This window comes from Actinophytocola sp. (genome assembly GCF_035942955.1).
Lineage (GTDB): Bacteria > Actinomycetota > Actinomycetes > Mycobacteriales > Pseudonocardiaceae > DASYTH01.
On sequence record NZ_DASZCQ010000277.1, the window covers coordinates 1 to 43,997 of the forward strand.

At 71.7% G+C, this 43,997-nt stretch carries 38 protein-coding genes, 1 tRNA gene and 1 pseudogene; 23 read left to right on the plus strand and 17 right to left on the minus strand.

Annotated elements, in window-relative coordinates; all coding sequences use genetic code 11:
• The 8 genes and pseudogenes from VGX25_RS27940 to VGX25_RS27975 form a co-directional block, all read right to left on the minus strand.
• A pseudogene (locus VGX25_RS27940) lies at positions 1-1,781 on the minus strand (hypothetical protein); the annotation flags it as partial.
• A gap of 12 nt (positions 1,782-1,793) precedes the next feature.
• On the minus strand, positions 1,794-4,415 hold the full coding sequence (locus VGX25_RS27945) for a LamG domain-containing protein (protein ID WP_326920902.1): 2,622 nt from the start codon (positions 4,413-4,415) through the stop codon (positions 1,794-1,796).
• Complete coding sequence (locus VGX25_RS27950) at positions 4,412-4,594, minus strand: hypothetical protein (protein WP_326920903.1); 183 nt, start codon at positions 4,592-4,594, stop codon at positions 4,412-4,414. Before VGX25_RS27950 ends, VGX25_RS27945 begins: the two co-directional genes overlap by 4 nt.
• Positions 4,595-4,609: 15 nt before the next feature.
• Positions 4,610-8,665: a hypothetical protein gene (locus tag VGX25_RS27955; RefSeq protein ID WP_326920904.1), complete on the minus strand. Its 4,056-nt coding sequence runs from the start codon at positions 8,663-8,665 to the stop codon at positions 4,610-4,612.
• Positions 8,666-8,889: 224 nt separating this feature from the next.
• Positions 8,890-9,537, minus strand: a complete 648-nt coding sequence (locus VGX25_RS27960; RefSeq protein WP_326920905.1) for a tyrosine-type recombinase/integrase — start codon at positions 9,535-9,537, stop codon at positions 8,890-8,892.
• Entirely contained in the window at positions 9,524-9,649 is a 126-nt protein-coding gene (locus VGX25_RS27965) for a hypothetical protein (RefSeq protein ID WP_326920906.1), read from the minus strand. Before VGX25_RS27965 ends, VGX25_RS27960 begins: the two co-directional genes overlap by 14 nt.
• A 54-nt stretch (positions 9,650-9,703) precedes the next feature.
• Positions 9,704-9,776: transfer RNA gene (locus tag VGX25_RS27970), tRNA-Thr, on the minus strand.
• A gap of 404 nt (positions 9,777-10,180) precedes the next feature.
• On the minus strand, positions 10,181-11,161 hold the full coding sequence (locus tag VGX25_RS27975; protein ID WP_326920907.1) for a threonine ammonia-lyase: 981 nt from the start codon (positions 11,159-11,161) through the stop codon (positions 10,181-10,183).
• Between the two features lie 27 nt (positions 11,162-11,188).
• Between VGX25_RS27975 and VGX25_RS27980 the strand changes: the two genes are divergently transcribed.
• Positions 11,189-11,848 carry a GntR family transcriptional regulator gene (locus VGX25_RS27980; protein ID WP_326920908.1) on the plus strand — a complete coding sequence of 220 codons (660 nt, stop codon included), beginning with the start codon at positions 11,189-11,191 and terminating at the stop codon, positions 11,846-11,848.
• Here VGX25_RS27980 and VGX25_RS27985 read toward each other — a convergent pair.
• Positions 11,845-12,750: a hypothetical protein gene (locus VGX25_RS27985; RefSeq protein WP_326920909.1), complete on the minus strand. Its 906-nt coding sequence runs from the start codon at positions 12,748-12,750 to the stop codon at positions 11,845-11,847. The genes VGX25_RS27980 and VGX25_RS27985 overlap by 4 nt on opposite strands.
• A 150-nt stretch (positions 12,751-12,900) precedes the next feature.
• On the opposite strand from VGX25_RS27985, the gene VGX25_RS27990 reads away from it, so the two are divergent.
• From VGX25_RS27990 to VGX25_RS28005, 4 genes are read left to right on the plus strand one after another with little or no spacing between them, the layout of a single operon-like run.
• Entirely contained in the window at positions 12,901-14,349 is a 1,449-nt protein-coding gene (locus tag VGX25_RS27990) for a trehalose-6-phosphate synthase (protein WP_326920910.1), read from the plus strand.
• A gap of 16 nt (positions 14,350-14,365) precedes the next feature.
• Positions 14,366-16,918, plus strand: coding sequence for a trehalose-phosphatase (gene otsB / locus VGX25_RS27995; protein WP_326920911.1), 2,553 nt, complete (start codon positions 14,366-14,368; stop codon positions 16,916-16,918).
• Between the two features lie 40 nt (positions 16,919-16,958).
• Entirely contained in the window at positions 16,959-17,555 is a 597-nt protein-coding gene (locus VGX25_RS28000; protein WP_326920912.1) for an RNA polymerase sigma factor, read from the plus strand.
• Positions 17,548-18,555 (plus strand): CU044_5270 family protein, encoded by a 1,008-nt coding sequence (locus VGX25_RS28005; protein WP_326920913.1) that lies wholly within the window; start codon positions 17,548-17,550, stop codon positions 18,553-18,555. Before VGX25_RS28000 ends, VGX25_RS28005 begins: the two co-directional genes overlap by 8 nt.
• 56 nt (positions 18,556-18,611) lie before the next feature.
• Here VGX25_RS28005 and radA read toward each other — a convergent pair whose 3' ends face one another.
• Both radA and VGX25_RS28015 read right to left on the minus strand, forming a co-directional pair.
• Entirely contained in the window at positions 18,612-19,985 is a 1,374-nt protein-coding gene (gene radA / locus VGX25_RS28010; RefSeq protein ID WP_326920914.1) for a DNA repair protein RadA, read from the minus strand.
• A 77-nt stretch (positions 19,986-20,062) separates the two neighbouring features.
• Positions 20,063-20,803, minus strand: coding sequence for a hypothetical protein (locus VGX25_RS28015; RefSeq protein WP_326920915.1), 741 nt, complete (start codon positions 20,801-20,803; stop codon positions 20,063-20,065).
• Positions 20,804-21,105: 302 nt separating this feature from the next.
• On the opposite strand from VGX25_RS28015, the gene VGX25_RS28020 reads away from it, so the two are divergent.
• From VGX25_RS28020 to VGX25_RS28055, 8 genes are all read left to right on the plus strand, one after another.
• Entirely contained in the window at positions 21,106-21,597 is a 492-nt protein-coding gene (locus VGX25_RS28020; RefSeq protein WP_325157921.1) for a CarD family transcriptional regulator, read from the plus strand.
• Between the two features lie 19 nt (positions 21,598-21,616).
• The gene (ispD, locus tag VGX25_RS28025) at positions 21,617-22,282 is read left to right on the plus strand and encodes a 2-C-methyl-D-erythritol 4-phosphate cytidylyltransferase (RefSeq protein WP_326920916.1); all 666 of its coding nucleotides are present in this window, start codon (positions 21,617-21,619) and stop codon (positions 22,280-22,282) included.
• Positions 22,279-22,752 carry a 2-C-methyl-D-erythritol 2,4-cyclodiphosphate synthase gene (gene ispF / locus VGX25_RS28030; RefSeq protein ID WP_326920917.1) on the plus strand — a complete coding sequence of 158 codons (474 nt, stop codon included), beginning with the start codon at positions 22,279-22,281 and terminating at the stop codon, positions 22,750-22,752. The genes ispD and ispF overlap by 4 nt, the downstream gene beginning before the upstream one ends.
• Before the next feature lie 118 nt (positions 22,753-22,870).
• Positions 22,871-23,530, plus strand: coding sequence for an HAD family hydrolase (locus tag VGX25_RS28035; RefSeq protein ID WP_326920918.1), 660 nt, complete (start codon positions 22,871-22,873; stop codon positions 23,528-23,530).
• Positions 23,527-24,921 (plus strand): cysteine--tRNA ligase, encoded by a 1,395-nt coding sequence (gene cysS / locus VGX25_RS28040; protein ID WP_326920919.1) that lies wholly within the window; start codon positions 23,527-23,529, stop codon positions 24,919-24,921. Before VGX25_RS28035 ends, cysS begins: the two co-directional genes overlap by 4 nt.
• A 1-nt stretch (position 24,922) precedes the next feature.
• On the plus strand, positions 24,923-25,879 hold the full coding sequence (gene rlmB, locus VGX25_RS28045; protein WP_326920920.1) for a 23S rRNA (guanosine(2251)-2'-O)-methyltransferase RlmB: 957 nt from the start codon (positions 24,923-24,925) through the stop codon (positions 25,877-25,879).
• Between the two features lie 651 nt (positions 25,880-26,530).
• Positions 26,531-27,964, plus strand: a complete 1,434-nt coding sequence (locus tag VGX25_RS28050; RefSeq protein ID WP_326920921.1) for an MBOAT family protein — start codon at positions 26,531-26,533, stop codon at positions 27,962-27,964.
• Between the two features lie 323 nt (positions 27,965-28,287).
• Entirely contained in the window at positions 28,288-29,517 is a 1,230-nt protein-coding gene (locus VGX25_RS28055) for a DUF445 domain-containing protein (RefSeq protein ID WP_326920922.1), read from the plus strand.
• On the opposite strand, the gene VGX25_RS28060 is transcribed toward VGX25_RS28055, so the two are convergent.
• From VGX25_RS28060 to VGX25_RS28070, 3 genes are all read right to left on the minus strand, one after another.
• Positions 29,468-30,325 (minus strand): metal ABC transporter permease, encoded by an 858-nt coding sequence (locus VGX25_RS28060; RefSeq protein ID WP_326920923.1) that lies wholly within the window; start codon positions 30,323-30,325, stop codon positions 29,468-29,470. The genes VGX25_RS28055 and VGX25_RS28060 overlap by 50 nt on opposite strands.
• On the minus strand, positions 30,325-31,116 hold the full coding sequence (locus VGX25_RS28065; protein WP_326920938.1) for a metal ABC transporter ATP-binding protein: 792 nt from the start codon (positions 31,114-31,116) through the stop codon (positions 30,325-30,327). Before VGX25_RS28065 ends, VGX25_RS28060 begins: the two co-directional genes overlap by 1 nt.
• Positions 31,117-31,211: 95 nt before the next feature.
• Positions 31,212-32,135: a metal ABC transporter solute-binding protein, Zn/Mn family gene (locus VGX25_RS28070; RefSeq protein WP_326920924.1), complete on the minus strand. Its 924-nt coding sequence runs from the start codon at positions 32,133-32,135 to the stop codon at positions 31,212-31,214.
• Between the two features lie 169 nt (positions 32,136-32,304).
• Between VGX25_RS28070 and VGX25_RS28075 the strand changes: the two genes are divergently transcribed.
• A complete protein-coding gene (locus VGX25_RS28075; RefSeq protein ID WP_326920925.1) occupies positions 32,305-33,405 on the plus strand; it encodes a LacI family DNA-binding transcriptional regulator in 1,101 nt (366 codons plus the stop codon).
• A 60-nt stretch (positions 33,406-33,465) separates the two neighbouring features.
• Here VGX25_RS28075 and VGX25_RS28080 read toward each other — a convergent pair whose 3' ends face one another.
• Positions 33,466-34,128: a hypothetical protein gene (locus VGX25_RS28080; RefSeq protein ID WP_326920926.1), complete on the minus strand. Its 663-nt coding sequence runs from the start codon at positions 34,126-34,128 to the stop codon at positions 33,466-33,468.
• Between the two features lie 161 nt (positions 34,129-34,289).
• On the opposite strand from VGX25_RS28080, the gene VGX25_RS28085 reads away from it, so the two are divergent.
• From VGX25_RS28085 to VGX25_RS28100, 4 genes are all read left to right on the plus strand, one after another.
• Positions 34,290-34,781: a carbonic anhydrase gene (locus VGX25_RS28085; RefSeq protein WP_326920927.1), complete on the plus strand. Its 492-nt coding sequence runs from the start codon at positions 34,290-34,292 to the stop codon at positions 34,779-34,781.
• 15 nt (positions 34,782-34,796) lie between these two features.
• On the plus strand, positions 34,797-35,666 hold the full coding sequence (locus VGX25_RS28090; protein ID WP_326920928.1) for an A/G-specific adenine glycosylase: 870 nt from the start codon (positions 34,797-34,799) through the stop codon (positions 35,664-35,666).
• A 120-nt stretch (positions 35,667-35,786) separates the two neighbouring features.
• Entirely contained in the window at positions 35,787-36,824 is a 1,038-nt protein-coding gene (locus tag VGX25_RS28095; protein ID WP_326920929.1) for an N-acetylmuramoyl-L-alanine amidase, read from the plus strand.
• Positions 36,825-36,843: 19 nt separating this feature from the next.
• Complete coding sequence (locus VGX25_RS28100) at positions 36,844-37,374, plus strand: 2'-5' RNA ligase family protein (RefSeq protein ID WP_326920930.1); 531 nt, start codon at positions 36,844-36,846, stop codon at positions 37,372-37,374.
• Here VGX25_RS28100 and VGX25_RS28105 read toward each other — a convergent pair.
• The gene (locus VGX25_RS28105; protein ID WP_326920931.1) at positions 37,367-38,137 is read right to left on the minus strand and encodes an alpha/beta hydrolase; all 771 of its coding nucleotides are present in this window, start codon (positions 38,135-38,137) and stop codon (positions 37,367-37,369) included. The genes VGX25_RS28100 and VGX25_RS28105 overlap by 8 nt on opposite strands.
• A gap of 96 nt (positions 38,138-38,233) precedes the next feature.
• Between VGX25_RS28105 and VGX25_RS28110 the strand changes: the two genes are divergently transcribed.
• The 3 genes from VGX25_RS28110 to VGX25_RS28120 are packed head-to-tail and all read left to right on the plus strand — an operon-like array spanning position 38,234 to position 40,849.
• Positions 38,234-39,706 (plus strand): M1 family metallopeptidase, encoded by a 1,473-nt coding sequence (locus VGX25_RS28110; RefSeq protein WP_326920932.1) that lies wholly within the window; start codon positions 38,234-38,236, stop codon positions 39,704-39,706.
• A gap of 16 nt (positions 39,707-39,722) precedes the next feature.
• Positions 39,723-40,028, plus strand: coding sequence for an antibiotic biosynthesis monooxygenase (locus tag VGX25_RS28115; RefSeq protein WP_326920933.1), 306 nt, complete (start codon positions 39,723-39,725; stop codon positions 40,026-40,028).
• The gene (locus VGX25_RS28120; protein WP_326920934.1) at positions 40,025-40,849 is read left to right on the plus strand and encodes an SIR2 family NAD-dependent protein deacylase; all 825 of its coding nucleotides are present in this window, start codon (positions 40,025-40,027) and stop codon (positions 40,847-40,849) included. Before VGX25_RS28115 ends, VGX25_RS28120 begins: the two co-directional genes overlap by 4 nt.
• A 194-nt stretch (positions 40,850-41,043) precedes the next feature.
• On the opposite strand, the gene VGX25_RS28125 is transcribed toward VGX25_RS28120, so the two are convergent.
• Entirely contained in the window at positions 41,044-42,057 is a 1,014-nt protein-coding gene (locus VGX25_RS28125) for an endonuclease/exonuclease/phosphatase family protein (protein ID WP_326920935.1), read from the minus strand.
• 135 nt (positions 42,058-42,192) lie between these two features.
• Here VGX25_RS28125 and VGX25_RS28130 point away from each other — a divergent pair, with 135 nt between their 5' ends.
• Positions 42,193-43,164, plus strand: coding sequence for an ATP-binding cassette domain-containing protein (locus VGX25_RS28130; RefSeq protein ID WP_326920936.1), 972 nt, complete (start codon positions 42,193-42,195; stop codon positions 43,162-43,164).
• Entirely contained in the window at positions 43,161-43,967 is an 807-nt protein-coding gene (locus tag VGX25_RS28135; RefSeq protein WP_326920937.1) for an ABC transporter permease, read from the plus strand. The genes VGX25_RS28130 and VGX25_RS28135 overlap by 4 nt, the downstream gene beginning before the upstream one ends.
• The last annotated feature ends 30 nt before the right edge of the window (positions 43,968-43,997 follow it).

Consider the following 43,997-nt stretch of genomic DNA (forward strand, 5'->3'; position numbering starts at 1 on the left):
GTCCTGCCCGCCATTCCAGCCGCTGTGGCGGCCGGACCCGCGGCCGGGGGCACCGCGTTCTGGGCGGCCGTGGTGATGGCCGCCCCCGCCGCGCCGGCCACCGTCGCCCCGATCGCCGCGGCCGTGCCGGGACCGATCGCCGCGGCCATACCCGGTCCCAGTGCTGCCACCGCCGCGGTGGCGGCGGCCTGGGCGCCGCCCGGAGGTGCGCCGGCTGCCGCGGCGACGCCGACGGACACGAGGCCGGCTACGGCGGCGTGTGCCATGTCGATGCCGTCTCCCGCCAGTGCCGCCGCGGACTTGGCCCCGTCGGCGTGGGCCAGCGTGCCGCCGGCCGCCACGCTGCACGCGCTGACCGCGCCGTGCGTGACCGCGGTGCTGGCGATGGTGTCGAGCTGTGCCGGGGTGAGTCCGAGAACGGCGGTGACCGAGATCTGGTTGGCGGCGGCGCGCACCCCGCGGAACACCTGGCCCCTGCGGTCGCGCTGGGACTGCGCCTCGCTCACCAGCAGCCGGATGGAGCCGCCGTCCGGTCCGGCCGTCTGCGACGACTCTCCGCCCAGCGTCAGCCCCGCCGCCTGATATCCGGTGAGGTAGTGCCGGATGGGGGGAAGCGGCGGTGTGGGCGGCACATCGGGGTGCTGGTCCGCGGCATTGGCCCCCACCGGGTGCTCCGGGTAGCCGTCGAGCGAGTTGGTCGTCTCCGGGAACGGGTGCCAGTACCTGTTGCGCCGGCCGCAGGAGATGAACGCCGCGCTCGGCCGCAGCATGGTCAGGAACGTTCGGGAGGACGCCGTGGCCGCGCCGTGGTGGCTGGTCTTCATGGCGAGCACCCGCCCGGTCGCGTCGTTCGTCCGGTTGATGAACGCCACCACCCCCGGGTTCGGCTGCGGGGGAGCGGTGTGCAGCGTGGCGAGCCCGTCCTCCTGGGCGCGCTCGAGGTCGCCGGCGATGTAGTAGCGGAACTGGTTGAACTCGAGCAGAAAGCCCAGGCTCTTCGCGTTGTCCTGTTCTTTGGCGCTCTCCAACCGCGCAATCTGGGCGTCGGTCATGCGCAGCGGGCCGTTGAAGATGTCCACTGTGGAGATGAACCGCGCCGGTCCGGCGACCTGCTGGACCCACTTGTTCGCCACGACGCAGCGCAGGGTCGGGTGGTTCGGGGCGTAGGCGGGTGGGGTCTCCGCCCACACCGGACCCGGCGGGCCGCTGCCTCCGTTGCCCCACAACACATCCTTGCCGAGTAGCCAGGTGGGGGGCCGGAACCCGGCCACCGCCGGCACGGCCGGGGCGATCGGCAGGGTGGGAAAGTTGTTGCCGTCGTACTGGACGATGTAGAAGCTGTTCACCCCGGCGGTCGCATGCCGCACGCCGGGCCGGGCCGCGATCGCGTTGAGGTAGACCTGGTACTTGCTGACCTTGGGCACCAAGACGCCGTACGGGTTGTTGTAGTAGTCCGTCCGGCGGGCCACGGGCAGTGAGCCGCAGTCGTAGATGATGGCGTTGTGGTATCGGGGGGTCACCGGCCGCTGCAGCAGGTTGATGATGCCGTAGTAGTGGTCCTCGTCGAAATGCGTCACCACCATGGCATGGAGCTGGATCGCGGGAGCGTTCGCGTTGATGTAGCCGTCCACGTAGCCCCCGCCGCCGGCCCGCCCGGCGTCGATCAGGACCGCCCGGGCGATCGGCGGGTTGGCGCCGACGGCCGGGTGCCGGGCGATGACCAACGTCGCGTCGCCCGAACTGCGGAGGTAGATGTGGTGGATCTCCACTGTCCAGGGCATGTCCTGCTCCCCTCACTCCCAGGCGATCCAGTCGAGGCGCAGCTGCTGGTCCCAGCCGCCGCGCAACGCGTCCAGGCGCAGGATGTTCACCATCATGTGGGTGTGGTCGACGACATTCACCGTGATCGCGAAGATGTCTGGGTAGAGCAGCCCGTCCCAGCGGATCTCGTTGCGCGCGGTCACCAGGGCCCGCGGCGCTGAGCCGAAGGGCTCGGGGAAGTTGATCCGCACCACCTTGGTCCCGCCGGTGTGCGAGCCGGCCACGAAGTGGGCCCCCTGCACCCGGTTGAACTGGTGGTTGCTGTTGATCCGCAGGCCGAGCACCTTGGCCGCACCGTTGACGAGCAGCTTGTGGCCCTGCGGATCGGTCGCCCCGATCGCCACGTTGCCGCCGCTGTCGTTGATGTACACATTGGACGCGTCCTTGCCGCCGCGGATGTAGGTGTGCTCGTCGGTGCTGTAGTTGAAGTGCGAGATCCGTTGTGTGCCACGGAAAAGTGCGGTGCCGCCGGGTGCGCTGCCGCGGGCCACGTCCAGCGTGCCGTCCGGCGCGCTCAGGCCGACCCCGACCCGGTTGCTGATCGGGTTGATCGCGAGCGGCCGGTTGCCGTGCGACTGCACCCAGCTGTAGTCCTGGTGGTACCCCAGCCGCAGGTTGGAGGCGTTGACCGGGCCGATGACGAGCGCGTTGCCGTTGCCGTCCTGGTTGGTGTGCATGATCTGCAGCCGGCCCTCCGGGGCATTCGTGTTCACCCCCACGTTGCCGGCCGACGGCATCAGCGCGATGTGATCGTTGGCGTCGTTCGAGGTGCCGATCTCGAACGTGGTCGCCTCACCGGTCCGGGGGTAGTAGCGGATCCAGGCCGCGTCGCCGGATCCCTCGGCGGGGTCCTTCGGGAACAGGATGCCGGCGGTCTCGCCGTTCCCGGCGCTCGGCATGATCGCCCCGCCGGCCACGTGCAGCTTCGCCAGCGGGGTGGCCGTGCCGATGCCGACCCGCGCGTCCACCCGCTTGTCCGGCGGCATGTCCCGGCAGACCAACGGTCCTTTCTCGACGGTGACGGCGAGGTGGCCGTCCCAGTACCCCGGCATGTTCTCGTAGTGGACGTACAGGTGGGTGTGTCCCGACGGCGGCCGGGCGATGATCCCGGTCAGGTTGACCACGATGTCCTTGCCGGGCACCAGCGCGATCTGGGTGGGAGTGGTGAGCCGCCAGGCGAGCGTCTGGCCCTGCTCGGTCGGTGGCGCGGCCACCCAACCCTCGGCCTTGACCACGATGTTCTTGAGGTCCGCCGACTTGCCGATCACCCAGTCGCCCGCCGGGCTGTCCGCCTTCTGGACGTCGAAGGACAGGACGAACGCCGAAGGTGCCGTGCGGCCGCTCGGGGTGAGCGGGATGGGCTGCTTGGAGACGTTCGCGATGCGCAGCCGCAGGTCGCTGGTGCTGGCCCCGTCGGCGATGATCGTATTGAAGCCGACGAACCCGACCTGCAGCGGGATGTGTTGCTGGCCACGGCGGTTGACGATGCTCAGGTGCCGCACCCGGCGGCCGCGCAGCGCGGACGGCTCGTCCGGATAGGACATCTCGGCGTAGCTGAGCTGGACCCGGGTGCCCCGGGTGCCGCCGACGCCGTCGGCGCCGATGTTCTGCAGGGTGAAGCCGACCGTCTCACCGGGCTTGATCTCCCGCTTGTCCTTGCAGCTCAAGGCGAACGCTACGGTTCCGTCCGGTTGGGACTGAATCCGCATGGTCCAGCCGGCCGGCCCGGTCATGGTGATCTTGCCGAGAGAACCCGCGGGCAGGGTGCCCGGCCGGAACCGGAGCTCCAGGTGGCACTTACCGCTCGCCGGGTCGACCGGCGCCAGCACGATGCTCTGGCTCGCGCTGTTGGTCACCTCCAGCCGCATGCTGTTGCCGGTCGGGTCGTCCACGATCGCCAGCACGGACTGGTCGTCCTTGTCATGCAGGCTGAACGCCAGCGGGTGGCTGCGCCGGAACGCCGCCATCGCGCTCTGGTCCTCCTCGATCACCTGCCGGATCTCCTCGGCCGAGAGGGCCCGCTCGTAGACCCGTACCGCGGCCAGCCGCCCGGCGAACCCCGCCTCGCTCAGCTCCGGCTTGGCGAGGCCGAAGGACCACGCCGTGTAGTTGAACGCCGCGGGCTGGGCCGTGCCCCACGGTTTCCCGTCGAGGTAGCAGTACAGCGCCTTGCCGTCGTAAGTGGTCGCCACGTGCACCCACGTGCCGGTCGGCAGCGGCGGCGTTGCGGCGCCACCGTTCCAGACGCCGAGCTGGGTGCGCCCGTCCGGGTTGATCAGCCAGTGGTGCGCGCCGGGGCCGGCCTGACCGAACAGCAGCAGCCATTCGCGCTTCGCCGGATAGGAGTCGAGCCACACCCAGCCGGCGATGCTGTGCACCGGGTTGCTCCCCGCGGCCTGTGGGGTGACCCCGGAAACCGCGACGGTGTCCGTGCCGGCGAACCGCAGGCTGCTGCCGAACCGCTCGTCGGGCACGACCGACGGCGCCCCGGTGACGGTGCCGTGCCTGGCATGGCTCGAGCTGTCCTGGACCTTGCCGCCCGGCAGCGCGTCCAGCCGAAGGTGCAGCAGCAGCTGATTGTCGAAAGCGGTCATCGGCTGTCCTCGGTGATCTCGCGGTGGGCCACGTCGTTCGTGCTGTGCAGCTGGGCGGTCGCCTGCTGCTGGACCTTGTCGATCAGCAGGTGCACCCGTACGTAAGGCAGCTGCCCCAACGCGTCCAGCACGGTGTTGGTCTCATCGACGGTCAGGTTCAGCTGGATCTCGTGCCGCATGCTCGCCATCCCTCGTCAGTCGGCCGATTCCTCGGGACGCAGCTTCAGCCAGCCGCCGCGCAGCTCCTGGGCCGCGGCGAAGCTCGCCACGGAGCTGACCGGCCCGATGCGTTCCTCGCCGAGGTCGAGGATCGAGTCGATCAGCGGCTCGGCACCGGCCAGCTCCGCGGTCAGCACCGGCTGCGCGCGGCTGTCTCTGGCGGTGACCAGTGCCCGGCTCACCGTGCCGGTGATCGCAGCGAGCCAGCCGGTCTCGGTGCGCAGCAAGCGGTTCCAGGCCGGCGCCGCGATCGTCTCGGCCAGCCGGCCGGTGGTCTCCTGCCGCTGCACGAGATGGTCGCCAAGGGGCGCCAGGATGTCCTCGACGCGGTCGGTCATCGCCCGGAACGGCGGATCGAGCTGGACTGCCGCCCGCTCATCCGGATCGACCGCGCGGATCTGACCGGTCGCGCCGGGAACCGGTTGGAGCCAGGCGATGTGCGGATCGATCAGGTGCTCCCACAGCCGCGTGGCCATGGTGTCGACGAACGTCCCGCGGCCGATCGTCGGCGCGTCCGAGACCTCGGCCCAGGCCCCGTCCTCCTCGTCGACCCAGGTCCACCGGTAGCCCGGCTCGATCGGCAGCGGCAGGTTGACCGCGCCCCGGTCGGTCAGCAGCGGCGCGCAGGGGAACGTCACCTCGATCTTGCTCAGCGCCGGGACGTAGTGCGGCGGCGGGATGCTGATCGTCTTGACCGGCTGGATACCGGAGGTCACGTGCACCTTGCCGCGCGGGTCCACCAGCAAACGCACCACTTGGGACGGATCGTCGACCGCGTGGGGGACCTGCAGCGGGCCGTCGGCGTAGGTGCGGATCGCGGGGTGCGGGAAGCTCTCGCCCTGCGGTGAGTAGAACGTGCTCTCCTCGCCGAGCCAGTAACCGATCAGCCCGTCGTCCAGCTGCTGGTAGGCGCCCAGCCGCAGCGGGAAGACGACCCTGGTGAAGCCGTCGCTGTCCCTGGTGCTGCGCGCCATGTCCTGGCGGAACTGGTTCCAGCCCTGGTGCACGGCCGGCAGCCCGAGCAGCTCGAGGTCCAGCGCCGCGCGAACCAGCGCGATCGGGCGGCCGATGAGCACCGCGAGGTCGACGTGCGCGTCGACGCCCTCCGGCTCGATGTTCTCCAGCGCGCTGTCCAGCGCCCCCATCAGCTGGGTGAGGAACTCCGGACCGTGGCCCAGAATGTCGGCGACGGTGCGGCTCAGGTACGGGTTGTCGATGTCCGGCGGGGTCGGCACCCCGGTGCCGCCCGGCGCCGGTTGCCAGCGGGCCAGCGCGTCGATCGCGCCGAGCGCCCGGCCATCGCCGTCGTAGATCATCAGGCTGGTGTCGACGTGGTTCGGCAGCAGCCATCCGCAGATCGGGCTGGTGTCGGGATGAACGCTGGTCTCCAGGTTCCGGTCCGCGTCCAGCCACCGGAACACGACCCTGGCCGGCTGCGACAGCCGCGGTGGCAGGCAGATCAGGTTGGGGTTGTCCGGGATCGTCAGGGCTTCGGCCGGCAGCGCGTCCTCGACGCGCACATCCCGGGTCTGGCCGAACGTGTCCACCAGGCGCAGGCGCAGCAGCCGCAGCGCGCCCGAGCGGATCGGGCTGAAGTCGTTGAGCGGCTCGGGGGCGCTCCGGTTGCTGGTGCCGACCGCCGCGCGGACGGCGCCGGCGAAGGCGCGGTCGTCGTCGAAACCGAGCGGGTCGTCGATCGGCAGCTGCTTCACCGTCCGGTGCATCAGCAGAGCGTCGTTGAAGCCACCGAGCGACTGGGCGAGGTAGTTCATGCCCAGCAGCTCCTGGTAACCGCGGATCGCGAGGTACACCGGATCCGCGGCACGCGCCTCCGGAGTGTCCAATGTGGATGAGAAGGTTTGCTCGTACCAGGACCGCAACGCCTCGATCACCGGTCCGGGATCGGTCGCCGCCGGCCCCTCGTTCGCTTCGTTGAACTCGGGCAGGATCTCCTTGCGCAGGTATTCGGTGAGGCTACGGCGAAGTCGCTCGCCCGCGTGCCAGGTGAGGAAGTTCGCTCCACTGTAGACAGCGGCGGCGCCGGCCAGCGTCTGGTCAGCGGTCAGCACGAGGTCGGGGTCCTGCGCGGTGAGCGCGTAGTTGGCGGTGATGAAACCGGTGCCGTAGCTGTCCGCCTCCGGGTGGAGGTTTCCCTGGTTACGCAACGGGAACAGCTCCACCTCCCACTCCAGCTGGAAGGGGTTCCACGGCGAGCCGTCCGAGTCGCGGAAGGCCACGCTGCCGCCGCCCTGGCCGACCGGCTGGGCGGCTTCGCGCTGGCGCAGATCGTCGATGAGGACGGTGAGCGCCGGCAGGTCACCGCCGATCACGTCGGTGACGGCCGTGACCGGCACGGGGTAGCAGGCCAGCAGCGCATCGTCGCGCAGCCGGCCGTCCCGGCCGTGCCGCTCGGTGGCTCGCGCGTCATCGCCGGTGAACAGCACCACCGGGTCGGTCGGCTGCCAGAAACGCGGCGCCACCAACGGTTTGAGCTCGTAGCTCAGCTTCGACGCGCGCAGCTGCTCCCGCTGGTTGAGCGCGTCGAGGGCCTGGGACACGGCGGCGTGGGCGGCACGCAGCCGGCTCTCCGGAGTGTCCGGCGTGGGCTCGATGGCGCCGGCCAGCTCGAGGACCCGTGGCAGGCTCTTGGTCTCCAGGAACGCCCGCACCTCGTCGATGTCCGGGTAGTCGTCCCCGGTGTCCTCCGGCGGGTACGCGCAGAGCAGGTACTTGTACCAGTCGGCGAACAGCTGCCGGCGCAACGTCTCGAGCTCCGTCGCGGCGCGGTCGCGGGCCTGCTGAGCCTCGTTGAGCCGCCCGAGCAGGCCGGCCAGCTCGGGCGGGAGCTCCACCTGGGCCTGCGCCTGGGCGCGGGCGGCGTCGGCCGGCAGGGGCACCGGCGACGTGCCGACCGGTCCGATCGTCCACAGCACGTCCCCGCGGTGGGCGGTGAACCCCTTCTCGTGCCGGATCTCGTGGAACCGCGCGCCGGTGTCCACCAGGTGGTGCTCGAGCCGCGGCGCGAGCTGGATCGCCTCGAGCTGGTCCTCGATCTGGAAGCGCAACGCCCGGTCGATCCGCGCGGCGAGGGCGACGGACAGCGCCTCGGTGCCGGTGTTGCCGAGGGTGACGACGGTCGGCTCGACCGGCCCGGGCGCGGCCGGCGGCACGAAGCCGAGGCTGGCATAGCAGGCCAGCCGGACCGGGAACTCCTCGGCGTCCGGCGCGCTGAAGGTCCAGGCGGCGTACCGCTCGAGCACCGCGCGCAGCGAGTCGTCCGGCTTCGCCTCGGCGATCACGGTGGGCAGGAAGTCCGTGGCCGGGTCGGCGTACCAGCCGATCAGGTCGTACCGCAGGCCGGCCGGCAGCTGGCCGCCGACCTCGCTGTCGTGGAAGCCGAACACGCTGTGGCAGTTGGGATACAGCGCGGCGAAGGCCGGGTCGCTGTAGCCGCCGCCGTCGGCCAGCTCGAAGCCGACCGCGCTCAGGGTCCGCACGTACCCGGCGGCTGGATCCCCCTCGTGCCACAGCTCGAGTGGTTGCACCCGGCCGAGGTACCGAAACGGCCGGTACCGCCCGCCGGCCGGGTCGGACGGGAAGGGCACCGCAACGCCCATCGTCTCGCCGATCCCGTCCGGATGCAGGTAGTCGCTTTCCACCACCCAGGCGCGCGGCGCGAGTGACTCCGGGCTGCCCTTGGCGAACCCGCGCCGCACCAGCCACCGGTTGGGCACGGCCGGAAACCTGGTGCGGTGGTCGCCGCTTCCGTTCTCGGTCCGCCGGTGCCGGCCGCGGGTCAGCGCGTCCGGCAGGGCCCAGTGCAGGTGCACGCCGGCCCGGAGCACCGATGTCTCATCCTGGAACGGACGGGCAACGATCTCCTCGCTGATCTGGGCCACATCCGAGTTCAGGTCGCGCGTGCCGTCGCGGAACGGAAGCCTGGCGAAGTCCGCGGTCGCCTGGACGACCACTCTGTCGTTCGGGCAGTGCAAGGCGTCCAGATGAACGGGGACCATCAATGCGTTACTCATAAATGGCAGCGAATCCGATCATGCCATTGGCGGGAATGGCCGCAACACTTCCGCGGAAATATATCTGAACGATGGCGCCTCGGGCAATGGGCCGAACGGCCCTAGTGAACCGGCGCCGCAGGTGTTAGGACCGGAGTTACCCAGGCGCCACGAGCGGAGAAATCGTCCATTGAGGACTTAGCGGCAGCGCGTGGAGACCCTCCGCCGCCAGATTAACCCACGATTCATGACATATTTCGTAAACAGATCGGCAGTCTCTTGACAAGAGCCCGTCGGCCAATCCGCGAACGCAATCTCGGATGACCGCCGACCACATGCGACGGATGGTGGACCCGCGCCGCGCCACGATCCGGCCGGGGGCGGCACGGCGGCCACCAGCAGCGGGCTGACCGCGGCCACCGCCACCACTGCGTCGCCCGGATGAGTTCGGTGGCGGAGAAGTGTCGAAGCTTGTGGAGGGTCGTGCGGATCTTCAGCCGCTTAACCATCCGGTCGTACCGCTGCGTCAGCGTATGCGGGTAATAGAACGTGCCGTGGTCCGCAGCTGACGAGAAGACGAAGGCATCCTCGGAAAGTCCGAGTCCCAATGCCTCGGCCCGGGCCTTGACACGGTCCAAAAGCTCGCTCAGGATCAGCACGGTCTCGGGATCGAGGGCCACGCGGCGGTGCTGATGGGTCTTGGTGGGGCCCTCCACCCATCCCTTCTTGCCTTTCTTGATCGCCCGGCCGATCCACATCGTCTCTTCCCCGGGGGCGAAGTCGATGTCGTTCCACCGCAGCGCGCACAGTTCGCCTCGGCGGGCGCCGGTTGTCATCGCGATCCAGATCAGGGCACCCCGGTCCTGGTCCCGCCATGCCTCATTGATGATCAAGGCGGCCTGGCGGGCCGTGGGTGGCTTCGGGGTCGGTGGCGGCGGGGCCCGGCGGCTCGGCCTCGCCCATCGGGTCGTCGGTGATCCACTTCCACCGCTTCGCCGATGCCACGCGATCCTTTCCAAGATCGCTGACAGAGACCGTTTGACCAGGTCAGACGGGGGGAGCCGGTGGCGGGACTCGAACCCGCAACCTTTCGCTTACAAGGCGAGTGCTCTGCCAATTGAGCTACACCGGCGACGCCGGCCTCGACGGAGGCCGCCCACCGATCCTAGGTGACCCCACCCACCCGGGTCCCGGGACTATCACGCGACGTCGCGAAACTTAGCCAGCCCCCACCCCGTCCTGGGGTGGGGGCCAGGGCTCCGGCACAGTCCGGTGCCGGCCGTGTGCCGGTGTGGTGGCGCCGGGCGTGTGACGAGAAGCCCGGTCGGGTCGCCCGAGTCGGGCGTGAAAACAACGGCCACGCGGCGCGCGGCGTAGCCGTCGTTCACAGGTCGATCTTGGCGCCATACCCCAGCCAGCCCCCACCCCGTCCTGGGGTGGGGGGCGGGTTCGTGGGCCAGTGTAGCCGCATCGAGCGACCGTTGATCTTGGTTGGGGGCGGGGTGTGGACAACTGAAGGGTTGTGGATGGGTCCGGTCAGTGGGGGTCGAGCAGGGCGGACAGGTGGGTGGAGTGGGCGTTGCTGCCGGTGAGGATGGTGGCGAGGGTGGCGCCGGGAATGTCGTGGTTGGCGATGGCGGCGAGGCCGGCGGCGCCGGAGGGTTCGAGGATGAGGCCGAGGGTGGTGGCGGCCAGGTGCATGGCGCCGAGCATGGCGGAGTCGGTGACCGGGAGGACGTCGTCGACCAGTCGGGTCAGGCGGGCGACGGATTCGGGGACGGGGATGGTGACGTGGATGCCTTCGGCGATGGTGTCGGCGCGGTCGGTGGCGACCGGGTGGCCCGCGCGGTAGCTGTGCAGCATGGCGGGGGCGCCGGTGGCGCAGACGCCGATGACGCGGATGTCCGGGTCGAACTCCTTGACCCAGCGCGCCATTCCGGTGATCAGCGCGCCGTCGCCGAGGGGGACGACGATGGCGTCTGGGCGTTCGCCGCGCAGCAGCTCGACGGCGATGGTGCCGGCGCCCTCGGCGATCTCGGGTTCGCGGCCGTCCTCGATGAGGGTGCAGTCGGGGTGGGCGGCGACGTGCTCGGCGGCGGCCTCCTTGGCGGAGCGGCCGGCGGCGACCTCGATCACCGTGGCGCCGAGGGACCGGATGCGGTCCAGTTTGGACGGATTGACGCCGGCCGGGGCGAAGATCTCGGCGGCGATGCCCCTGGCGCGGGCGGCGTAGGCGATGCCCTGGCCGAAGTTGCCGGTGGACACGCAGACGACGTGCCGCGCGTCGGTGCGCCGGCCGAGCAGGAAGTCGGCGCCGCGGCCCTTGAAGCTGCGCAGCGGGTTGGCGGTCTCCACCTTGACGATCACGCGTCGGCCCAGCGCGGCGCACAGCTGCTCGTCGACGTACTGCGGGGTGTCGCGGAACACCGGGTCGATGGCCCGGGAGGCCATGTCGATCCGGGTGACGGAGAGGTCGAGGTCGCCCAGGTCTGCTGATCGTATACGATGTGCGTCCACAGCTGCGCATCGTATACGATCAGCAGCGTGGCTGTAAACGCCGACCCTATCCCCCGCCCCGAGCCCCTCCGCGCCTCGGTCTACCGCCGCGTCGTGCGCCTCATGACCGACGGCGAGCTCGAACCCGGCCAGACCCTCACCGAGGCCGGCCTGAGCAAAGCCCTCGGCGTCTCCCGCACCCCGGTCCGCGAGGCCCTGCTCCAACTCGAGGCCGAAGGCGTCCTCCAATCCACCCCGGCGAGAGGGTTCACCGTGCGCGAGCTGACCGCCACCGAGGCCACCGAGCTGTTCCCGATCCTGGCCGCCCTCGAGGCCCTCGCCGTCCGCCAGGCCAGGCCCACCCCCGACCTTCGCACGCTGCGCAAGCTCGACGCCGAGCTCACCGCCGCCGAGGACCCGGTCACGCGCTGGCGGCTGGACACCGCCTTCCACGAGACGATGGTCGAGCGCTGCCGCAACGCCAGCCTCCGCGCGCTGATCACCAGGCTCCGGGTCACCCTGTCCCGCTACGAGATCGAGTACATGCGCCGGGCCGGCGGCGCTCAGCACACCGGCGGCAACCGGCACGCCGCGATCGTGGACGCCCTTGCCCACCGCGACCTCGACGGCGCAGCCGACGCGATCGCCAGGAACTGGCAGCAGAGCCTGGACGCGGTGCGAACCTGGCTCGCGGCCGGGACCGCCTAGGCGTCGACCACGACGACCTCGTAGGTCGGCGAGGTGGGCGGGAAGCCGGTGTCGAAGTGGGTGTTGACGGCGGCCAGCCGGTCGCCGAACAGCGCCGCCGTTGCCGGGACGTGGAACTCCGGGCTGGTGATCTCCTCGACGAGGGTGCCCCGCCGAAGATCCCCGCTCAGCCGCCACTGACTGATCACGTTCTGGCCGTTCTGCACGACCCACAGCCGCCGGCCGTCGAGCACGAGGCCGTCGGCGCTCGGCACGTCGACGCCGGCGATGACCGCGCTTGAGCCGGTCGACGGGTTGACCGTGAACAACTGGCCAAGCGTGGAGTGGGCCACGATCAGCGTCCGGCCGAAGTCGGCGGCCCTGATCCCGTTGAGGTTGAAGTCCCCGCTGGTGTCCGCCGCCGGGCCGGACAGCGCCAGCGTGCGGAACGGGCCGGGCACGCCGTGGATCAGCGGCACGAAGAACAGCTTGGCCTGCATCGAGTCGGTGAACCAGGCGCCGAACGGGGTCAGCGTCACGTCGTTGATGAACGACGCGCTCGGGTCGGCGAAGTCGTAGCTGGCCACGGTGGCGCCGGTGCGGGTGTGGTAGACGTAGGCCTTGCCCGGCCCGCCGGCGACGAACAGCAGGTCGTGCCGGACGTCGGCGACCATGCCGACGGCCATCCGCCCGTCCGGGGCGTCGATGAACGGCGCGGCCGTTCCCCGGCGGGCGTCTCCGCGGAAGATGTCGCCCCGGAACAGGTCACCGGCGAAGAACGTGCTGCCCTTGCCCGCGGCGATGCCTTCCGCGCCGCTGGCTCCCGGCAACAGGATCACCAGGTCCGCCGAAGCTGATGCCCCTGCTGGCGCTACCACCGAAAGGGCCGACACCAACGAAAGCAAGGCAACGATCCTGCGCATGAAGGCTCCTCGAGGCTGGCTGGTCCCCCGGTCGAACATCCTGCCGTGACCGCCGACACTGCGTGAACCTCTTTTCGGTGGAGCGCGGCGGGAGTGATTGGTGGCTAACCTCGAATCGGGCGTTTCGGAATCGAGGGAGGCACGTTCGGCGTGGTCAACACAGGCGCATTCGCCGGTGCCGGGGCGGACTTCGTGGTGGTCGCCAACCGGTTGCCGGTCGACCTCGAGCAGCTCCCCGACGGCACGAAACGCTGGAAGCACAGCCCAGGCGGCCTGGTCAGCGCGCTGGTTCCGTTCCTGCGCAACCACAGCGGCGCCTGGGTGGGCTGGCCGGGGCTGCCCGACGCGGAGGTCAGCCCGTTCGAGGACGGGGAGATCTGGCTGCACCCGGTCACGCTGTCGGTGTCGGACGTGCGCAACTACTACGAGGGCTTCTCCAACGCCACGCTGTGGCCGCTGTACCACGACGTGGTGGCCCCGCCGGTGTTCGACCGCGGCTGGTGGGACAGCTACGTCAAGGTCAACCAGCGGTTCGCCGACGTGTGCGCGAAGGTGGCCGCGCCGGAGGCCATCGTGTGGGTGCAGGACTACCAGCTCCAGCTCGTCCCGGCGATGCTCCGGGAGCAGCGGCCGGACCTGCGGATCGGGTTCTTCCTGCACATCCCGTTCCCGCCGACCGAGCTGTTCATGCAGCTGCCGTGGCGCGCGGAGATCATCCGCGGGTTGCTCGGCGCCGACCTGGTCGGCTTCCACCGTCCCGGCGGCGCGCAGAACTACCTGTGGCTCGCCCGCCGCCTGCTCGGGCTCGACCCCAGCCGCGGCACGGTCGGCGTGCGCACCCGGCCGGGTGTGGTGCAGGTGGGCGACCGCCCGGTCCGGGTCGGCGCGTTCCCGATCTCGATCGACTCGGCGAACCTGGACGCGCTGGCCCGCAGCCGCGAGGTGGTGCAGCGCTGCCAGCAGATCCGCAACGATCTCGGCAACCCGCGCAAGATCATCCTCGGGGTGGACCGGTTGGACTACACCAAGGGCATCGACATCCGGCTCTACGCGCTGCAGGAGCTGCTGGCCGAGGGCCGGATCGATCCAACGGACGTGGTCATGGTGCAGCTGGCCACGCCGAGCCGGGAACGGGTGGAGCACTACCAGCAGATGCGCAGCGACATCGAGCGGATGGTCAGCCGCATCAACGGCGAGTACGGCCGGGTCGGCCAACCGGTCGTGCACTACCTGCACCAGTCGGTGGACCGCAGGGAGCTGGTCGCGTTCTTCTCCGCGGCCGACGTCATGCTGGTCACCCCGCTGCGCGACGGGATGAACCTGGTGTGCAAGGAATACGTGGCCTGCCGCCATGATCTCGGCGGTAGCCTGGTGCTCAGTGAGTTCGCCGGTGCCGCGGCCGAACTGACCAGCGCCTTCTTGGTCAACCCGCACGACCTGGACGGGGTCAAGAACGCCATTTATGCCGCCCTCACGGTCGATCCCGCCGAGGGTCGCCGTAGGATGCGCGCGCTACGGCGTCAGGTACTCACCCATGACGTCGACCGGTGGGCACGGTCTTTCCTCGACGCCCTCGTACCGGAGCAAACCCAGCCCTGAGTGTGTCAAGGAGACGGTGTTGAGCGCGGAGACCCTCACTCCTGAGCTGCGGCGCGCGATCGTGCAGATCGCCCGCACCCCCCGTCTGCTGGTGGCCTGCGACTACGACGGGACGCTCGCCCCGATCGTCGAGGACCCCGAGCGCGCCCGGCCGCTGCCGGAGTCGGTCGGCGCGCTGCGTTCGCTCGCCGGACTGCACGAGACCACCACCGCGGTGATCTCCGGGCGGGCCCTGCGCGACCTGGCCACGCTGTCCCGGTTACCCGCCGAGGTGCACCTGGTCGGCAGCCACGGCTCGGAGTTCGACATCGGCTTCATCCACGCCCTCGACGAGCGGGCCAGGGAGCTGCACCGCCGCCTCGAGGACGAGCTCGAGCGGCTCACCGCCGGCGCCGACGGCGTGCACCTCGAGGTCAAGCCGGCCAGCATCGCCGTGCACACCCGCAGGGCCGACCCCGCGGTGGCCGCCGGCGTGGTCGAGGCTGTCCAAACAGGACCGTGCACTTGGGACGGTGTACAGGTCACGGAGGGCAAGCAGGTCATCGAGTTGGCGGTGGTGCAGACCGACAAGGGCCGCGCGCTGGACGTGCTGCGCCACCAGGTCGGCGCCACCGCCGCGGTGTTCCTCGGCGACGACGTCACCGACGAGAAGGCGTTCGCCCGGCTGTCCGGGCCGGACCTCGGGGTCAAGGTCGGCCACGGCGAGTCGCTGGCCGCGTTCCACGTCGCCGACACCACCGCGGTCGCCGTCGTGCTGGCGTTCCTGCTCGAGGAACGCCGGAACTGGCTCTACGGCGGGCAGGCGCCGCCGATCGAGCGCTTATCGATGCTGGCCAACGAGCGCTCGGTGGCGCTTGTGACCCCGGACGCGCGGCTGACCTGGCTGTGCCACCCGGAGCCGGACTCGGCCGCGGTGTTCGCCGACCTGCTCGGCGGGCCGTCGGCCGGGCACTTCTCCATCTCACCCGAGCGCGGCGGGCTGCCGCTCGGCCAGCGCTACCTGCCCGGCACCATGATCGTGGAGACCCGCTGGTCGGGCCTGCTGGTCACCGACTACCTGGACCACTACGCCACCCTGCACCGCACGGACCTGGTGCGGGTGATCTCGGGCAGCACGCCTGCGGTCGTGGAGTTCGCGCCCCGGCCGGAGTTCGGCCAGGTTCAGGTGCGGCTGATCGCCACCGACGACGGGCTGCGGGTGCTCGGCACGTCGGATCCGGTGGCGTTGCGCTCGCCCGGCGTCCGCTGGGAGATCACCTCGGACGGCGTGCACGACACGGCCCGCGCCGTGGTGCAGGCGACCGCCGAGCAGCCGGTGGTGCTGGAGTTGCGCTGTGGCACCAACAGCCTCGACCCGCACGAGGTGCCGGAGCAGGAGCGGCGCGGCCGGGCGGCGGCGTACTGGTCGGAGTGGCTGGCCACGCTGACGCTGCCGACCGTCGAGCGGGACCTGGTGGCCCGCTCGGCGCTGACCCTGCGCGGGTTGTGCCACGGCGAGACCGGCGCGATCATGGCCGCGGCCACCACGTCGCTGCCCGAGGAGATTGGCGGGATCCGCAACTGGGACTACCGGTACTGCTGGCTGCGCGACGCGTCGATGACCGCGAAGGCGTTGGTGTCGCTGGGATCCACGGCCGAGGCCGAGGCGTTCCTCAACTGGCTGCACCGGGTGCTGGCCACGCTGCCGGGGCCGGAGCTGCTGCACCCGCTGTACACCATCGCCGGCACCACGCTGCCGCCGGAAGCGGTGATCGACACGCTGCCCGGGTACGCCGGCTCCCGGCCGGTCCGGGTGGGCAACCTGGCCAACCAGCAGGTGCAGCTGGACGTGTTCGGGCCGGTCGTGGATCTGGTCGCCGCGCTGTCCGAGGTGCGCGGCAAGCTCACCGACGACGACTGGCGGATGGTCTGCGCCATGGCCGAGGCGGTCAGCAGGCGCTGGCGCGAGCCGGACCACGGGATCTGGGAGGAGCGGCACCGGCCGCGCCACCACGTGTACTCGAAGGTCATGTGCTGGCTGACGATCGACCGCGCGGTGCGGCTGGCCGAGGCGCACGGGCGCGAGGTGCAACGCGGCTGGCCGGCCCTGCGCGACGGGATCGCCGACGACGTCCTCAGCCGCGGCTGGAACGACGAGGTCCGCTCGTTCACCACCGCCTACGACGGCACCGACCTGGACGCGGCCACCCTGCTGATCGGCATGGTCGGGCTGATCGACCCGACCGACGAGCGGTTCCAGGCCACGGTCACCGCCGTGGAGGCGGAGCTGCGCAGCGGGTCCACTGTGTACCGTTACCACCGCGACGACGGCCTGCCCGGCAACGAGGGCGGCTTCCACCTGTGCGCCGCCTGGATGATCGAGGCCTACCTGCTGACCGGCCGCCGCGCCGAGGCCGAGGACCTGTTCGCCCAGATCGTCGACGCCGCCGGGCCCACGGGCCTGCTCCCCGAGGAGTACGACCCGATCGCCGAGCGCTCCCTCGGCAACCACCCCCAGGCCTACTCCCACCTCGGTCTCATCCGCTGCGCCCAGCTCCTGTCCGACGGGGTCACCGCACCCACGGCGTGAACGCGGTGGCGGTCATCGGGCAACACCTGATGTGAGGACGATGACCGAGTCCGGAGCCGGGGAGGTGCCGGCCGAGCGGGACCGGCCGGTTCTCGGCGGGCCGGATCCGATGATCGAGTTCGGGCGGCTGTTCGACGCCTACGCCGCGCCGCTGCACCGGTACCTGGCCAGGCGGGTGGGTTCGGATGTGGCGCACGACCTGGTGAGCGAGACGTTCCTGGTGGCGCTGAACCAGCGGCACGGGTACGACCCGCGCCGGGCGGTGGTGCGCTCGTGGTTGTACGGGATCGCCACGAACCTGCTGCGCCGGCACGTCCGGCAGGAGGTGCGGCGGCTGCGGGCGACCGCGCGGGCGGTGGGGTGGGCCGATCCGGAGCCGGGCCACGAGGGCCGGGTGACCGACCGGGTCGACGCCGCGGCGCTGGCGGCCCGGCTGGCCGGCGCGCTCGCCGAACTGTCCGAGGGGGATCGTGACGTCCTGCTGCTCACCTCGTGGGCCGGGTTCGACTCCACCGAGGTCGCCGACGCGCTGGGCATCCCGGTGGGCACCGTGCGGTCGCGGCTGCACCGGGTGCGCACGTGGTTGCGTGCCAACGCACCCACACACTCCACTGTGGAGGAGGAGGACCGTGACTGAGAACGTGCGCGAGATCTGGTCGGACGACGATCTCGACCGGGCGCTGGCGGCCCTCCACTCCGAAGTGGACACTGACGAGCGGGCGCTGGCGCGGGCAAGGGCGGAGCTGACCGGCGTCGCGGAACCCGCGCCGCGCCGGTATCGGGCCCGCTTGGCGGCCGCGGCCGCGGCCGCGGTGGTGGCGGCGCTGGTGGCCGGACTCCTCGTGGTGCAGACCGGAAGCGCGCCACCGCGGGCGAGCGCCGCGGCCGAGGCGCTGAACTCGGCGGCGGACCGGATCGGCGCGTCCGATCCGCCGATCGGGCCGGGCCAGTACCGCTATGTGAGCACGCACGCCTGGTGGCTGAGCATGTTCATGCTCGAGCCGCGCGGCTTCTCGTACCTCGCCGAGAACCTGATCGAGGCCTGGGTGCCGGCCGACCAACGCCAGCGGTGGCTGGAGCGCAGGACCGTCACCGGGGCCCGCAAGTGGGTGCGGGGAACCGAGGCCGAGGCAAGGGCGGCCGGCGTGCCGATCGAGGAGGCGCCGCCGCCGAGCGAGGAGTGGAACGCCCCGCCGTCCGGCGGCTGGCAGCGGCCGAACGAGCAGTGGCTCGCCGGGCTGCCCCGCGACCCGCAGCAGCTCTACGACCGGCTGGCCGCCGACGCCCCGGACAACGACCGGGGCGACACCGAGCTGCTCGTCTACGCCGCCGACGCGCTGCGCAGCGGGCTGGTCCCGGCCGACGTGCGGGCGGCGCTGTACCGGGCGCTGGCCAAGCTGCCCGGACTGGAGATCACCGACCGGCTGGCCAACCTGGACGGCCGGACCGGCACGGCGTTCGGCATGAGCGACGGCGACATCCGCCACGAGATCATCATCGACCCGGAGACCGGCGCGTTCATCGGTGAGCGCGAGACGACCGTCCGGGACCAGGACGGCCTGACGGCCGGCACGGTGCTGGCCTACACCTCGGTGACCACCGCGGTGGTGGACGCGGCGGGCGCCAGGCCGAGCTGACCGACCGGGGCCAGGGTCGCCGCGTGGCGCAACATGGCGACCGGTGGCCGTAGCTTTCAGAGCACGGTGTCCAGGCACAGGGCTAGCGCCTGCTTGAGGTCGGACACCACGTAGGCGGTGATCCCGTCCGGAATGCGTCCGGCGTCCGGCGGGACCATCGCGTGGGTGAAGCCCATCCGGGCGGCCTCGGCCAGCCGGGTGCGCACGCCGCCGACCCGCCGGACCTCGCCGGCCAGCCCCACCTCGCCGAGCACGACCAGGGTGGGCGGCAGCACGAAGTCCCGGGCCGCCGACGCCACGGCAAGGGCCACGGCGAGGTCGGCGGCCGGCTCGACGATGCGCATGCCGCCGACCGTCGCGGTGAACACGTCGCAGTCGCCGAGGCCGACCCGGCCGCGCCGTTCGAGCACGGCCAGGGCCATGGCCACCCGCGCGGAGTCCAGCCCGCTGACCGCCCGCCGCGGGGTGCCGAGGCTCGAGTTGGACACCAGCGCCTGGACCTCGCCGAGCAGCGGCCGCTTTCCTTCCACCGCAACGGTGATCGCGGTGCCGGGCACGCCGGTGTCGCGCCGGTTGAGGAACAGCCCGGACGGGTCCGGCACGCCGACGATGCCGTCGTCGACCAGCTCGAAGCAACCCACCTCGTCGGCCGGGCCGAACCGGTTCTTCACCCCGCGCACCAGCCGCAGCGTCGAGTGCCGGTCGCCCTCGAAATGCAGCACCACGTCCACCAGGTGCTCGAGCACCCGCGGCCCGGCGATCGAGCCGTCCTTGGTGACGTGCCCGACCAGCACCACCGGCAGCCCGCGCTCCTTGGCCAGCGCGACGAGGGCGGCGGTGACCGCGCGGACCTGGGTGACGCCGCCGTGCGTGCCGTCCACCTCGGCCGACGCCAGGGTCTGCACCGAGTCGATCACCAGCAGGCCGGGCTTGACCGCGTCGACGTGCCCGAGCACGGCCGCGATGTCGGTCTCGGCGGCCAGGAACATGGCCTCGTGCACGTTGCCGGTGCGCTCGGCACGCAGCCGGACCTGGCCGGCCGACTCCTCGCCGGTCACGTACAGCGACGGCCCACCGGCCCCGTCGCGGGCCGCCCAGCGGAACGCCACCTCGAGCAGCAGGGTCGACTTGCCGACCCCCGGCTCACCGGCGAGCAGCACCACGGCGCCGGGCACCAGGCCGCCGCCGAGCACCCGGTCCAGCTCCGGCACCCCGGTGCGGCGCGCCCGCGCGGCCTCGACGTCCACCTCGGCGATCGGCCGGGCCGGCGTGCCCGGCGCGCCGGCCGTGATCTTGGCAAGGGCCGCCCTCGGGACCCCGACCTCCTCGAGGGTGCCCCACGCCTGACACTCCGGGCAGCGGCCGACCCACTTGGCCTCCGCGTGCCCGCACTCGGCGCAGCGGTAACCGGGCCGCGCGTTCTTCGCCATGCGAGCAAACTACGGCGGGACCCCGACAGATCCGCAAAAGACGTGCCGTGGCGGCCGGTATTTGGACCGCGGAACAGTCAGCCGTGCCCCGACTCGCCGCTGGACTCCGGCCGCGCGGTGGTGGGCGCGGCGATCGGCAGGTCGAGCGTGACCGAGCCGGCGTTGCGGAACACGAAGGTGACCGCGTACGTCTTGCCGGGCATCAGCGCCGAGGTGAGCCCGGTCAGGACGATGGTGGCCCGGCCGAGCTCGGTCGGCTCCTCCGACGCACTGGTGGGCGCCGACGACGACGGCGCGGAGCTGGGCGGGGAGCCGGGTGCGGAGGTCGGCGAGCCCGGCGCCGAGCTGGGCGCGGAGGTCGACGTGGGCGCCACCGTGGAGCTGGGGGTCCTGGTCGTGGCGGGCGCGCTGGACGTCGGCTCGGTGTCGGCCGCCTCGCCCGGCGTGCCGACCGCGATGGCCCTGCGCGGGGTCAGGTTGCGGTCGCCGCTGATCTCGGCGTCCTGGGCGACGGGGCTGGACACCTCGACCAGCTCGTCGGGCTGCGGCCCGGTGTTGACGATCGTGAGCACCAGCGTGGCCCGGCCACCGGACGGGTACGCGCCGCCGTCGGGGTAGGCGAACATCGCGTCCCGGATCATGATCGCCCCGACCCGGCCCTGCGTGCCGTTCACCGAGGGCAGCACCGAGTCGGTCTGGGTGTCCTGCCCGGCACTGCAGCCGGCCAGCGCGAGCGCGGCGGTCAGCCCGGCCGCGACCGCTCCCACCGCGGCCGCCACGGTGCGCCGGTTGGTCGACTCATGCGGTGCTCGGCTCACGGTTGCGGTTCCTTCCTGGGCATCGCGCCGAAGTACGCCGGAAGGGTATCCGGCACGCGGTTCAGCTCCCCCGCGTGGTCGCTCTGAAGACCACGGGCCAACGTCCACAGTGGAGCGCCGAGGTCTACACCACCTGTGCGAATCACATTTGCCAGAAGCGCCGAAGCACGCCGGGCACGCTTTGTCAACCCCCCGTTCCGCCCCTCGTTGGCCCGTTGACCTGCGATTACGGACCGCGGGGCGGTTTCAGCGAGACTCCAGCGCGTGTTAAGATGGGTGTAGCGAAAGGGGCAGAGGACACTATGGTTTTCAAGGTCGGAGAGACCGTCGTCTACCCGCACCACGGTGCCGCACTCATCGAAGCAATCGAGACCCGCGTGATCAAGGGCGAGGAGAAGAAGTACCTCGTCCTCAAAGTCGCGCAGGGTGACCTCACGGTTCGCGTTCCCGCCGACAACGCCGAGATCGTTGGTGTTCGGGACGTCGTGGGTCAGGAGGGTCTCAACCGGGTCTTCGATGTCCTGCGGGCTCCTCACACCGAGGAGCCGACGAACTGGTCACGGCGATACAAGGCCAACCTCGAGAAGCTCGCCTCCGGCGACGTCAACAAGGTGGCCGAGGTGGTTCGGGACCTGTGGCGGCGCGAGAAGGATCGCGGGCTGTCCGCTGGCGAGAAGCGCATGCTCGCCAAGGCCCGGCAGATCCTGGTGAGCGAGCTCGCGCTGGCCGAGGGCACCGACGAGGACAAGGCCGAGGTCATCCTCGACGAGGTCCTCGGTACCGCGGTGGTCTGACGCTCACGCGGCACCTTCGATGAGCGTGGTCGCGCTCGTCCCCGCCGCCGGGCGGGGTGTACGTCTCGGCGGCAGCGTGCCCAAGGCGCTGGTTCCGATTCGTGGGGAGCCGCTGCTCGTGCACGCCGTCCGCGGCCTGCTGGCTTCGGGTTGCGTGCACGCCGCCGTCGTCGCGGCCCCGGCGTCCGATGTGGACGTCGCGGCCGGCGCGCTCGCCGCGGCCGGCGTCGACGCGCAGGTGGTGCCGGGTGGCCCCAACCGAACCCAGTCGGTGCGGCTGGCCCTGCACGCGGCCGGCGATCCCACGATCGTGCTCGTGCACGACGCGGCCAGGGCGTTCACCCCGGCCGAGGTGATCAAGGCCGTGGTGGCCGCGGTCAGCGCCGGCGTCCCGGCCGTGATCCCGGTCCTTCCGGTGGCGGACACCGTCAAGCGGGTCGATCCTGCCGGCGTGGTGTTGAACACGCCGGACCGGTCCGAGCTGCGGATCGTGCAGACCCCTCAGGGCTTCTCGGCCGACGTGCTCCGCCGCGCCTACGACGCCTACCCCGACGACACCACCACCGACGACGCCGGGCTGGTCGAGCGCCTCGGCGTCCCGGTGGCCACCGTGCCGGGGCACGCCTACGCCATGAAGATCACCACGCCGTTCGACCTCGCCATCGCCGAATCGGTCCTGTCGTGAGGGTGGGCATCGGGACCGACGTGCACCCCGTGCAGGCCGGACGGGAATGCTGGATCGCCGGGCTGCTGTGGCCGGGCGTGGACGGCTGCGCCGGGCACTCCGACGGCGACGTCGCCGCGCACGCGCTGTGCGACGCGCTGCTGTCGGCGGCCGGTCTCGGCGACGTCGGCGCGGTGTTCGGCACCGGCGACGAGCGCTGGGCCGGGGCGCACGGCGTGGCGCTGCTCGCCGAGGTGCGGCGCCGGGTCGAGGCGGCCGGCTACCGGGTGGGCAACGCGGCCGTGCAGGTGATCGGCAACCAGCCCAAGATCGGCCCCCGGCGCGCGGAGGCACAACGGGTGCTGTCCGACGCCGTCGGCGGCCCGGTCGCGGTGTCCGGCACCACCACCGACGGCCTCGGCCTCACCGGCCGCGGCGAGGGCGTCGCGGCCGTCGCCAGCTGCCTGTTGATCCGTAACGTGGACCCGTGAGGGCTTCCGGCCCAGCGACGGCGGGCCGGAGGTCCGCCCGAGCGGCCGGACATACGCGACTGGCGGCTGGCAACGCAAAGTAGTGCTGCCAGCCCGCCCGAACGTTGAATGGAGCACAGTGAGCATCCGCGGCGTCCTGTTCGACTTCTCCGGGACCCTGTTCCACCTCGAACCCAGCGCCGAGTGGTTCGACGGCTACGCGCTCGACCGGGCGAGGATGATCGACGTGCTGACCTCGCCTGCGTCGTCCGGGTACCTGCCGGAGGACCTGCGCGACGCGTGGGAGCGGCGTGATCTCGACCCGGACATCCACCACACCGTGTACCTGACCGCCCTGCGCGCGGCCGCGCCCGGCGTGCCCGGCGAGGTGCTCGAGTCGATCTACCGGCGGGTCCCGGCCGCGGAGTCGTGGCTGCCGTACCCGGACACCGGCGCGGCGCTGAGCCGGCTGCGGGACGCCGGCGTGCCGGTGGCCGTGATCAGCAACATCCCGTGGGACATCCGCGGCGTGTTCGACCGCAACGGCATGGCCGACCTGGTGGACGAGTACGTGCTGTCCTACGCCGAGGGCGTGATGAAGCCGGACCCGAAGATCTTCCTGACCGCGTGCGAGCGGATCGGCGTCGAGCCGAAGCACGCCATGATGATCGGCGACAACGAGGAGGCCGACGGCGGGGCGCGACGGATCGGCTGCCGGTTCGCGGCTGTCAAACGAGTTCCACCGGCGCAGCGGCCCGACGCGTTGGTCCGCACCCTCGCCCGTACCATTTTCGTGTGAGCCTGCTGCACATTTACGACACCGCGACCAGGACGCTGCGGGAGTTCCAGCCCGTGCGGAGCGGAACGGCGTCGATCTACGTGTGCGGGCCGACTCCCCAGGGGCCGCCGCACATCGGGCACGTCCGCGGCGCCCTCGACTACGACGTGCTGCGCCGGTGGCTGCTGGCCACCGGGTACGACGTCGTGCTGGTGCGCAACGTCACCGACATCGACGACAAGATCCTGACCAAGGCGGCCGAGCACGGCAAGCCGTGGTGGCAGTGGGCGGCCACGCACGAGCGGGCGTTCGACGCGGCCTACGACGCGCTCGGCTGCCTGCCGGCGTCGATCGCGCCGCGGGCGACCGGGCACATCACGCAGATGGTCGAGCTGATGCAGCGGCTCATCGACGCCGGGCACGCCTACGCGGCCGGCGGCGACGTGTACTTCTCGGTGGAGTCGTACCCGGCCTACGGCGAGCTGTCCGGGCAGCGGCTCGACGAGGTGCAGCAGGGCGAGGCGCCGGCGCACGGTAAGCGGGACCCGCGCGACTTCACGCTGTGGAAGGGCGCCAAGCCGGGCGAGCCGTCCTGGCCGACGCCGTGGGGGCCGGGCCGGCCCGGCTGGCACCTGGAGTGCTCGGCGATGGCGCTGACGTACCTCGGCGCCGAGTTCGACGTGCACGGCGGCGGCCTCGACCTGGTGTTCCCGCACCACGAGAACGAGCTGGCGCAGTCGAGGGCGGCCGGCGACCCGTTCGTCCGCTACTGGATGCACAACGGCCTGGTCGGCATGGCCGGCGAGAAGATGTCCAAGTCGCTTGGCAACGTGGTGTCCATTCCGGAGATGCTCGGCAAGGTACGCCCGCAGGAGCTGCGGTACTACCTGGTCGGGCCGCACTACCGGTCGGAGATCCAGTACTCCCGCTCCGCTCTCGACGAGGCGATCCGCGCGTACCGGCGGATCGAGTCGTTCATGCGCCAGGTCGCCCAGCGCACCGGCGTCGTCCGGCCGAGCGAGCCGGGACCGGAGTTCTCCGCGGCCATGAACGACGACCTCGGCACGCCCGCGGCGCTCGCCGCGGTGCACAACGCGGTCCGGCAGGGCAACATCGCGCTGGACTCCGGCGACGAGGACGCGGCCCGCGCACTGGCCGCCACGATCCGCGCGCAGCTGGACGTGCTCGGCCTTGACCCGTTGTCGCCCAAGTGGTCCACTGCCTCCAATGTGGACAACGGAGCGATGCAGGCACTTAACTCCCTTGTGGACGACCTGCTCGCCGAGCGCCAGCGGGCCCGCGCGGAGCGCGACTTCGCCAGGGCCGATGCCATCCGGGATCGCCTGCTGGCCACCGGAATCACCGTCGAGGACACTCCCGACGGTCCATTGTGGACTTTGAAGGACAGCTGACGTGGCAGGAAACTCCAAGCGCCGGGGTGCGGTTCGCAAACCGGGCACGAAGAAGGGCGCCGTCGTCGGCTCCGGTGGCCGCAAGTCCAAGGGCCTTGAGGGCAAGGGCCCGACCCCGCGCGCCGAGCGCCGCCCCGGCCACCCCGCCCAGCGCCGGGCCGCCGCCGCCAAGACCGAGCAGCAGCGCCAGCGCCGGGACAGGCCCACCGCCGAGCTGGTCGCCGGCCGCAACCCCGTGGTCGAGTGCCTGCGCGCGTCCGTCCCCGCGACCGCGCTCTACGTCGCGCTCGGCATCGACGCCGACGACCGGGTCACCGAGGCCGTCCGCCTGGCCGCCGACCGGGGCATCTCCGTCCTCGAGGTCAGCCGCGCCGAGCTGGACCGGCTGACCGGCGGCGCCGTGCACCAGGGCCTGGGCCTGCAGGTCCCGCCGTTCGAGTACGCCCACCCCGACGACCTGCTGGCCGCGGCCGCCGAGTCCACCGAGCCCGCCCTGCTGGTCGCGCTCGACGGCGTCACCGACCCCCGCAACCTCGGCGCCGTCATCCGCTCCGCCGCCGCGTTCGGCGCCAACGGCGTCCTCGTCCCCCAGCGCCGCAGCGCCGGCGTCTCCGCCGTGGTCTGGCGTACCAGCGCCGGCACCGCCGCCCGCCTCCCGATCGCCCTCGCCACCAACCTCACCCGCACCCTGCGCTCGTACGCCGCCGAGGGCCTGATGATCGTCGGCCTGGACGCCGACAGCCCCGACACCATCGACGACCTCACCCTCGCCACCTCCCCCCTTGTCGTCGTCGTCGGCTCCGAAGGCCGCGGCCTGTCGCGCCTCGTCCGCGAATCCTGCGACCAAACCATCGCCATCCCCATGGCCGCCGGCGTCGAATCCCTCAACGCCTCCGTAGCCGCCGCCGTCGTCCTGGCCGAAGTCGCCCGCCGCCGCCGCACCGCCGGCCGCACCTAGCACCCCCACACGCCGGGGCCGAGCGCGGGATGCCGGCGTGTGTCCCGCGCTCAGGCAGCCGCACGACGCCCCCCTGCAGCCGAGTGCCGCAAAGCGCGCCATACCCCACTCAGCCCCCACCCGTCCTGGGCAGGGCTCCGCAAAGTCGCCAAGATCGTCTTGTGGAAAACGGCGGCTGCGCCGCAGTTCAACACCCGATGGGGCGACCCGACCGGCAGCTCCGCGATCATGCCCGCCACCCGGCACCGTGCCCCGACCCTGCCGGGCGGCGCAGGGCCGCGGCGAAGCCGGGGTACCGCAACGCGGCACACGGCTGCACCAACGCCGAACACGCCTGCCCGAAGGCGAGACACACCGGACCGGGACCGGAATCCCGGGCGTGTCCCGCGCTCAGGCAGCCATATGACGCCCCCATGCAGCCGAGTGCCGCGCGCCATACCTCACCCAGCCCCCACCCCGTCCTGGGGTGGGGGGCGGGTTCGTGGGCCAGTTTACCCGGGCAAACAACGGATGATCTTGGTTGACGGCTGGGTGTCCACAGGTGGAGGGGTTGTGGGCGACGGAGTTGCGGTGGGCGCGCCGGCGGGGTAAGTGGCGGGGCGGTCTCGGCTAAGGTCCAGGTGTCCTGCCGGGGAGTCGAGGTCCGCGCGTATGTCGTTCGCCAGTCCGCTGTTCCTGTGGTACTTCATGCCGGTCGTGCTGGCGGCCGTGCTGATCACGCCGCGGGGCTGGCGCAACGGGGTCGTGGCGGTGGCCAGCCTGGTGTTCTACGCGGCCGGGGCCGGGCCGAGCACGTTGCTGCTGCTGATCTGCATGGTGGTCAACTTCCTGGCCGGGCCGACGCTGGAGCCGGACGAGTGGGACCTGTCGCGCGGGCGGCGCAAGTGGGTGCTGCTCGGGGTGATCGCGGTCGACGTGGGCGTGCTGCTGATCTGGAAGTACGCCGGGTTCGCCACCGAGCAGATCGACGGGTTCGCCCGGCTGCTCGGCGGGGATTTTCCGATCGTGCACCTGGCGCTGCCGATCGGCATCTCGTTCTACACGTTCCACCACATCTCGTACGTGGTGGACATCTACCGCGGCGAGCGGCCGGCGCTGCGCGACCCGGTGGCGTTCGCGACGTACATCGCGATGTTCCCGCAGCTGGTGGCCGGCCCGATCGTGCGGTACCGGGAGATCGCCGACCAGCTCCCGCAGCGCCGCACGCACCCGATGGACGACGTCGCGGCCGGCTTCCCGCGGTTCGCGCTCGGGCTGTGCAAGAAGGTGATCATCGCGGACTCGCTCAGCCCGGTGGTGGAGGCGTGCTTCTCCACGCCAAGCGACGAGATGACCTTCGCGGTGGCCTGGCTCGGCGCGCTGGCCTACACGCTGCAGCTGTACTTCGACTTCTCCGGCTACTCGGACATGGCGATCGGCCTCGGCCGGATGGTCGGGTTCCGGCTGCCGGAGAACTTCGCCCGGCCGTACGCGTCGGTGACCGTCACCGAGTTCTGGCGGCGCTGGCACATGTCGCTGTCGCGCTGGTTTCGCGACTACCTGTACATCCCGCTGGGCGGCAACCGGCGCGGCGTCGCGATGACGTACCGGAACCTGATCATCGTGTTCGCGCTGACCGGCCTGTGGCACGGGGCCAACTGGACGTTCCTGGTCTGGGGCCTGTACCACGGCGCGCTACTGATCATCGAGCGCGGCTTCCACCTCGACCGCGCGCCGCACGCCCGCCGCGCCGCGATCGCCCGCCGCGCGCTGACGATCGTGCTGGTGGTGTTCGGCTGGGTGATCTTCCGCGCCGCCGAGCTGCCCCAGGCCCTTGCCATGATCGGCCACATGCTGCTGCCGGACTTCACCGGGCTGACCGACGTGGTGGACAACGCGCTGACCAACCAGCGCCTGCTCATCCTCCTCGCCGCGCTGGTCATCCTGTTCCTCCCCGCCCACCCGGTGACCGGCCCCCTGCTGGAGTCCTCCCGCAGCCGCCCGGCCACCGTCATGCGGGTCGCAGTGATGACCGTCGGCCTCCTGTTCGCCTCGATCCTGGTCACCGAGGGCGCCTTCAGCCCCTTCCTGTACTTCCAGTTCTGAGCAGCCGGTGCTCCACAGAGGATCTACGGTGGGCCCGTGAGCGGAGCTTGCGGAGCGAACGATCGAGCACTGCCCTGCCGCCGAGGGACGAGGTGGCAGGGTCGCCGGCACCGAGCTTGCGAGGTGACGGATCCGAGCGGAGCTTGCGCAGCGAACCATCAAGCACTGCCCTGCCACCGAGGGACGAGGTGGCAGGGTCGCCGGCACCGAGCTTGCGAGGTGACGGATCCGAGCGGAGCTTGCGGAGCGAACACCGAGCACTGCCCCGTCGCCGAGGGAGGATGCGACGGGGTTCGCCGGCTCCGAGCCTGCGAGGAGCTGGTGTGAATGCCATGTTGGCGGACCTGGGGTCGCACTGGGCGGTGTATGCCTCCATGCCGTTCATCGCCGCGATCATCGGGTACGTCACCAAGCTCGCGGCCATCCAGATGATGTTCCGGCCGATCAGGTTCGTGGGGATCGCCGAGCCGTTCCTCGGTTGGCAGGGCGTGGTGCCGCGCAACTCGGAGCGGATGATCCGGATCTCGGCCGAGCTGCTCACCACCAGGCTGGTGGATCCGAAGGAGGTGTTCGCGAAGCTGGATCCGGACCGGGTGGCCAAGGAGATCGAGGGGCCGCTGCTGCTGGCGGTGGACGAGGTCGCGCGCGAGGTGCTCGAGCGGTATCACCCTGCGCTGTGGGAGATGCTGCCGACGCTGGCCCAGGACCTGATCGTCAAGCAGGTGCAGGCGGGGTCGCCGGCCCTGGTGCGCCGGATCATGACGGAGATCCGGGAGAACGTCACCGACGTGCTGGACGTCAAGCAGGTCGCGGTGTCGGCTCTTGAGCGGGACAAGGAGCTTCTGATCAGGCTGATCAGGGACATCTCCCGGCCGGAGATGGCGTTCATCGCCAGGTGCGGGATCTACTTCGGATTCATCCTGGGTCTGGTGCAGACGGCCGTGTGGGCGGCGACGCACGAACCGTTGGTGCTGCCCGTTTTCGGTGCGGCGATCGGGTTGCTCACCGACTGGCTGGCGATCAAGCTGGTGTTCTTTCCGCGCGAGCGCACCAGGATCCTCGGGCTGGTGCCGTTCCAGGGTATCTTCCAGCGCCGCCGGGACGAGGTGGCCCGGCAGTACGGGGAGCTGGTCGCGCGCGAGGTGATGACGGTGCCGAACCTGGTCGACGGGATCCTGCGCGGCCCCGGGTCCGACCGGCTGATCACCATGATCCAGCGGATCGTGCAGCGCACGATCGACGAGCAGGCAAGCGTCGCCAAGCCGCTGGTGTCGGTGGCGATCGGCGCCCGGCGGTTCCAGCAGATGAAGCACGCCGCGGCCGACAAGGCCATGACCTACCTGTCGTCGACCGCGATGCACGCCAAGGACTACGCCGCCGACGCGATGGACGTCGCGGACACCATCGCGGCCAGGATGCGGCGGCTGAGCCGGGTCGAGTACGAGCGCCTGCTGCGGCCGGCGTTCCGGCAGGACGAGTGGAAGCTGATCACGGTCGGCGCGGTCATCGGAGCGCTGGTCGGCGAGCTGCAGGTCGTCCTGCTACTTGGCTGATCGCCCAGCAGCACAGGTAGATCACGAACGAGATCGCCGTGACGAACGCGCTGATCGGCGCGCCCGGCGCCAGCGACAGGACGATCCCGCCCACCGCGGCGACCTCCGCGAAGATCACGGCCAGGATCGTGGCCCGCAGCGGGCTCGCGGTGATCCGGCACGCGGCCGCGGCCGGCGTGATCATCAGCGCCAGCACCAGCAGCGCGCCGACGGTCTGCACCCCCAGCGCGGTCGCGATTCCCACCAGCACGGCGAAGATCGGCGACAGCAGGCGCACCGGCACCCCACGCGCCGTGGCCACCTCCGGGTCGACGCTGGCGAACAGCAGCGGCCGGTACATCACCGCGAGCACGCCGAGCACCAGCACCGTGCACACCGACAGCAGCACCACGCTGGCGAAGTCCGTGCTGACGATCTGGCCCACCAGCAAGCCGAACTTGTTGGACGCACGTCCTTTGTAGAACCACAGCAGCAGCACGCCGACGCCCAGCCCGAACGCCAGCAGCACACCGATCACCGAGTCGTGCTCGGCGCTGCGCCGGGACAGCAGCCCGAGGATCAGTGCGGCGATGATCGCGCCGGCGATCGCTCCGTAACCGACGTTGACGCCGACCAGCAGCGCCGCCGCGCCACCGGTGAAGGACAGCTCCGCGGTGCCGTGCACGGAGAACGCCATGTTCCGGCTGACGATCAGCGGACCGATCACGCCGGCCAGCAACCCGAGCACCGCCGCGGCGATCAGCGCGCTCTGCACGAAGCCGTACTGCAGCACCCGGGCCGTCAGCTCGAAGTCGAACAACTTGTCCATCAGCCGTCCCCGAGGTGATGGTGCGGCTGGTCCTCGCACACCCCGCTGTGCGCTCCGACGACGTGGATCTGGCCGCGGACGCGCAGCACCTCGACCCCGGTTCCGTACAGTTCGGACAGTGTCTCGGAGGTCATGACGTCCTCCGGCGTGCCGATCCGGAACCGCCCGTCGACCATGTAGAGCACGCGGTCGACCATGGGCAGCACCGGGTTGATCTCATGGGTGACGAACAGAACCGCCGTGCCCGCGGTCCGGCGCCGCTGGTCGATCAACCGGCCGACCACCCGCTGGTTGGCCAGGTCCAGCGACAGCAGCGGCTCGTCGCACAGCAGCAGCCGCGGGTCGGTGAGCAGCGCCTGGGCCACCCGCAGGCGCTGCTGCTCGCCCCCGGACAGCCGCCCGACCGGCGCGTCGGCGAACGACCGCGCGCCGACCGCGTCCAGCGCCTCGTCGACCCGGCGCCGGCGGTCCCGGATGCGGGACAGCCCCGTCCCCCACCGGTGCCCGTCCCAGCCGAGCCCGACCAGGTCCCGGCCGCGCATGGCCAGCGTCGGGTCAAGCGCGCGCTGCTGCGGGATGTAGCCGATCCGCCGGTTGGCCGCCCCGGCCGGCGCGCCGACCACCCGGACGGTGCCCGCGGACAGCCGCTGCTGGCCGAGGAGGACGCGCAGCAGGCTGGTCTTGCCGGAGCCGTTGGGGCCGAGCACGGCGATCAGCTCGCCCGGCTGCACCACGAGGTCGAGATCCCGCCAGAGCACCCGCGAGCCGTAGGCCAGCGTCGCCTTGCGCAGCTCGACGACCGGGCCCGATTCGTCCGAAGTAGACGGTTCGGAGCGCGCGAGAGCCCCGGCGGTGTCCGCCGGAGCCCTCGTGTCTCGGTCCACTCTCATGTCTTCGCTAAGGCGCTGGCCAGCGCGTCCACCTGCCCGGTCATCCAATCAACGTAGCTCGTCACACCTTGCGGCAACGTCTCGGTCACGTCAACGACGGGCACGCCGGCCTTGGTCGCGGCATCCTTGAGCGCCTTGGTCACCGGTGTCTCGGTCTGCGCGTTGTTGACCAGGGCGGCAACCTGCTTGCCGGTGATCAGATCGGTGATCTCGCCGACCGCCGCGGCGGGCGGGTCGGTCTCCTCCTCGACCGCCTCGGAGAACTCCTCCGGCGTGGCGTTGGTCAGGCCGGCCGCCTCGAGCAGGTACTCGGGAATCGGCTCGGTGAAGACCACCTTGGCGCCGGGCCGGTCCGCGCCGATCTTGGCGGCCCTGGCGATCAGCTCGTCAAGGCCGGCGTCGAACGACCGGGCGTTGCCGGCGAAGCTGCCCTTCTTGTCCGGTGCGATCAACCCCAGCTCCTCGGCGATCTTGTCGGCGACCGCTTTGACGGTCGGCAGGTCGTACCAGACGTGCTCGTTGGTCCCGTCGGCCTTTCCGGACACCTCGAACGCGTTGATCCGCCGGGCGTCCTTTCCGGACGTGTCGACCAGCTCGGTGAAGAAGTCGTCGTAGCCGCCGCCGTTGAAGACCACCAGCCTGGACTCGGCCAGCGCGGTGGCGTCCTCCGGCTTGTCCTCGTAGGAGTGCGGGTCGGCCGACGGGTCGTCGATGATCGACTTGACCGTGACCGCGTCGCCGCCCACCGCCTGCGCGACGCTGCCCCACACGTTGGTCGAGGCCACCACGGCGATCTTCCCGGTGGCGGCCGGCGCGCCGCTGGCCGGCGGGCTGTCCGACGACCCGCAACCGGCGACGACCAGGGACAACGCGGCGAGACCCGCGACCGTGGCACCGAACCGTACTGACCGGGGGCTCATCGCTGCTCCTCGGATAATGGAAACCGTTATCGCGTTCAGTTTAGGGGTTCCCCCAACCGGGTGTCACACGGGGCGGTCCGAATGCCGACATGGAGAGAGTCGAGCCGGGCCGGTCGCCCGCGGCCGGGTCGGGCTTCTGGAATTGGTTCTGAAACGTTACGGTCAGGCAATGGCGCGCTCCATGCACGTACGCCGGCCGGCGACACTGGCGTCGCTGGCCGCCGAGCTCGGTGTGTCCAGAACCACGGTCTCCAACGCCTACAACCGGCCCGACCAGCTCTCCCCCGAGCTGCGCAGGCGTGTTCTGGAAACGGCAAGGCGGCTCGGCTACCCGGGCCCCGACCCGGTGGCGCGCTCGCTGCGCACCCGCAAGGCCGGCGCGGTCGGACTGCTGCTGACCGAGAACCTGTCCTACGCCTTCCGCGACCCGGCCGCGCTCGGGTTCCTCGAGGGACTCGCGCTCGCCTGCGAAGGCGCCGGCCAGGGCCTGCACCTGGTGCCGGTGAACCCGGAGCGGGAGGATGTCGCCGCCGTGCACCGGGCCGGAGTCGACGGCTTCGTCGTGTACTCGGTGCCCGACGACGACCCGCACCTGGCCGCGGTGCTGTCCCGGCCGGTGCCCACCGTGGTGTGCGACCAGCCGCGGGTGGAGGGCGTCGACCGGGTCGGCATCGACGACCGCGCGGCGATGGGCCAGCTCGCCGAGCGGCTGATCAACCTCGGCCACCGCAAGATCGGCGTGGTGTGCATGCGCCTGTCCCGGGACCGCAACGACGGCTTCGCCAGCCTCGAGCGGCAGCAGGGCGCGCACTTCCACGTGCAGCGGGCCCGGCTGGCCGGCCTTGCCGACGCGTTCGGCGCCGTCGGCGTGGACTGGTCCGAGGTCCCGGTGGTCGAGCGGTTCGACCACAGCACCGCCAACGGCGCCTCGGCCGCCGCCCAGCTGCTCGACGCCGAGCCCGACCTCACCGCGGTCATCTGCACCTCGGACATCCTCGCCCTCGGCGCGCTGGCCGAGGCGAAGCGGCGGGGCCTGCGGGTGCCCCAGGACCTGACCGTGACCGGGTTCGACGGGATCACCGAGGCCGAGCGCGCCGGCCTCACCACGATCCGCCAGCCCGTGCTGGAGAAGGGCCGGGCCGCCGGCAAGCTGCTGCTCGGCGCCGTTGAGCACGCCCGGCCCCGGCAGATCATCCTGGCCACCGAGCTGGTGGTCGGGGCCACCTCGGCGCCGCCGCGCACCGCCGAGGAGCGCTGGTTCGGGCCCTAGCCCCGATGGTCGCTCCCGCGAGGCCGTCCCACCCGCCCACCCACGGCCTCGCGTCCGCTCCTAACCGGTCAGCTCGAGCGGCGCCGGCGGGCTGGCCAGCGCGCCGAGCTTGGCGGTGACCAGGTAGGTGCCGGCCGGCAGCGAGCGGCGCCGGCTCGGGCAGCCGGGCGCCGACGTGCGGCCGGCCCAGTTCACCGTGAACTCCAGCCGCTCGCCGGGCTGCAGCAGCCGGCTCTCGGCGCCGGGCGGCGGGTAGCAGTCGTTGCTCGACCACAGCCGGGTCGCGCCGTCCGCGCTGGTGATCACCAGCTCGCGCAGGCTGCGGCCGACCTCGCGGACGCAGGCCAGCTGGCCGGCGTTGACCACCACCAGCCGCAGCAGGGGTCGCTGGCCGACCCGGTAGCCGGGCGCGCCGGTCTCGGCGAGGACCTTGATCACGGCGTCCGGGCAGGGTCCGGGGGGCGCGGGCGGCGCCGTGGTCGTCGTGGTCGTCGCGGCCACGGGCGGCGCGGTCGAGCTGGCCGAGGCGCTGGTCGAGCCGGGGTGCGCGCCGCCGGGGGGCGAGGAGGGCGGTTGAGACGCCCGCGCCGCGGCGCCCTCCACCGGGCTCTGGTCGGCGGTGCCGACCAGCCGGCCGATGATCCAGGCGAGCACCACCACGGCGGCGATCGACATGACCACGGCCACCACGCGCCGGCGCCAGTACACCTCCGGATCGATCACGCGGAAAACCGTAACGCCGTAGATCCACAAACCGGGTTAGCGCGGCTTCCCCCGATCGTGGGTAATCGGCGAGCGTGAGCTTGCTCAAATTGCAAGCCGCGATCGAGCGGTTCCCGGCCGGCACCCGGCATCCTGGCTTGGGTAGCTCCGCGGAGGTGACCATGAGCGCAATCGACACCCTGCTGCAACGCCGTGTCAGCGGCCCCGACCACGGGGCTCCGGAGGTCCCGACACCGGTGCCCAGCCTCCACGTGGCCGTGGTGACCTGCATGGACGCCCGGATCAAGGTGTTCGACGTGTTCGGCCTGGCCCACGGCGAGGTGCACATCCTGCGCAACGCCGGCGGGGTGGCCACCGATGACGTGATCCGCTCGCTGTCGATCAGCCAGCGCAAGCTCGGCACCCGGGAGATCGTGATCATGCAGCACACCTCGTGCGGCCTGTCCATGATCACCGAGGACTCGTTCAAGGACGAGGTCGAGCAGGACACCGGTCTCCGCCCGCCATGGGCGATCGAGGCGTTCCGGGAGGTCAAGGACAGCGTCCGGCAGTCCATGGAACGCGTCCGCCGCAGCCCCTTCCTGCCGCACCGGGACCACGTGCGCGGGTTTGTCTACGACGTGGCGACCGGCGGCCTCACCGAGGTGTTCTGACACAATCCTCCGGCGATGGACACCGTCGCCCTGATCGACTGGTTCGCCGAGCACGCCCGCGACCTGCCCTGGCGGCGGCCGGGCACAACGGCCTGGGGCGTGCTGGTCAGCGAGATCATGCTGCAGCAGACCCCGGTCGCCAGGGTCGAGCCGGCCTGGCGGGACTGGATGGCCCGCTGGCCACGGCCGTCCGACCTGGCCGCCGCCACGCCCGCCGACGTGCTGCGCGCCTGGGGCAAGCTGGGCTATCCGCGCCGCGCGATGCGGCTGCGCGAGGCGGCCGCGGTGATCGCCGAGCGGCACGGCGACGTCGTACCGTCCGATGTGGACACTCTGCTGGCGTTGCCCGGGATCGGCGCGTACACCGCCCGCGCGGTCGCCGCGTTCGCCTACGGCCGCCGCGCCGCGGTGGTGGACACGAACGTGCGCCGGGTGGTGGCCCGCGCGGTGCACGGCGCCGGGGACGCCGGGCCCGCGTCCACCGCCCGCGACCTTGCCGACGTGGACGCCCTGCTGCCGGCCGACGAGCCGACCGCGGCCCGGCTGTCGATCGCGCTGATGGAGCTGGGCGCGCTTGTGTGCACGGCTCGTGCGCCGCGCTGCGTGGACTGCCCGGTGCGCGCCGGCTGCGCTTGGCAGCGCGCCGGGCGGCCGGAGTACACCGGGCCGACCAGGCGGGTGCAGCGCTACGCGGGCACCGACCGGCACGTCCGCGGCCTGCTGCTGGACGTGCTGCGGGACACGCCGGAGCCGGTGGCCAGGGCCAGGCTCGACGCGGTCTGGGCCGACGTCGGCCAGCGGGACCGGTGCCTGGACTCCCTGCTGGTGGACGGTCTGGTCGAGCAGACCGCGGACGGGCGGTTCGCGTTGCCCGGCGACAGTTAACACAATCGAGCGATAGTCGGGGAATAACTTGTCAACCGGTAGTGCAGTGACTACCGTCGGCGAGGCAGAGCCAGACGATCTGGGCTCCCCTGCACATGCCCACCGTCGAGAGAGATCGAGATGGCCGTCAATCGCCGTACCCTGCTTCGAACCGGACTCACCGTCAGCGCCATCGGCGCCGCCGGGGTCGCGCACCCCGGCCTTGCCGCGGCCGCACCGGCCACCGTGCTGGCGCCGCCGCACATCTACGACACCCGCAACTGGGGCGCGCGGCCGCCGAACGGCACGATCACCGTGCTCAACCAGCGGCCGGTCAACATCATCGTCCACCACACCGCGGGCTCGAACAGCAACGACCTCTCGCTGGAGCACGCGTTCGCCATCTCCCGCGGAATCCAGAACTTCCACATGGACACCCGGGGCTGGATCGACACCGGCCAGCAGCTGACCAACAGCCGCGGCGGACACGTCACCGAGGGCCGGCACCGCAGCCTGGAGATCCTCACCGGCGGCACCCGGCACGTCCTCGGCGCGCACGTGGCCAACAACAACAGCACCTGCATCGGCATCGAGAACGAGGGCCTCTACATGGATGTCGATGTCACGCCGCAGCTGTGGGACTCGCTGGTGCGGCTGGTCGCCTACATCGCGCAGCAGTACGCCATCCCGACGTCGCGCATCCTCGGGCACCGCGACTTCAACAGCACCCTGTGCCCCGGCGACGTGCTCTACGCCCGGCTGCCGCAGCTGCGCCGCGAGGTCGGCGCGCTGCTCGGCCAGCCGGCCGAGGACCCGGAGACCTGGCCGCTGCTGCGCACCGGCGACACCGGGCACCGGGTGCTCGCGGCCCAGTACCTGCTGCGGGCGCGGGGAATCGCCGAGGTCCCGGTGGACGGCGTGTTCGGCCCGGCCATGTTCGCCGCCGTGCGCCGCTTCGCAAGGGAGAACGGGGCCGTCCACGAGCCGTGCTACGGCGGCCGGCACTTCGACGAGAGCGGGCTGCTCGGCTCGGCCGCGTGGCCGCTGCTGGTCCGCACGGTCCGGGTCGACGAGCCGGACGACGTCGGCAAGGCCGCCCGCGTGCTGCTCGACGCCAGGGGCCGGCGTTCCGGCGTCGACCTCGTCGACACCCGCACCTGGCAGTCGCTGCTGCGCTGACCCGTGACACCCTGCTGGCGTGGCGCAGGCGCTGGAGTTCTTCTTCGACGACGATGCCGACCGCGCGGTCCGCACCCTGTGGGCCCGCCTCGACCAGGCCGGCGTGCCCAGCCTGGCCACCCGGACCCACGGCCGGCATCGCCCGCACGTCACGTTCGCCCTCGCCGGCGCCATCCCGGCCGGCGCCCGCGACGCGCTGCGCACCGACCTGCGCCGGTTGGCCATCCCGCGGCTGTGGCTGTCCACCCTCGGCGTGTTCACCCCGGTGGAGAACGTCCTCGTGCTCGCCGCGGTGGTGGACACCGAGCTGCTGGCCGTGCACTCCGCGGTGCACGACGCGCTGGCCGGCCGGGTGCGGGCGCCGTCGGCCTACTACCTGCCCGGGTCCTGGGTGCCGCACTGCACGCTGGCGCAAGGGATCGAGCACCCTCAGGTGGTGGCCGGGTTCGCCGCGCTGCACCCGGTCGAACCGATCCGCGCCACGATCACCGAGGTGGCCGTGGTGGACACGCACACAGGCGCCGCCGACCCGCTGCTGTCGCTCACCTAGCCAGGACGGCGGACAGGAACGCCTCGACCGCGCCCCGGTAGGCCTCCGGTGCGTCGGAGTGGATCACGTGGCCGGAGTCGGGGACGACCAGGTGCTTGGCCGGGCCGGCGGTCCGGGCGGCGAGGTCGACCAGCTGCCCGGCGGGCATCGCGCTGCGGGCGGCCTCCAGCGCGAGCAGCGGGCAGCGGACCCGCTCGACCAGGGCCCAGTAGTCACGCTCGCCCCACTCGGCGGCGATGGCGTAGAGCTCGTCGAGGTCGGCGATCAGGTGGTAGCCGTCGGCGCGCTCCTCCATGCACTCGGTGAAGTAGTCGCCGTAGGGGCCGAAGAACTCCCGGACGTGGGCGAGCGCGGCGAACGGCACGGGCCACGAGTCGAAGTAGGCGCGCCAGGCGTCGACGGTCCTGCCGCGCTGGTCCGGGGCCATGTCCTCGACGACCACCGCGCGCACCAGCGCCGGGTGGGTGGCGGCCAGCGCCCAGGCGTGCAGGCCGCCCATGGAGTGGCCGATCACCACGGCCGGGGCCAGGTCGAGCTCGCCGATGAGGGCGGCGGCGTCGGCGACGAAGTCCTCGGTGCGCCACAGCCCGCCCCGGTGCGGGCTGCGCCCGTGGCCGCGCGCGTCCAGCCCGACGACCCGGCCGTACCTGGTGAGCCACCTGGCCACCGACCACCAGGTCGTCGCCCGGCCCATCAGCCCGTGCAGCAGCAGGATGCCCTGCCCGGCACCACCGAACTCGATCACTCCCGGCCGCGTCACCACACCGCAGTTCCTATCAACTTCGGCGATCAAACTCGCGCAACACAGTGGACCCGTCATGATGGCGGCACCCAGTCCTCGACCCAGGAGAGCTCAACGATGCCCGTGGCCCGCAGCCGGGTGGCCCCCGTCCGACTCGCCTGCCTGGCGCTGGCCGCGACCGCGTTCACCGCGTGCTCGGGCGAGCCGGCGGACGAGCCGGGGCCGACCAGCGGCGCGGCGCCGCCGACGAGCCGGGCGGTGCCCCAGGCCGCGGCCGGCGCGGACGGGGCCGGCGACCCGTACTATCCCACCGACGGCAACGGCGGCTACGACGTCACCGACTACCACGTGTCGATCAGCTACGACCCGCCGGCCAAGCGGCTCGACGGTGACACCGTGATCACCGCGACGGCCACCGGCGACCTCACCCGGTTCAACCTGGACCTGAAGGGCTTCGAGGTCAGCGCCGTCGAGGTGGACGACAAGCCGGCCACATTCGAGCGCGCCGGCGACCACGAGCTGGTGATCACCCCGGCGACCGCCGTGCCCACCGGCCGGACGTTCCGCACCCGGGTCCGTTACGGCGGGGTGCCGGGGGCCACCGAGGACAGCGGGCTGGGCGCCAACGGCTGGCAGATCGCCAAGTCCGGCGGCGCGTTCGCGGCCGGCGAGCCGCACTCGGCCACCAGCTGGTATCCGGCCAACGACACCCCGCGGGACAAGGCCACCTTCAAGCTCACCGCGCGCGTTCCGGACGGCTGGAGCGTCATCTCCAACGGCCGCGAGGAACCGTCCACATCGGACGGTGGGTGGACCACGTACACGTGGGTCGAGAAGACCAGGATCGCCACCTACCTGACCACGATCGGCATCGACAAGTGGACCTTCGAGCGGTCCACCCTGCCCGGCGGCATCCCGGTGGTGAGCGCGTACGCCCCCGGCGCCGAGGGCAAGAAGCAGGTCGAGGCCCGCCTGCCGGAGATCATCGAGTTCCTCTCGCAGAAGTTCGGCCCCTACCCGCAGAGCGCGGCCGGCGGCATCTACATCAACGAGAGCATCGGCTTCTCGCTGGAGACCCAGACCCGGCCGATCTACGCGAACTGGGCCGAGACCGCGGTCGTCGTGCACGAGAACGCCCACCAGTGGTACGGCGACTCGGTCACCATCACCTCGTGGGGCGACATGTGCCTCAACGAGTGCTGGGCCAGCTATGCCCAGTGGCTGTGGGACGAGGCCAAGGAGGGCAAGGACCTCGACGCCGAGTACCGCACGCAGGTCGCACGGGCCAGCAACCGGTTGTGGACCGGCAAGCTGTTCGACATGGGCGCCGGCAAGGAGTTCACCGCCGTCTACACCAAGGGCCCGCTCGCCCTGCACGCCCTGCGCCGCCAGATCGGCGAGGACGCCTTCAACCGGGTGATGAGGGAGTGGCCCGCCCGCCACCGCGACGGCAACGCGTCCTGGCCCGAGTTCGAGACGTTCGTTCAGGAGATCGCCGGCCAGGACCTCCGCGCGTTCTTCGAGGCCTGGTTCCGAAGCGACCGGAAGCCCGCCGACGAGTACCTCTACCCCGGCGGCCTGCGCCGCTAGCACCTACGCTGACCTCATGGCTGTGGTGAAGATCAACGCGATAGAGGTGCCCGAGGGGGCGGGGCCGGAGCTGGAGAAGCGGTTCGCCGCCCGGCTCGGGGCCGTCGACTCCGCACCCGGGTTCCTCGGCTTCGACCTGCTGCGCCCGGTGTCCGGCGAGACCCGCTACTTCGTGGTCACCAAATGGGAGAGCGACGAGCACTTCCGGGAGTGGATGAGCGGCGCCGGCATGGCCGCCCACTCCGGCGAGCGCGCCAAGCCGGTCGGCACCGGGTCGGCCCTGCTCGAGTTCGAGATCGTGCAGTCCGCCACGCCAAAGTGACCGCCGAGCTCGACCGCGCCGCCGAACTGCTCGCCGGCGCGGACGCGCTGCTGATCTGCGCCGGCGCCGGGATGGGCGTTGACTCGAATCTGCCGGACTTCCGCGGCGACGAGGGCTTCTGGCGCGCCTACCCGCCGTACGAGCGGCTCGGGCTACGGTTCGTCGAGCTGGCCGACCCGGTGCACTTCGCCCAGGATCCCGAGCTAGCCTGGGGTTTCTACGGCCACCGGCTGGCGCTGTACCGCACCACCGTGCCGCACGACGGCTTCACCGTCCTCGCCAAATGGGCCGCCCGAGTTCCCACCCGGGTCTTCACGTCCAATGTAGACGGACAGTTCCAGCGCGCCGGGTTCCCGCCCGAGCACGTCACCGAGGTACACGGCTCGATCCACCACCTGCAGTGCCTACACCCGTGCCAGACTGCGACCTGGCCGGCCGACGGACTCGACGTCGAGGTGGACCCGGCCACGATGCGCGCGGTCGGCCCGCTGCCACGATGCCCGCACTGCGGCAGCCTCGCCCGACCCAACATCCTGATGTTCGGCGACACCGCCTGGGTCCCCGACCGCACCCGGCAACGACTCGACGCGCTCACCGCCTGGCGCCGAGCCACCCGCAGCCGCGCGCTCGCGGTAGTGGAGATCGGCGCCGGCACCGCAGTACCCACCGTCCGCCGCCAAGCCGAACTCGCCAGCGCCGCCACCGGTGCACTGATCCGAATCAACCCACGCGAGCCCGCGGTGCGCCACGGCCGCGGCATCCCGCTCGCAATGGGCGCACTGGCCGCACTGTCCCAATTGGACGCTCGACTCGCGGGCTAACCGGGACGGTGTGCCGCCGCGCGCTGCGCGGCCGTCGTTCTCACCGCGGGCGTGTTCGGCACCCGATAACGCAAACCCGGCCAATCCACCACCCCCACCGGGCGCGGTGCCGCAATCCGCGGCCTCACCGCCGGCCGTCGAGCTCGGCATTGGCGAGCAAGCAGGGTGACATCCCGTTCGTCAGCAGGATGGTGTCAGGGGAGCTGAACGTCGGCGAAGACGGCGTCGTGGTCGCTGCCGGGGAGGTTGAGGACGGCGAAGCGCTGGATGGCGCAGCGGTGGTCGGCGAGGATGTGGTCGATGGTGATCGGGGGGCCGAGGCGCCAGCTCGACCAGGTGGGGATGAGGCCCTTGCCGGTTTGCTCGGCGGCGTCGACGTAGCCGAGATCGAGCACGGCGCGGAAGGCGGCGTGGTCGAGGGTGGCGTTGAAGTCGCCGGCGAGCACGCGGACCCGGTCGGGCGTGGCGGGGGGTAGCCGGTCGAGGTCGCGGCGCCAGACGGTGGCGTCGTGGGTGGCCGACTGGACGTGCACGGCGAGGATCTCGAGGTCGGCGCGGCCGGGGAGGTCGACGACGGCGGAGGGTTGGGACAGCTCGATCGACTCGACGAGCACGATCTGGCGCAGCGGGTAGCGGGAGGCGATGCCGGATCCGCCGCCGCCGACGCCGGGGTCGACGACGCGGTAGGGCAGCTCGTCGGGCATGCCGGCGGCGTCCAGCGCGGCCAGCTCACCGGGTTGCAGCTCGGGCAGGTTGAGCACGTCGACCCGGTTGTCCCGCACGGCCCGCATGATCGCCGCGGGGTCGGCCCGGCCGTCGTGCAGGTTGGCCGACATGATCCGCACCCGCATGCCGGCCGCGCCGGGTTGGCCGTCGGGCAGCAGGCGGGGCAGCAGCAGCACCACCATCGACAGGGCGATCAGCAGCACGCAGGTGGCCAGGATGCGCCGCCGCAGGCCGAACGCGATCAGCGCGAGCAGCAGGCCGCCGGGCGCGACGTACGGGGTGAGGGCCAGGGCGGCGACGGTGATCCGACTGCCGTCGACGCCGGCCACCCGCAGCACGCCGATGGCGAGGAACGCCAGGGCGAGCAGCAGCAGGACCGCGGTGGTCCTGCGGCCGCCGATCCGCGGTCTTCGGTACGGCTCGTCGTCCTCCTCGTAGCGGGGGGCCGGCGGCTCGTACTCGTCTCGGGTTCGCCTAAGCATGGCGGTCCACCCGCTCAGGATGCCGCAAACCGGCTGTCAGCGGTACAAGCGCGCTGACAGGACGTGGCAGTGCGGTGTGCGGTGGCTGACAGCGCGCCGGCCGATGGTGGGGTCCGAGCCGATCGAGGAGGATGGATGACTCACGCTATCGAGGCCGAGGGGCTGGTGAAGCGGTTCGGCGAGACGGTCGCGCTGGACGGCGTCGACCTGGTCGTGCCGGCCGGCACGGTGCTCGGGGTGCTCGGGCCGAACGGGGCGGGGAAGACCACCGCGGTGCGGATCCTGGCCACGCTGCTCACGCCGGACGCCGGGCGGGCCAGCGTCGGGGGGTACGACGTGCGGGCGGACGCGGTCGCGGTGCGCGGGCTGATCGGGCTGACCGGTCAGTACGCGTCGGTCGACGAGGACCTGACCGGCCGGGAGAACCTGGTGCTGATCGGGCGGCTGCTGAACCTGAGCCGGCCGGCGGCAAGGGCGCGGGCGGCCGAGCTGCTCGAGCGGTTCGAGCTGACCGCCGCCGGGGACCGGGCGATCAAGACGTACTCCGGCGGCATGCGGCGGCGGCTGGACCTGGCCGCCAGCCTGGTCGGCCACCCGCGGGTGCTGTTCCTCGACGAGCCGACCACCGGGCTGGACCCGCACGCCCGCGCCGAGGTGTGGCAGATCGTCCGGGCGCTGGTCGCCGACGGCGCCACGGTGCTGCTCACCACGCAGTACCTCGACGAGGCCGACCAGCTCGCCGACCTGATCACGGTGTTCGACCACGGCAAGGTGATCGCCAGCGGCCGGCCGGACGAGCTCAAGCGCCGCACCGGCGGGCAGACCCTGCAGGTGCGGCCCACCCTGGTGTCCGATGTGGACCAGGTGGCCACGATCCTGAGCGAGCTGACCGGCTCGGCGCCGAACCGCGACGACGACACCGGTCTGCTCACCGCCCCGGTGGACGACCCGGTCCTGCTGTCCGCTGTGGTCAGACGGTTGGACGACTGGGGCATCACGGTCGACGAGCTGGCGCTGCGCCTGCCGAGCCTTGACGACGTGTTCCTGGCGCTGACCGGACACAGGTCCACTCAGGACGATCTCGAGCTGGAAGGGAGCCCGGCATGACCGCCATGACCGCCACCGCACCGGCGCCCGCCATACTCCACATTGGACATACCGCACGGCACTCGCTGGTGCTGGCCGGCCGCAGCATCGTGAAGATCCGGAAGAACCCGGAGAGCCTGATCGACGTCACGCTGCAGCCGATCATCTTCCTGCTGCTGTTCGTCTACCTGTTCGGCGGCGCCGTGCAGGGCGGGACCACCGAGTACCTGCAGGTGCTGCTGCCGGGGCTGATGGTGCAGAACACCGTGTTCGCCAGCCTCGGCATCGGGATGGCGCTCAACGCCGACATCACCAAGGGCGTGTTCGACCGGTTCCGCAGCCTGCCGATCGCCCGCTCCGCACCGCTGGTCGGCGCCGTGCTCGGCGACGTCGTCCGGTACCTGGTGGCGCTCGCCGTGCTGTTCGTCACCGCGGTGATCCTGGGCTTCCGGGTGCACACCGATCCCGGCTCGTTCCTGATCGCCATCGCCCTCATGGTCCTCTTCGGACTCTGCCTGTGCTGGGTCGCGGTGCTGGTCGGCATGCTGGTGAAGTCACCGCAGGCGGTGCCCGGCACGCTGGTCGGCATCCTGTTCCCGTTGACGTTCGGCAGCAACGTGTTCGTCGACCCGGCCACGTTGCCCGGCTGGCTGCAGGGCTGGGTGCACGTCAACCCGGTGAGCCACCTGACCTCCGCCGCGCGCGGCCTGCTGCTCGGCGGCGACTGGGCCGGCCACGCCGGCTGGGCGTTCCTCTGGGCCGTCGGCATCGCCGCGGTGTTCATGCCCCTCGCGCTGCGCGCCTACAAGCGCCGCGTCGGCTGATACCTGTCGTGAGTCTTTGTGGTGCTATAG

What these genes read in the sequence shown, in the direction of transcription:
- VGX25_RS27945 (WP_326920902.1), bottom strand. Translation starts at nt 4,415, where the DNA reads ATGACCGCTTTCGACAATCAGCTGCTGCTGCACCTTCGGCTGGACGCG.
- VGX25_RS27950 (WP_326920903.1), bottom strand. Translation starts at nt 4,594, where the DNA reads ATGCGGCACGAGATCCAGCTGAACCTGACCGTCGATGAGACCAACACC.
- VGX25_RS27955 (WP_326920904.1), bottom strand. Translation starts at nt 8,665, where the DNA reads ATGAGTAACGCATTGATGGTCCCCGTTCATCTGGACGCCTTGCACTGC.
- VGX25_RS27985 (WP_326920909.1), bottom strand. Translation starts at nt 12,750, where the DNA reads ATGCGCAGGATCGTTGCCTTGCTTTCGTTGGTGTCGGCCCTTTCGGTG.
- VGX25_RS28000 (WP_326920912.1), top strand. Translation starts at nt 16,959, where the DNA reads ATGACCGAGTCCGGAGCCGGGGAGGTGCCGGCCGAGCGGGACCGGCCG.
- radA (WP_326920914.1), bottom strand. Translation starts at nt 19,985, where the DNA reads ATGGCGAAGAACGCGCGGCCCGGTTACCGCTGCGCCGAGTGCGGGCAC.
- VGX25_RS28020 (WP_325157921.1), top strand. Translation starts at nt 21,106, where the DNA reads ATGGTTTTCAAGGTCGGAGAGACCGTCGTCTACCCGCACCACGGTGCC.
- ispD (WP_326920916.1), top strand. Translation starts at nt 21,617, where the DNA reads ATGAGCGTGGTCGCGCTCGTCCCCGCCGCCGGGCGGGGTGTACGTCTC.
- VGX25_RS28050 (WP_326920921.1), top strand. Translation starts at nt 26,531, where the DNA reads ATGTCGTTCGCCAGTCCGCTGTTCCTGTGGTACTTCATGCCGGTCGTG.
- VGX25_RS28060 (WP_326920923.1), bottom strand. Translation starts at nt 30,325, where the DNA reads ATGGACAAGTTGTTCGACTTCGAGCTGACGGCCCGGGTGCTGCAGTAC.
- VGX25_RS28070 (WP_326920924.1), bottom strand. Translation starts at nt 32,135, where the DNA reads ATGAGCCCCCGGTCAGTACGGTTCGGTGCCACGGTCGCGGGTCTCGCC.
- VGX25_RS28075 (WP_326920925.1), top strand. Translation starts at nt 32,305, where the DNA reads ATGGCGCGCTCCATGCACGTACGCCGGCCGGCGACACTGGCGTCGCTG.
- VGX25_RS28085 (WP_326920927.1), top strand. Translation starts at nt 34,290, where the DNA reads ATGAGCGCAATCGACACCCTGCTGCAACGCCGTGTCAGCGGCCCCGAC.
- VGX25_RS28090 (WP_326920928.1), top strand. Translation starts at nt 34,797, where the DNA reads ATGGACACCGTCGCCCTGATCGACTGGTTCGCCGAGCACGCCCGCGAC.
- VGX25_RS28095 (WP_326920929.1), top strand. Translation starts at nt 35,787, where the DNA reads ATGGCCGTCAATCGCCGTACCCTGCTTCGAACCGGACTCACCGTCAGC.
- VGX25_RS28110 (WP_326920932.1), top strand. Translation starts at nt 38,234, where the DNA reads ATGCCCGTGGCCCGCAGCCGGGTGGCCCCCGTCCGACTCGCCTGCCTG.
- VGX25_RS28115 (WP_326920933.1), top strand. Translation starts at nt 39,723, where the DNA reads ATGGCTGTGGTGAAGATCAACGCGATAGAGGTGCCCGAGGGGGCGGGG.
- VGX25_RS28125 (WP_326920935.1), bottom strand. Translation starts at nt 42,057, where the DNA reads ATGCTTAGGCGAACCCGAGACGAGTACGAGCCGCCGGCCCCCCGCTAC.
- VGX25_RS28130 (WP_326920936.1), top strand. Translation starts at nt 42,193, where the DNA reads ATGACTCACGCTATCGAGGCCGAGGGGCTGGTGAAGCGGTTCGGCGAG.
- VGX25_RS28135 (WP_326920937.1), top strand. Translation starts at nt 43,161, where the DNA reads ATGACCGCCATGACCGCCACCGCACCGGCGCCCGCCATACTCCACATT.